This window comes from Rosettibacter sp. KY25, assembly GCF_057554405.1.
In genome coordinates, this window is record NZ_BAAJAO010000011.1 from 1 (window position 1) to 57,671 (window position 57,671).

At 31.6% G+C, this 57,671-nt stretch carries 42 protein-coding genes, 1 tRNA gene and 1 pseudogene (1 of these 44 running past the window's edge); 30 read left to right on the plus strand and 14 right to left on the minus strand.

What is annotated here, in order from left to right; all coding sequences use genetic code 11:
* The 17 genes and pseudogenes from AC27L2_RS08180 to AC27L2_RS08260 all read left to right on the plus strand — a co-directional run.
* On the plus strand, window positions 1–526 hold a 526-nt coding region (locus tag AC27L2_RS08180; protein WP_487211264.1), incomplete at its 5' end, for a T9SS type A sorting domain-containing protein.
* A gap of 134 nt (window positions 527–660) precedes the next feature.
* Entirely contained in the window at window positions 661–2,268 is a 1,608-nt protein-coding gene (locus tag AC27L2_RS08185) for a sodium:solute symporter family transporter (protein ID WP_487211265.1), read from the plus strand.
* Between the two features lie 40 nt (window positions 2,269–2,308).
* Window positions 2,309–4,957, plus strand: coding sequence for a T9SS type A sorting domain-containing protein (locus AC27L2_RS08190; protein ID WP_487211266.1), 2,649 nt, complete (start codon window positions 2,309–2,311; stop codon window positions 4,955–4,957).
* A 68-nt stretch (window positions 4,958–5,025) separates the two neighbouring features.
* Complete coding sequence (locus AC27L2_RS08195) at window positions 5,026–7,767, plus strand: TonB-dependent receptor (RefSeq protein ID WP_487211267.1); 2,742 nt, start codon at window positions 5,026–5,028, stop codon at window positions 7,765–7,767.
* A 34-nt stretch (window positions 7,768–7,801) separates the two neighbouring features.
* A complete protein-coding gene (locus tag AC27L2_RS08200) occupies window positions 7,802–10,891 on the plus strand; it encodes a hypothetical protein (RefSeq protein WP_487211268.1) in 3,090 nt (1,029 codons plus the stop codon).
* A 14-nt stretch (window positions 10,892–10,905) separates the two neighbouring features.
* The gene (locus AC27L2_RS08205) at window positions 10,906–11,934 is read left to right on the plus strand and encodes a PorV/PorQ family protein (RefSeq protein WP_487211269.1); all 1,029 of its coding nucleotides are present in this window, start codon (window positions 10,906–10,908) and stop codon (window positions 11,932–11,934) included.
* A 310-nt stretch (window positions 11,935–12,244) separates the two neighbouring features.
* Window positions 12,245–13,213 (plus strand): ROK family protein, encoded by a 969-nt coding sequence (locus AC27L2_RS08210; protein WP_487211271.1) that lies wholly within the window; start codon window positions 12,245–12,247, stop codon window positions 13,211–13,213.
* Window positions 13,210–15,015, plus strand: coding sequence for a glycoside hydrolase family 3 protein (locus tag AC27L2_RS08215; RefSeq protein WP_487211273.1), 1,806 nt, complete (start codon window positions 13,210–13,212; stop codon window positions 15,013–15,015). Before AC27L2_RS08210 ends, AC27L2_RS08215 begins: the two co-directional genes overlap by 4 nt.
* A gap of 20 nt (window positions 15,016–15,035) precedes the next feature.
* Window positions 15,036–17,246, plus strand: a complete 2,211-nt coding sequence (locus AC27L2_RS08220; RefSeq protein ID WP_487211274.1) for a glycoside hydrolase family 3 C-terminal domain-containing protein — start codon at window positions 15,036–15,038, stop codon at window positions 17,244–17,246.
* Window positions 17,247–17,254: 8 nt separating this feature from the next.
* Window positions 17,255–17,992: a carboxylesterase family protein gene (locus AC27L2_RS08225; protein WP_487211276.1), complete on the plus strand. Its 738-nt coding sequence runs from the start codon at window positions 17,255–17,257 to the stop codon at window positions 17,990–17,992.
* A 33-nt stretch (window positions 17,993–18,025) separates the two neighbouring features.
* The gene (locus AC27L2_RS08230; protein WP_487211277.1) at window positions 18,026–19,243 is read left to right on the plus strand and encodes a glycoside hydrolase family 5 protein; all 1,218 of its coding nucleotides are present in this window, start codon (window positions 18,026–18,028) and stop codon (window positions 19,241–19,243) included.
* Between the two features lie 190 nt (window positions 19,244–19,433).
* Window positions 19,434–21,440: pseudogene (locus tag AC27L2_RS08235) on the plus strand (glycoside hydrolase family 3 C-terminal domain-containing protein); the annotation flags it as partial.
* Between the two features lie 96 nt (window positions 21,441–21,536).
* On the plus strand, window positions 21,537–21,797 hold the full coding sequence (locus tag AC27L2_RS08240) for a fibronectin type III-like domain-contianing protein (RefSeq protein WP_487211351.1): 261 nt from the start codon (window positions 21,537–21,539) through the stop codon (window positions 21,795–21,797).
* 235 nt (window positions 21,798–22,032) lie between these two features.
* Window positions 22,033–23,067 carry a glycoside hydrolase family 5 protein gene (locus AC27L2_RS08245; protein WP_487211279.1) on the plus strand — a complete coding sequence of 345 codons (1,035 nt, stop codon included), beginning with the start codon at window positions 22,033–22,035 and terminating at the stop codon, window positions 23,065–23,067.
* A 908-nt stretch (window positions 23,068–23,975) separates the two neighbouring features.
* Complete coding sequence (locus tag AC27L2_RS08250) at window positions 23,976–26,921, plus strand: T9SS type A sorting domain-containing protein (RefSeq protein WP_487211281.1); 2,946 nt, start codon at window positions 23,976–23,978, stop codon at window positions 26,919–26,921.
* A 210-nt stretch (window positions 26,922–27,131) separates the two neighbouring features.
* Window positions 27,132–28,196: an AmmeMemoRadiSam system protein B gene (amrB, locus tag AC27L2_RS08255; RefSeq protein WP_487211283.1), complete on the plus strand. Its 1,065-nt coding sequence runs from the start codon at window positions 27,132–27,134 to the stop codon at window positions 28,194–28,196.
* Between the two features lie 13 nt (window positions 28,197–28,209).
* Complete coding sequence (locus AC27L2_RS08260) at window positions 28,210–28,842, plus strand: class I SAM-dependent methyltransferase (protein WP_487211284.1); 633 nt, start codon at window positions 28,210–28,212, stop codon at window positions 28,840–28,842.
* 216 nt (window positions 28,843–29,058) lie between these two features.
* Here the strand turns inward: AC27L2_RS08260 and AC27L2_RS08265 are convergent, their stop codons facing one another.
* On the minus strand, window positions 29,059–30,318 hold the full coding sequence (locus AC27L2_RS08265; RefSeq protein ID WP_487211285.1) for a coiled-coil domain-containing protein: 1,260 nt from the start codon (window positions 30,316–30,318) through the stop codon (window positions 29,059–29,061).
* Window positions 30,319–30,322: 4 nt separating this feature from the next.
* Window positions 30,323–30,772 (minus strand): hypothetical protein, encoded by a 450-nt coding sequence (locus AC27L2_RS08270; RefSeq protein ID WP_487211286.1) that lies wholly within the window; start codon window positions 30,770–30,772, stop codon window positions 30,323–30,325.
* Window positions 30,773–30,915: 143 nt separating this feature from the next.
* On the opposite strand from AC27L2_RS08270, the gene AC27L2_RS08275 reads away from it, so the two are divergent.
* Entirely contained in the window at window positions 30,916–31,566 is a 651-nt protein-coding gene (locus AC27L2_RS08275; RefSeq protein ID WP_487211352.1) for a cation efflux transmembrane domain-containing protein, read from the plus strand.
* Window positions 31,567–31,572: 6 nt separating this feature from the next.
* Here AC27L2_RS08275 and AC27L2_RS08280 read toward each other — a convergent pair whose 3' ends face one another.
* The gene (locus tag AC27L2_RS08280) at window positions 31,573–32,280 is read right to left on the minus strand and encodes a hypothetical protein (protein WP_487211288.1); all 708 of its coding nucleotides are present in this window, start codon (window positions 32,278–32,280) and stop codon (window positions 31,573–31,575) included.
* 165 nt (window positions 32,281–32,445) lie between these two features.
* Between AC27L2_RS08280 and AC27L2_RS08285 the strand changes: the two genes are divergently transcribed.
* The 3 genes from AC27L2_RS08285 to AC27L2_RS08295 are packed head-to-tail and all read left to right on the plus strand — an operon-like array spanning window position 32,446 to window position 35,534.
* Window positions 32,446–32,967 (plus strand): hypothetical protein, encoded by a 522-nt coding sequence (locus AC27L2_RS08285; RefSeq protein ID WP_487211290.1) that lies wholly within the window; start codon window positions 32,446–32,448, stop codon window positions 32,965–32,967.
* A 21-nt stretch (window positions 32,968–32,988) separates the two neighbouring features.
* Complete coding sequence (locus AC27L2_RS08290) at window positions 32,989–35,172, plus strand: TonB-dependent receptor (RefSeq protein ID WP_487211291.1); 2,184 nt, start codon at window positions 32,989–32,991, stop codon at window positions 35,170–35,172.
* A 23-nt stretch (window positions 35,173–35,195) separates the two neighbouring features.
* Window positions 35,196–35,534 (plus strand): PAS domain-containing protein, encoded by a 339-nt coding sequence (locus AC27L2_RS08295; protein WP_487211292.1) that lies wholly within the window; start codon window positions 35,196–35,198, stop codon window positions 35,532–35,534.
* 6 nt (window positions 35,535–35,540) lie between these two features.
* Here the strand turns inward: AC27L2_RS08295 and AC27L2_RS08300 are convergent.
* Window positions 35,541–35,612, minus strand: a tRNA-Arg gene (locus AC27L2_RS08300).
* Between the two features lie 169 nt (window positions 35,613–35,781).
* On the opposite strand from AC27L2_RS08300, the gene AC27L2_RS08305 reads away from it, so the two are divergent.
* The 3 genes from AC27L2_RS08305 (at window position 35,782) to AC27L2_RS08315 (ending at window position 37,818) form a co-directional block, all read left to right on the plus strand.
* Window positions 35,782–36,300, plus strand: a complete 519-nt coding sequence (locus tag AC27L2_RS08305) for a hypothetical protein (RefSeq protein WP_487211294.1) — start codon at window positions 35,782–35,784, stop codon at window positions 36,298–36,300.
* A 110-nt stretch (window positions 36,301–36,410) separates the two neighbouring features.
* The gene (locus AC27L2_RS08310; protein ID WP_487211295.1) at window positions 36,411–36,704 is read left to right on the plus strand and encodes a hypothetical protein; all 294 of its coding nucleotides are present in this window, start codon (window positions 36,411–36,413) and stop codon (window positions 36,702–36,704) included.
* A gap of 67 nt (window positions 36,705–36,771) precedes the next feature.
* Window positions 36,772–37,818 carry an LA_2272 family surface repeat-containing protein gene (locus AC27L2_RS08315; protein WP_487211296.1) on the plus strand — a complete coding sequence of 349 codons (1,047 nt, stop codon included), beginning with the start codon at window positions 36,772–36,774 and terminating at the stop codon, window positions 37,816–37,818.
* A 216-nt stretch (window positions 37,819–38,034) separates the two neighbouring features.
* Here the strand turns inward: AC27L2_RS08315 and AC27L2_RS08320 are convergent, their stop codons facing one another.
* The 6 genes from AC27L2_RS08320 to AC27L2_RS08345 are packed head-to-tail and all read right to left on the minus strand — an operon-like array spanning window position 38,035 to window position 42,742.
* Window positions 38,035–38,457 carry a DUF5362 domain-containing protein gene (locus AC27L2_RS08320; RefSeq protein WP_487211297.1) on the minus strand — a complete coding sequence of 141 codons (423 nt, stop codon included), beginning with the start codon at window positions 38,455–38,457 and terminating at the stop codon, window positions 38,035–38,037.
* Window positions 38,458–38,476: 19 nt separating this feature from the next.
* On the minus strand, window positions 38,477–39,103 hold the full coding sequence (gene can, locus AC27L2_RS08325) for a carbonate dehydratase (RefSeq protein WP_487211298.1): 627 nt from the start codon (window positions 39,101–39,103) through the stop codon (window positions 38,477–38,479).
* 46 nt (window positions 39,104–39,149) lie between these two features.
* Window positions 39,150–39,968 (minus strand): AmmeMemoRadiSam system protein B, encoded by an 819-nt coding sequence (gene amrB, locus AC27L2_RS08330; RefSeq protein WP_487211299.1) that lies wholly within the window; start codon window positions 39,966–39,968, stop codon window positions 39,150–39,152.
* On the minus strand, window positions 39,965–40,528 hold the full coding sequence (amrA, locus tag AC27L2_RS08335) for an AmmeMemoRadiSam system protein A (protein WP_487211300.1): 564 nt from the start codon (window positions 40,526–40,528) through the stop codon (window positions 39,965–39,967). Before amrA ends, amrB (AC27L2_RS08330) begins: the two co-directional genes overlap by 4 nt.
* A gap of 5 nt (window positions 40,529–40,533) precedes the next feature.
* Window positions 40,534–41,349 carry a DUF4905 domain-containing protein gene (locus AC27L2_RS08340; protein ID WP_487211301.1) on the minus strand — a complete coding sequence of 272 codons (816 nt, stop codon included), beginning with the start codon at window positions 41,347–41,349 and terminating at the stop codon, window positions 40,534–40,536.
* A 19-nt stretch (window positions 41,350–41,368) separates the two neighbouring features.
* On the minus strand, window positions 41,369–42,742 hold the full coding sequence (locus tag AC27L2_RS08345; RefSeq protein WP_487211302.1) for a tryptophanase: 1,374 nt from the start codon (window positions 42,740–42,742) through the stop codon (window positions 41,369–41,371).
* Between the two features lie 244 nt (window positions 42,743–42,986).
* On the opposite strand from AC27L2_RS08345, the gene AC27L2_RS08350 reads away from it, so the two are divergent.
* The 4 genes from AC27L2_RS08350 to AC27L2_RS08365 are packed head-to-tail and all read left to right on the plus strand — an operon-like array spanning window position 42,987 to window position 47,134.
* Window positions 42,987–45,329: a TonB-dependent receptor gene (locus tag AC27L2_RS08350; RefSeq protein WP_487211303.1), complete on the plus strand. Its 2,343-nt coding sequence runs from the start codon at window positions 42,987–42,989 to the stop codon at window positions 45,327–45,329.
* Between the two features lie 12 nt (window positions 45,330–45,341).
* Window positions 45,342–46,229, plus strand: coding sequence for a DUF4249 family protein (locus AC27L2_RS08355; protein WP_487211304.1), 888 nt, complete (start codon window positions 45,342–45,344; stop codon window positions 46,227–46,229).
* A gap of 36 nt (window positions 46,230–46,265) precedes the next feature.
* Entirely contained in the window at window positions 46,266–46,592 is a 327-nt protein-coding gene (locus tag AC27L2_RS08360; RefSeq protein ID WP_487211305.1) for a DMT family transporter, read from the plus strand.
* Between the two features lie 8 nt (window positions 46,593–46,600).
* The gene (locus AC27L2_RS08365) at window positions 46,601–47,134 is read left to right on the plus strand and encodes an RNA methyltransferase (protein ID WP_487211306.1); all 534 of its coding nucleotides are present in this window, start codon (window positions 46,601–46,603) and stop codon (window positions 47,132–47,134) included.
* Here AC27L2_RS08365 and AC27L2_RS08370 read toward each other — a convergent pair.
* From AC27L2_RS08370 to secA, 4 genes are read right to left on the minus strand one after another with little or no spacing between them, the layout of a single operon-like run.
* Window positions 47,131–47,793: an AlbA family DNA-binding domain-containing protein gene (locus AC27L2_RS08370; RefSeq protein WP_487211308.1), complete on the minus strand. Its 663-nt coding sequence runs from the start codon at window positions 47,791–47,793 to the stop codon at window positions 47,131–47,133. The two genes, AC27L2_RS08365 and AC27L2_RS08370, sit on opposite strands and share 4 nt — an antisense overlap.
* Before the next feature lie 16 nt (window positions 47,794–47,809).
* Window positions 47,810–50,071 carry a tetratricopeptide repeat protein gene (locus AC27L2_RS08375; protein ID WP_487211309.1) on the minus strand — a complete coding sequence of 754 codons (2,262 nt, stop codon included), beginning with the start codon at window positions 50,069–50,071 and terminating at the stop codon, window positions 47,810–47,812.
* Window positions 50,068–50,406: a P-II family nitrogen regulator gene (locus AC27L2_RS08380; RefSeq protein ID WP_487211310.1), complete on the minus strand. Its 339-nt coding sequence runs from the start codon at window positions 50,404–50,406 to the stop codon at window positions 50,068–50,070. The genes AC27L2_RS08375 and AC27L2_RS08380 overlap by 4 nt, the downstream gene beginning before the upstream one ends.
* An 8-nt stretch (window positions 50,407–50,414) precedes the next feature.
* A complete protein-coding gene (gene secA, locus AC27L2_RS08385) occupies window positions 50,415–53,471 on the minus strand; it encodes a preprotein translocase subunit SecA (RefSeq protein ID WP_487211311.1) in 3,057 nt (1,018 codons plus the stop codon).
* Between the two features lie 201 nt (window positions 53,472–53,672).
* On the opposite strand from secA, the gene AC27L2_RS08390 reads away from it, so the two are divergent.
* Together AC27L2_RS08390 and AC27L2_RS08395 are read left to right on the plus strand one after the other, a co-directional pair.
* Window positions 53,673–56,453 carry a [protein-PII] uridylyltransferase family protein gene (locus AC27L2_RS08390; protein WP_487211313.1) on the plus strand — a complete coding sequence of 927 codons (2,781 nt, stop codon included), beginning with the start codon at window positions 53,673–53,675 and terminating at the stop codon, window positions 56,451–56,453.
* On the plus strand, window positions 56,437–57,671 hold the 5' portion of the coding sequence (locus AC27L2_RS08395; protein WP_487211314.1) for a protein O-mannosyl-transferase family. The gene runs 661 nt beyond the window's last position; 1,235 of the gene's 1,896 nt are visible here — the first part of the coding sequence; its start codon is at window positions 56,437–56,439; its stop codon lies off the right edge, out of view. The genes AC27L2_RS08390 and AC27L2_RS08395 overlap by 17 nt, the downstream gene beginning before the upstream one ends.

The following is a 57,671-nucleotide window of genomic DNA, read 5'->3' on the forward strand; positions in this document are numbered from 1 at the left end:
TTTATATGATTCCACAATGAATGTAAGCATTGTTGGCAATTTTGATGTCATTTCAAGAACAAATGATTTTATATTTTCAAGTGATGGATATTGGTATGAATATTTTACAGGAGACAGCATTAAAATTGAAAATGGGAAAATTAAATTGGAGCTTGAACCTGGAGAATTTAAAATCTTTACATCAAAAAAAATCCCAACTCCTAAAAATGGTTTAGAGTTAATCACATCTGTTGAATCAAATTCAGTGAATAATTCAAAAGATTATATAATCTTTCAGAATTATCCCAATCCATTTAATTCTTCTACATGGCTAAAGTGGTACAATCCTCAAACCCAGAGAGTAACAATAAAACTTTATGATGCACTTGGTCAAGTAATTGATGTTTTATTTGATGAAATACAAAATTCAGGAGAACATCAATTATTATTAAATCCACTCAAATATAACCTTTCTTCTGGAGTTTACTTTGTTCAATATTCTTTTAATAACTATAAAACTATCAGCAAAATAGTATATCTTAAATAACATTTCTGGTTATTAAAATAATAACCAGAACTTATCATAAAAATAATCGAGCCAAAAGTATTTTTTCGAAAATCCTTTGAAAAGATGCAGATTTGCAATCTTTTGTGTGGTATTGTTTTTGAAAAAATACTTGTATGGAAAACTCGATAAGTTTATTTGATAGTATCATAATTTTTATTTATCTGATTACGGTGCTCGGAATTGGTTTGAAAGCTCGTAATCAGGATAAAAATTCTTCAGAATATTTTCTTGCAAATAGAAATCTTGGCTGGATAGCTGTAGGTATATCCATATTTGCTGCAAATATATCGAGCGAGCATTTTATTGGATTGGCTGGTTCTGGAGCTACACGTGGTCTTGCAGTTGGACAATTTGAATTGATTGCAATTTTTTTGCTGGTTCTTCTCGGATGGATTATTTCTCCTATCTATAAAAATCTTGGAATTTTTACTACACCAGAATTTCTTGAAAAAAGATTTGACAGTGAAAGCAGAAAATTTTTTTCGGGCATTTCTATTTTAACATATATTATAACTAAAATTCTTGTTACACTTTTTGCCGGAGGAATTCTTTTCAATCGCATTTTAGGATGGAGTATTTTTTCGTCGGCATCTGCAATAGTTTTAATTACTGGGATTTATACACTTGTCGGTGGTTTCTCTGCTGTTGTCAGAACTCAAGTATTTCAGGGAATTTTCTTTTTTGTTTCTGCATTTGTATTTACAATATTTGGATTGAATGAAGCTGGTGGTGTTAACGGTTTAATCCAAAAACTTCCAGCAGAATATTTCCAAATGTTCAAGCCAATCAACGATCCAGAGTTTCCATGGACAGGAATAATTTTTGGAGCTCCTATAATTGCTTTCTGGTATTGGTGTGCAGATAATTATATTGTTCAGAGAATTATTGCAGCAAAAAGTATTGAAGATGCTCGCAGCGGAACATTGCTGGCAGCTTTCTTAAAAATTTTCCCAATCTTCATTTTAGTTCTTCCAGGTTTGATTTCTGCTGCTCTCTATCCAGGAATTGATGGCGACGAAGCTTATCCAGTTTTACTTTCAAGCAACATTATTCCATCAGGCATAAGAGGATTTATAATTGCTGGATTTTTAGGTGCAATGATGTCTTCTCTTTCATCTTCATTCAATACAATTTCTGAATTGTATACAATAGATTTTTACAAACCCTCACATCCTGATGCTTCCGAAAGAACTTTGGTGCTTGTTGGAAGAATGACTACAATATTCATCGTTGTCTTTGTCTTACTCATAGTTCCATTTGTGAAAGTAATTAACAACCAGATTTATATTTTTCTTCAAAGCACGCAAGCATTTATTAGCGCACCAATTACTGCTGTATTTATAATTGGACTGATATTCAAAAAGATTAATTCAAGAAGTGCTTTCATCAGTTTAATTGTTGGGGAATTTTTTGGTCTTTCCCGTTTTGTGATTGAATTGATGATGAAATCTAATTTGATAACCAATAAAATTTTACTTGCCTATGCAGAAATAAATTATCTCCATTTTGCAATCTTTTTATTTATCCTTACTTCACTTATGCTTTTTGTTTTTAATTACTTATTTCAATCTGAATATGATTTAAGCAAAGCAAAAAATTTTTTCAGTTCAGGAGTTCAGGGCAGCATAATTGATATTCAAATGCAAAATATAAAAATGAACATTCTAATTTCAGGGGTTATACTGATTTTAACAATTAGTTTATGGTATCTGTTAATGTAACAAATATTAAAAACTTCTAAACAAAATAAGGAGTAAGTGTATGAAGAAAATTACGTTATTAATTATTCTGTTTGTATTTGCTGCTCAATTAAATGCACAATGGGTGGTAAATACACTGGATAATACTGTAGCAAACAAGTTCTGGAATTATCCTGAACCGGGCAACTTGCACGGATTAGGAACAGGAACTGGTTATGTTGTTCTAAGTGATGAAACTTCCCAGCAAAAATTTGGTGCTGGTGCACTCAAAGTAGAATGGCATGTTAATTATACAGAATCATGGGGTGGATTTGTTCAGGTAATGCATCTAAATTCAACTGAACCGGGAAACCCTGAGTTTAATCAATATATCGATATGAGTATGGCTACTCATATCAGTATTTGGTATAACAATCTTGTTCCATCATCAAAACCTGGTTCTGTTCACATGAGATTTAAATTGCATGAAGCTGGTGGTGGTGCAAATTATTGGAATAGTCCTGCAGACCATGAAGATTGGTATTTTGAAACTGCTGTTCCTTACGATGCAACTCCAGGATGGAAAGAATTATTAATTCCTCTTGTTGATAATGGTGTTGCAAATCCAGATGACCGTGGTTTTACTTTGCCAGGCTGGAGTGGTGTTGCAAATAATGGAGTTCTTGATTTAGATAAGATTGTTGGTTACAGCATTGAATGTACCACTCCTCTTACTGGTGGTCAATGGGCAGAAGGTGTAATTCTATGGGACCATATTACACTTGTTGGTGCACGTTATACTCCATTATCAACTTTTGACAATACCGCTGCTTTGCAAGGTTATTGGAGCATAGACAAAATGGATTGGGATGGTGCTGCAGCTCCTATAACTAAATTAGAATTATCTGATGAAACTGTTGATAAATTCGAAGGAGCATCGGCTCTTAAAGTACATTACAAAGCAGTTGCTTCTCAAAGCTGGGGTGGGTATGTTAATTTAGAACACATGTTTGACAAGCCAGTTAATCTTGCTGCAAATACTGATTTATATATTGCAATAAAAAATCTAGACCCAAATAAACTAACAGGCAGACTTCAAGTAAGACTTATTCTTTATGATAACAGCGGCAGTACTCGCGAAAGCTGGTTTACATTATTTGACATTAATGTAGATGAAGCATTTGATTGGAAAACAGTAAAAATCCCACTTGTTCAAGCAGATGTAAGTGACTGGTCATTACAAAAAGGTGTATTTAAAAATCCTGATGGCCAAGGTAACGACGACAGAATGTTCAATACAAGTGCTATAAGTGGATTTAAAATTGAATTTTCTATTGATGCAAATGGACCTATTGGAACAGATGTAATTGCTGAAGGAACAATTTTATTTGATTTCTTAATTCCTTCTGGTCATCAAGAAACAGATAAAACTCCTCCTGAAGCTCCACAAGGATTGGCAGTAATTCCAGGTTCTTATACAAACTTAATTACATGGAACGATGTACCTGGAGAAACAAGTGAAAAATATACAATCTATTTCAGCCCAGAACCTATTACAGATTTGAACTCACCCAAAGTAAGTTCTGTAAAAGCTAATATTCCTGAAGGTGTTGGTGTTGTTGAACATGTTTTAAGAGCGCCTCTTAATGACCAGAATGTTTCTTATTACTATGCAATAACATGCACCGACAAAGCAGGAAATACTTCACTCCCAGCAATTACAGATAATCCTGTGACTAATATGGCTAAAGGAGTTCCTGTTGTTGCAATTAAGACAGTCAACTTCCAAGCTGATGGTAATTTGGATGAATGGAATGGCATCGTTCCATTTGAATTAAAACAAGGAACTGCATTTGTTGCTCCAAATACTTTTATTGATAATGATAATGACCTTTCTGTAAAATCCTGGATTGCAATTGATCAACAATATCTCTATGTAGCATTTGATGTTACTGATGATATTGTTAATCCTACTTCTCGACCTGAATCTTATCTCAATGACGCTCCAGATTTATTTATTGGTATGTACAATATGACAGGATTAAAACATACAGCATATCAAAGGGGTGATGCACCGGATTATCATATTAGATTCCATAAGAATCATATCAGAATTGAAGGTGGTGGAAGTGATACTGATTCACTTGTTGTTCCAGGTTCAAATTATTACTGGCAGGAAAAATTCCCAACAGGTTACATTGTAGAAGCAAGAATTCCTTTGAATGACTTAATGAACAAACGCGCTAATCCTGATGCAAAGAAAGATAAAATATATGTAAAGGAAGGATACCGAATTCCAATTGACTTCTCAATCAATGATAATGATGCTACAGGAAACAGAGAAGGAATCTTATGCTATTCACCTGATAATCAAGACCAATCCTGGTCAGATGTTTCAAGATGGACTTATACTTTTATTGGAGATAAGATGAGTCCAATTACGGATGTAGAAAATAATTCTCTTCCACTTACATATTCACTATCACAAAATTATCCAAATCCATTTAATCCAACTACTCAAATTCAGTATTCAATTGAAAAAGCTGGAAATGTTGTTTTAAGAGTATATGATTTACTTGGTCGTCAAGTTGCAGAACTTGTCAATAACTTCCAGCAGCCAGGAATTTACAATGTAACTTTTGATGCTTCCAGACTTTCTACAGGAGTTTATTTCTATAAACTTGAAAGCGGCTCATTTGTTGATATTAAGAAAATGATTCTCATTAAATAATATTTCTAATTGAGCGCAGCTGAAATATGCTGCGCTCGTTTATTATAAAAAATTTTGAGGATTAGACTATGTGTAAGATTAAATCAATGATAAGAAATAAAATGATAATACTTAATTCATTTAGTAAACCGTACAGCTTATCTGTGCTAAAATTTATATTAATAGCTTTCTTTTTAGCTTCTAATATTTTACTTGCCGGTACTACAGGTAAATTAGCAGGCAAAATTATAGATGCCGATACCAAAGAACCTTTGATGGGTGCCAATGTAATTTTGAACGGAACTAATTTTGGGGCTGCTGCAGATATGGATGGTTATTACTATATCAATAATATTCCACCTGGCACCTATACTGTTACTGTAAGTATGGTCGGATATAATAAAGTCACAATTGAAAAAGTTGTTATAAAAATAGATTTAACTACACGCCTTGATGTTCAATTAACTTCAACTGCTGTAAGTGTTGGTGAAGTTGTAATTACTGCTACTCAACCATTGATTATCAAGGACTTAACAGCATCTTCTGCTATTGTTTCTTCTGATGATATTAAACTTATGCCAGTAGAAAATATTCATCAAATAATTAATCTTCAGGCTGGTGTTATTGATGGACATTTTAGAGGTGGAAGAAGAGGCGAAGTTGCTTATCTGGTTGATGGCATTTCTGTTACAGATGCTTACAATGGGGGTCTTGGTATTCAAGTGGAGAATAATGCAATTCGACAAATGGAAGTAATCAGCGGAACTTTTAATGCTGAATATGGACAGGCAATGAGTGGTATAGTGAACATTGTAACAAAAGATGGTGGCCAAAAATTTGAAGGAAATGTTTCTGCTTACATGGGAAGTTATTTAACAAATCATAAAGATATTTTCTATAATTTGAACAAAATCAATCCTAAAGGACCAAGAGATGTTCAATTTAGTTTGAGCGGTCCAACAAAAATTTTAAATAATCTTACTTTCTTTATTTCTGGAAGATATTTTGGCGATGAAGGCTATATCTACGGCAAAAAAGTTTATAATGTAACTGATAATCGCCCAATCTTTCCAGACCCAATGGATAATACAATTTGGATTGACCAGCATACTGGTGATGGTTCTTATGTTCCAATGAATCCAACTCAAAGAAAATCTTTCAATGGTAAGCTTACATATTCAACTCAACATTTTAAGTTCAGTTACAATTTTGCATGGGAATATAACTGGAATAAATATTACAATCATTATTACAGATGGACCCCTGATGCAATTAAAAATCATTATAGAGTTAATACCACAAATAATTTTCAAATAAATTATTTCCCAAATCAAAGCACTTATTCATCATTAAAATTATCTTCGAGTCTTTTTAAATATTGGGGACATTTATACGCAGATGAATATGACCCTCGTTATGTAGAACCAAATCAGGGAAGTCCATATTCAGGTTATACATTCAGTCAAGGTGGAAATGAAACTGATAGGTATAATCGTTATACATTAACATACATTGCTCAATGGACTTTAGAATCACAAATAACAAAAGAGCATAAAGTAAAATTAGGTGTAGAAGGAAGACTTCATACACTCTACGACCATTGGAAAACAATCAGGAATTTGACAGAAGGTCAACTTGATTCACTTGGCAATCCAATTTTTACTCTTGGTTACAGCGACCCTGGTACAAAGTATAATCAATCTTACAAAAGAAATCCTTATGAAATTTCAGCTTTCATTCAGGATAAAATGGAATATGACATAATGATAATAAATGCTGGTGTACGATTCGATTATTTTAATTCTAATGCTGAGCTTCCTGTTGATTTAAGAAATCCTTTGAACAATCCAAATTTTCCCGGAGCTAATCAAAAAAGAAAAGCTGAAGCTGAATATCAAATTAGTCCACGTCTTGGTGTGTCTTTCCCAATTTCTGACAAAGGAGCAATTCATTTTTCGTATGGACACTTTTTCCAGATTCCAACTTTTTCTAATCTATACACAAATCCAAATTATATTATTGACCAGACTACTTCTCTTTCCTCATATATTGGAAATCCAGAATTAAAAGCACAAAAAACAGTTAAATATGAACTTGGTTTGCAGCAAGTAATTTTCCCGAATGTTTCAATTGATTTATCTGTTTACTACAGCGATATCAGAAATCTGCTCGGCATGCAAATAATGGAAACTTATGAAGGATTTTTATTTGGAAGATATATTAATAGAGATTATGGAAATGTTAAAGGTGTAATTCTATCTCTCGATAAAAGATTTGCTGATTTCTTCAGTGCAAGAATTGATTATACATATCAAATTGCTGCAGGAAATGCATCAGACCCAATGGCAGAGTTTAACAATAATCAATCTGACCCGCCAGTTGAGTCAAATAAAAAAGTAGTTCCATTAAACTGGGACCAAACTCACACTTTAAATGTAGTTCTAAATGTTGGCGACCCAAATGATTGGGTTGCAGGAATAATTTTTAATTATGGTTCTGGTATGCCTTACACAGAAGAACCGCGCTATACACGTGGTCTTCGATTCGAAAATAATGGCAGACGTCCTTCTTATCTTAATGTAGATTTAAAAGCAAACAAACACTTTAGAATTTTTGGTTATGATTTCAATTTCTTCCTTCTTGTTTATAATCTATTTGATATTAAAAATGAAGTTGGAGTTTATGCAAGCACAGGAAGAGCTGATAAAGATTTAAATGTGAAATTTGCCGGTCCAATTATAGGATTGAATACAATTGATGAATATCTTAAAAACCCCGGCAACTTTTCTGCTCCACGCAGAATTAGTTTAGGGGTGAATGTAAATTTTTAGAATGAAAATTTAAGTATAGAAAATGGAGTTAAGAATGAAGAGAAATATTTTGATTATAATTTTCTTTCTGATTAATGCGGGAATTATTTTACCGCAAATTGATCCCCAGATTCAAAAATACAGGAATGAACCTTATGGGGATAAAACATACAGAAAGAAAGGAATAATGGATGGAAATTTAATTAGAACAATATTCAGGAATGATGGGCAGGTTGGCTCCTGGCCCGATAGACCATCTGGTGAATGGCCTAAAGGAACAGGTCATAATTATATTGATGGTGTTACTCCTTTAATTAGTTCTGCTGTTATTGCTCCTGGTAATGGACAATTAATTCATCCATGTCAAACTTCATATAGAGAAGAAGTTGATTTTGACCCTGTGACAAATGAATTGTGGGTAATGGAACCAGTGCCTGGTTACGCTGCCCCTGGTTCAGAAGAACCAGCAATAAGCACAAAACCAAAAACGTGGCCCGACAAATGGCCCCGTGCTCTTCCCAATATTGATGCAAATTGGGATGGTTACTGGTATGGCTATTTTGGCAGAGGTGTTCAAAATGCAGATTTCGAAACTTTCTACGTAATGGATGATTCAAAAGATAAAGAATTTACTCGCCTCCCTTATAACTATTTCCCAATTGCTGCAGACCATAACCGCGGTGGATTGGGATTAAGAGTTGAAGTTCGCGGTTTCCAATGGTCTCATGTTCTTGCTGAAGATATTATTTTCTGGCATTTCGATATAGTTAATTTATCCGACTTCAATTACGATACAACATACTTTGGTTTCTACTGTGATACTGGAGTTGGCGGTGTAGATGATAACGGCGATGACTGTGCTTCTTATGATACTAAACTTGATATTGCTTATGGATTTGATAACGACGGCAAAGCACCGCCAGACAACTGGAAAGTTGGCTATGTTGGCTATGCTTATCTTGAAAGTCCTGGTAATCCATGGAATAATTTTGATGACGATGAAGATGGAATGATTGACGAAAGAAGAGATGATGGAATTGACAATGATGGCGACTGGGTTCCGTATTCAGACCTTAATGGAAATGGAGTTTGGGATGTTGGTGAACCTTTGAACGATGATGTTGGTCAGGATGGTGTTGGTCCTTGGGACCCACAATACAAAGGACCAGACATTGGCGAAGCAGATGGCTTGCCTACAGATGGTGAACCAAACTTTGATAAAACAGATAAAGATGAATCAGACCAAATTGGATTGACAAGTTTATCAATCTATAGACTTGCCGGCAAAGGACCAACTGACGGGTGGCCCAAAAATGATGAAGTAATGTGGCGTAAAATGAATTACGCAAATTTTGATACATTACTTCAAAATTCTAACATAAGTATGGTCTTTGGTTCAGGCCCATTCCCGCTTAAATTGAATAGACGCGAAAGATTCTCAATGGCTTTGGTTTTTGGAAGTGATAAAGAAGATATGATTTTTAATAAAGAAACTGTTCAACAAATTTATAATGCAAATTATAATTTCTCTAAGCCGCCTTATAAACCAACTCTTACTGCTGTTGCTGGTGATAAAAAAGTATTTCTTTACTGGGATAGAAAAGCAGAAGAATCTCGTGACCCATTCCTTGGTTATCAGGATGGCGACCCAAGAAAAGGTTACAAAAAAGATTTTGAAGGTTACTTGATTTATAGAAGTCAAGAACCAGAATTTAATGACATAAAAGTTATTACAGATTCAAAAGGAGAACCAAAATACTGGAAACCTATTGCTCAATTTGACTTGAAAGATGGAATTAAAGGTCCAGATCCAATCGGAATCAACGGTGCACATTTCTGGAGAGGTGATGATACCGGCTTACAACATTCATATGTTGATACAAATGTTGTAAATGGACAAAAATATTATTATGCAGTTGTAGCATACGATCAGGGTGACCCAAACTTTGGTACTAAAGGATTAATTCCTTCTGAAACAACAAAAATTATTACAGAAAATTTAGTAGGTCAGTTACAATTTGTTGATATCAATTGTGCAGTAGTTGTTCCTAATGCGCCTGCAGCTGGGTATGTTCCTCCTCAAATCGTTGGCGATTTGAATAAAGTATCATCAGGAGTTGGAACAGGAAAAGTTGCAGTCGAAATTCTTAATCCGAACATAATTGAAGAAGGGAAAGAATATAAAATTGTGTTCAATTCATCTGGACCTGAATATGATTACAAAACAATTTCTTATTCTGTTCTGAGAGTTTCTGGTAATAAAGTTGATACATTAATAGCATCAGTTGATTCATCAAATATTGGAACTGGTAAATTTAGCCCTCCTTTTGATGGTCTTTCAGTTTCTGTTATTAATGATAATGCAGTTCAATATCGACCTGAGAGCTCAGGCTGGCTAGTTGGAAAAAGTAATGTGGTTATGATTGTTACTCCAGATAAAAGCTCACCTGCAAGAAATATTGCATGGCCCTCTGACTATATGATTGAATGGTTAAGTGCACCAACTGAAATTACTCCATTTACAAAAATAAGTGTTCCATTCAAAGTTCATAACTTAACAAGAGGTGATGTGGTTAAAGCAGAAGTATTCGATAACAACAGTAACAAAAAATTTGACCTTGGTGATGATATTGTAATTATTGAATATGTTGGAACTGCATATAAACTTACATGGAGAATAAGTTACAATGCACCTGCTGGAGTTAATGTTATCGAACCAAGCGCTGGAGATAAATTTGTCTTATCGACAACAAAACCATTTAGAACAGGAGATTACTTTACATTTAAGACCAAAGCTTCTTCTGTAGATAAAGAACTTGCAAATTCTCAATTAAGTAAAATTCAGGTTGTGCCAAATCCATATATTAGTGCAAATATTTGGGAAAGAAGAAATCTCAATCAAACTGGAAGAGGTGAAAGAAGAATTGATTTCATTCATCTTCCAGCTCAATGCACAATTAGAATTTACACTGTAAATGGTGCTTTAGTAAAAACATTGCATAAAGATTCTGGTCCAGAAGATGGTTCATTATCATGGAATTTAATTTCCGAAGATGGAATGGAGATAGCTTATGGTTTGTATATCTTTCATGTTGATGCACCCGGAGTTGGTGAGTACATTGGTAAATTTGCTGTAATTAAATAGGATGGAGAAAAGATATGAAAAGATTAACATTAATTTCATTAATAATTTATTTTGTGAGTTACACGATTTATGCACAGAGCTTTGTTTCAAATGTATCCAAGAGAGGAACAAGCGCTGCACCATTTCTTTCAATTAGTCAAGGTGCCCGTGCATCAGCAATGGGAAGTGCATTTGTAGCAATCTCAGACGACCAGAGTGCAATTTACTGGAACCCCGCTGGTCTGGCAAAATTATCCGGTGTTGGAATTCTTTTCGAACATACAAAATGGATTGCAGATATAGATTACAATTTCTTTGCAGCTACTTATAACATAGGAGATATGGGTACTGTGGGATTTAGTTTCCTTACTTCTAACATTGGAGAAATGAATGTAACAACAATTGAAGAACCTGAAGGAACGGGAGAAACATTTAGTGTTTCTGATGCAATGTTCAGTTTAGCTTATGCAATTAACCTGACTGATAATTTTGCAATTGGATTCAATCCAAAATTTGTAATGCAAAAAATCTGGAAAATGACCGCAACAGCTTTTGCAGTTGATATGGGTGTACAATATGTAACTCCTTTTGATGGTGCTGTTCTTGCAATGTCAATTTCAAACTTTGGTACGAAAATGAAACTTGATGGAAATACTGCACTTGTTCTGGTTGATTTAGACCCCAACAGTAGTGGAAACAATGGACAGATACCTGCTTACCTTCAAACCGAAGGTTGGGAACTACCTCTAAATTTCAGAGTTGGCATTGCATATCGTCCAATTGATACTCAAATGCATAAGCTGAATTTAGCTATTGATGCAATGCATCCAAGTGATAACTATGAAAGTGTAAATGTTGGAGCAGAGTATATTTTCAATGATATGTTTTCGATTCGTGGTGGATACAAATCTCTTTTCCTTAAAGATTCAGAAGAATCTTTTACTTTTGGATTTGGTGTAAAACAATTACTGCTTGGCAATATTGCAATTAAAGTTGATTATTCTTACGGCAGCTTTGGAAGATTAACAAATGTCCAAAAATTTTCTCTTGGAATTAATTTCTGATATCGTCTTGCTTTTCAAATCTCAAATCTTCAAAAGAGGCAGAAGTTTTTTCTGCCTCTTATTGTTGTTTATAATTATTTTTAGTTAAGAACTTTTTATTTAATTGTGTCAAAATTACACTTTAGCAATCATTATTATTTTAATAACAAACTTTATCAAAATAATAAGACCTCTCCTTTTTGTTCATAATTTGTTTGGGAGGTGCCCTTTTATTTTTTGATTTATAAATACATTTCAACTGTATTTATAATTCTTCAAGGCATAATTTTTGTCATTATATGTTATTTATTTGAAATCAAGGAGGAATTAAATGCCTAAAATTAAAGTTATGATAGGAGTGGATATTGGGGGCACAAATACAAAATTTGGATTTGTTGATAAAAATGGAAAATGCTACTTCGAAAAATCAATTCCCACAAGAGCAGAAGAAAAATCAGAACAATTATTCGAAAGACTTTTTTTAGAAATTAATCGTGCATACAAAAAATTTGAAAACAAACTTGAGCTTGCAGGCATTGGCATTGGAGCTCCAAATGCTAATTATTACAAAGGAACTGTTGAACAACCGCCAAATCTAAATTGGGGTACAGTAAATGTAATTCAAGAAATAAAAAAATATTCTTCACTTCCATCTGCAATTACAAATGATGCCAATGCAGCAGCTATTGGTGAAATGCTTTTTGGAACAGCAAAAGGAATGAAAAATTTTGTCGTGATTACTTTAGGTACAGGTTTGGGCAGTGGAATTGTAGTTGATGGAAAATTAGTTTACGGTGCAGATGGATTCGCTGGAGAATTAGGTCATACAATCGTTGACCCTAATGGAAGACAGTGTGGATGCGGCAGGAAAGGATGCCTTGAAACTTATGCATCTGCTAACGGCATTAAAAGAACTGCATTTGAATTGATGGCATCAACTTCAATCCCAAGTAAATTAAGATCAATTCCATACGAAAAACTTACATCAAAAGATATTTACAATGCAGCTAAGAAAGGCGACAAACTTGCTCTCGAATGTTTTGATGTAACAGCAAGAATTCTTGGATTTAAATTGGCAGATACAGTTGCTCATTTGAGTCCAGAAGCAATTATTCTTTTTGGAGGTTTGGCAGTTGCTGGTGATTTATTGATTAAACCAACAAAAAAATATTTAGAAGAAAATCTCTTAAATATTTTCAAGAATAAAGTGAAAATTTTACAATCAGCATTAATTAAAAAGAACTCGGCTGTTCTTGGAGCAGCAGCATTAATGTGGAACGAATTGGAGAAAAAATTATGAGAAAAAGAATCTTCTTCTTAATTGTAATTCTTTTTGCATTACTTTCATGCAGAAATGGTTCTATTAATTCTTTTAATCAAGATGAATTAGAAGAAATAAATAAAAAAGTTGATGCACTTCTTTCTAAAATGACTCTTGATGAAAAAATTGGTCAAATGATTCAGGTTGATAGAAGTGCTGTTATTAATAATCCTCAGGATATTAAAAATTATTTTATAGGTTCAATTTTAAGCGGAGGTGGTTCGGGTCCTGCAGTTAATACTCCCGAAGCATGGGCAGATATGTATGATATGTTTCAATCTTATGCTCTTCAAACAAGATTAAAAATTCCAATCATTTATGGAATCGATGCAGTTCATGGTCACAATAATGTTTATGGGGCTGTTATTTTTCCTCATAACATTGGACTTGGATGCACAAGAAATCCAGAACTTGTGGAACAGGTAGCAAGAGCTACTGCAGTCGAGGTTGCAGCTACAGGCATTGATTGGACTTTTGCACCATGTATTGCTGTTCCACAAGATGAAAGATGGGGCAGAACTTATGAAGGATTTGGTGAAACTCCAGAATTGGCTGAAATGATGGCTGCTCCTACTGTTCGTGGATTCCAGACTGAAATTCTTGGAAGCAATAATACTTCAATTCTTGCATGTGCAAAACATTTTCTTGGCGACGGCGGAACTAAAGAGGGCAAAGACCAGGGAGATACTCAAGTTGATGAATCAGTAATTAGAAGAATTCATCTGCCGGGTTATATTTCTGCTATTAATGCCGGTGTTGGAAGTATCATGGTTTCATACAGCAGTATCAATGGTCTAAAAATGCATGGAAGTAAATATTGGGTTACTGAAGTGTTAAAAGGAGAATTGAAATTTCAGGGATTCGTAGTAAGTGATTGGGGAGGAGTAGACCAATTGCCGGGTGATTATAAAACAAAACTTGAAACAGCAATTAATGCTGGTATCGATATGATCATGCTTCCTTATGATTACAAAAACTTTTTTGTATCAATGAAACAGCTTGTAAATGAAAATAGAATTTCTGTAAACAGAATTGATGATGCGGTAAGAAGAATTTTGAGAATTAAATTTCTTCTTGGATTGTTTGAAAAACCATTTGCAGACCGTTCATTATTATCAAAGGTTGGAAGTCAAGAACACAGAGCAATTGCAAGAGAAGCAGTAAGACAATCATTAGTGTTATTAAAAAACAACAAAATATTGCCTTTGTCTAAAAGCAATAAGAAAATTCTTGTTGCCGGCAAAGCTGCAAATGATATTGGAATTCAATGCGGAGGATGGACAATTGCATGGCAAGGAGCAGAAGGCAATATAACCAAGGGAACTACAATTCTTGAAGCAATAAAAAAAGCTGTTTCACAAAACAGCACTGTGACTTATTCAATCGATGGTAATAATTTGCCTGATGCTGATGTTGCAATTGCAGTAATTGGAGAAAAACCTTATGCAGAAGGACAAGGCGATAGAACTGACCTGAATTTATCTCAAGAAGATTTAGAACTAATATCAAAAATTAAAGCTAAAGGAATTCCGCTTGTTGTTATTTTAATTTCTGGCAGACCAATGATTATCACAAATATTTTAGAAGATTGTGATGCATTTATTGCTGCATGGCTGCCAGGAACCGAAGGCGATGGAATTGCTGATGTGATTTTCGGCGATTATAAACCTACAGGAAAATTATCTCATTCATGGCCCAAAAGCATGTCTCAAATTCCAATTAATGTTGGTGATAATAATTATAATCCACTCTTTCCATATGGCTATGGTTTAACTTATTGATTAAATTCTTTGAGGAGATAATGAAAAAAATTCTTTTCTTATTATTAATTGCATTTACAATGAAAGCTCAAGTAAAATCATTTGAACAAAAAGTTGATTCAATTTTATCATTAATGACTATTGATGAAAAAGTTGGTCAGCTTGTTCAATTTACAGGCGGGACGGATACCGGAACTAAAACACCAAAACCAAAAGAAGGTCATGAAGATTTAATTCGAAAGGGAAGAATTGGTTCATTGCTTAATATTTTTGGTGCCGAAGAAACTAAAAGACTTCAAAAAATTGCTGTTGAAGAATCTCGATTAAAAATACCATTAATTTTTGGACTTGATGTAATTCATGGATTTAAAACTACTTTTCCTGTTCCAATTGCAGAAGCAAGTTCATGGAACCCAGAATTAGTAGAATTTTCTGCAAGAATGCAAGCTATTGAGGCATCTTCTGCAGGAGTTCACTGGACTTTCAACCCAATGGTTGATATTGCCAGAGATCCACGCTGGGGCAGAATTGTTGAAGGAAGCGGCGAAGATCCATATCTTGGTTCAATTATGGCTGCAGCAAGAGTTAGAGGTTATCAAGGAAATGATTTATCATCAGAAAATACAATATTAGCTTGTGCAAAACATTTTGCTGCTTATGGTGCTGCTGAAGGCGGAAGAGATTACAACACAGTTGATGTATCTGAAAGAACATTAAGAGAAATTTATTTGCGTCCATTCAAAGCTGCAGTTGATGCAGGTGCTGGTTCATTAATGGCTTCTTTTAACGAAATTGGAGGCATTACATCATCAGCAAATAAATTTTTATTGACAAAAATTTTGCGCGAAGAATGGAAAACAGATGCATTTGTTGTAAGTGATTGGAATTCTATCGGAGAATTAGTTGTGCATGGCTTGGCAGAAGATTTAAAAAAAGCTGCTCAACTTGCAATTAATGCAACTGTAGATATGGACATGGAAGGAAATGCTTACTTTAATCACCTTGCTGAACTTGTAAATGAAGGAAAAGTTGATGTTAAATTAGTTGATAATGCTGTAAAAAGAGTTTTGCTTGCTAAATTCAAATTGGGTTTGTTTGATAATCCTTATAAATATTGTGATGAAAACCGTGAAAGAAAAACTGTCTTAAGCAAAGAAATGATAGATGCTGCAAAAAAAGTAGCATTAGAATCTATTGTATTGCTGAAAAATCAAAATCATCTTCTTCCATTAAAGAAAAATATAAAATCTATTGCGGTTATTGGTCCACTTGCTAATTCTAAAGATGACCCATTAGGACCTTGGGCACAAGAAGGAAAACCAGAAAATGTTGTTACTGTTCTTGAAGGAATAAAAAATAAATTAGGTAATAATGTAAAAATTAATTTTGCCGAAGGCTGCTCGGTAAAAGGAACTGACAAAAGCGGATTTAAAAAAGCAATTCAAGCTGTTCGAAAGTCTGAAGTTGCAATTGTTGTTGTTGGCGAATCAAGAGATATGAGCGGCGAAGCTCAATCACGTGCTACACTTGATTTACCAGGTGTTCAAGAAGATTTAATTAAAGAACTATATAAAACTAATAAGCCAATTGTTGTTGTTTTAATGAACGGAAGACCATTAACAATAAATTGGATTAATGAGAACATTCCTGCCATTCTTGAAACATGGTATCTTGGAATTCAATGCGGCAATGCAATTGCTGATGTTTTGTTTGGAGATTATAACCCAAGTGGTAAACTTCCAGTTACTTTTCCAAAATATGTTGGTCAAATTCCAATTTATTATAATCATAAAAATACAGGCAGACCATATAATCACGAGCAACCTCAGTATACTTCTTTTTATAATGATTTCTCACTTGAACCCCTTTATCCATTTGGTTATGGTTTGAGTTACACAACGTTCGAATATTCTAATCTTACACTCGACAAAAAATTGATTAAAAAAGATGAATCATTAAAAGTAAGCATTGATGTTAAAAACACAGGCAAATACGAAGGAGCAGAAATTGTTCAGCTTTATATTAGAGATTTAGTTGGAAGTGTTACAAGACCAGTAAAAGAACTAAAGGATTTTGTAAAAATTAATCTCAAACCCGGTGAAACAAAAAAAGTTGAATTCACAATTACACCAGAAAAATTAAAGTTCTATGACATTAATATGAATTACGTAATTGAACCAGGTGATTTCAAAGTCTTTGTAGGAAAAAATTCTGTTGATGTTCTTGAAGATTCTTTTAAAGTAATTGAATAGAGGGAAAAATGAAAAAAACAATTTTATTGTTCTTCATTTTATTATTTTCAATTGGATGTTCATCAAATATGATTGTAAAAGAAAAAATGGGAAAGCAGTCAGAACAAAATTTAAAAACAGAAATTCGGAAAACAGTTAACATTAATTATCTGCTCTATCTTCCAAAGGATTATGATTTGAAAGAAAAATTTCCATTGCTGCTCTTTCTTCATGGTGCAGGTGAAAGAGGAAATGATTTACAACTTGTTAAAAAACATGGTCCACCAAAATTAATTGAAGAAGGAAAAGAATTTCCTTTTATAGTTGTAAGTCCACAATGCCCATTAAATAAAAGGTGGGACCCAGATGAATTAACAGCATTGCTCGATTATTTAATTGAGAACTATAAAGTAGATAAAGATAAAATTTATGTCACAGGTTTAAGTATGGGCGGCAATGGAACATGGAGATTGGCTGCTAAAATTCCTGATAGACTTGCAGCAGTAATTCCAATTTGCGGCTGGGGTGATTTGTTTGAGGTTTGCATGATGGGAAAACTTCCTGTATGGGCTTTTCATGGTGCTAAAGACCCAGTTGTTCCTCTTAAAGCTTCTGAAGATTTAGTTCAAAGATTAAATAGCTGCGGCGGTAATGCTAAACTTACTGTTTATCCCGATGCAGAACATGATTCATGGACAGAAACTTACAATAATCCAGAAATCTATGAATGGCTGTTGAGTAAATCATTAAGTGATAGAAACAAGTGATTTTAATCTTTAAAAAATATTATCCGTAATTCGATGAAGTTTATAAAAACTATTTCTCTAATTTTATTAATTGTTGTAATCTCTAAAGCTCAGCCAAATAATTTTGTTAAGGTTGAAGGAAAACATTTTGTTGATTCTGATGGCAATATAATTTTGCTTAAAGGAATTAATCTTGGCAACTGGCTTAATCCGGAAGGATATATGTTTCATTTTAAAAATGTGAACTCATACAGACTCATTGATAATGTTATAAAAGAATTAGTTGGACCAGAAGAAGCAAAAAAATTTTGGAAGAACTTTCGAGATAACTATATAACTCGAGATGATATTGAATTTATTAAAAAATCAGGCTTTAATCACATAAGAGTTCCATTTAATTTCAAACTCTTTCTGATTGAAGATGAGCCGGAAATTCAACTCGATGAAGGTTTCAAAAGATTGGATGATGTTGTTTCATGGTGCAAAGAATTTAATTTGTATATTGTTCTTGATATGCATGCAGCACCAGGTGGACAAACAGGTGATAATATCGACGACAGCTGGGGTTATCCATTTTTGTTTGAAAGCAAAGCTGCACAGGAAACTACAATTAAATTGTGGAAAAAAATTGCAGAACGATATAAAGATGAAACAATTATTCTCGGTTATGATTTATTGAATGAACCTATTCCACATCACTTAAATAACAAAGAAGAACTAAATAAATTGTTGGAACCTCTCTACAAAAAAATTTCAGAAGCAATTCGTTCAGTTGATAAAAATCATATTATCTTTTTAGGCGGTTCACAATGGAATACAAATTTTAAAATATTTGGTCCTCCTTTTGATTCTAATCTTGCTTATACTTTTCATAAGTACTGGATGCCGACAGAACAAAAAGAAATTCAAGAATACATTGATTTCAGAGATAAATATAATGTACCGATATGGCTTGGTGAATCAGGTGAAAATGATAATGATTGGATAAAATCATTTAGAGAACTTCTTGAAAAAAATGAAATTGGCTGGTGCTTTTGGACTTACAAGAAAATGGAATCTACAAGAGGTGTTGTTTCATTTCCTAAAACCAAAGAATGGGATGAAATAATTAAATATGCTGAGGGTTCAAGAAAGAATTTTGAAGAAATCAGAAAAAATAAACCTTCAAGAGAAATTGTTATAAAAGCATTGAACGATTTAATTGAAAACATAAAATTCAAGAATTGCGTAATTAATCATGACTATTTAAAGGCTCTTGGATTAGGTAATTAAAAATTTATTATAATATTAACAACGATTATTCCTCTGATATTTTATAAGATTCTTAAACATCTTAGGAGGAAATATGAAGAATGTATTAATTTTATTTTTGATTGCATCAACAATTTTAGCTCAAGCGAAATTTCCATATCAAGATTCTAAACTGCCAATTGAAAGAAGAGTAGAAGATTTGCTTTCACGAATGAGCCTTGAAGAAAAGATTGATTTATTAGGCGGAACAGGATTTGCAACAAAACCAATACCTCGATTAGGTATTCCAGAACTTCGAATGACAGATGGACCAGTTGGAGTAAGATGGAATCCATCAACTGCATTTCCTGCATCAATTGCAATGGCTGCAACTTGGGAACCAAATTTAATCAACAAGATTGGAAGTGCAATTGCAAGAGAAGTTAAAGGTAAAGGACGCCATGTTATTCTTGGTCCTTGTGTGAACATTGTTCGACTACCAACATGGGGAAGAAATTTTGAAACTTTTGGTGAAGACCCGTTTCTTGCATCTCGAATGACGGTAGAATACATCAAAGGTGTTCAAAAAGAAGGAGTTGCTGCAACAGTAAAACATTTTGCAGCTAACAATCAAGAACACGAAAGAATGTTCGTTGATGTTATGATAAGTGAACGCGCTTTGAATGAAATTTATTTCCCTGCATTTTAATCTGCTGTTATAGAAGCCGATGTTCTTTGTGTAATGTGTGCTTACAATAAAGTTAATCAACATTTTGCAAGCGAGAACAATTATTTGCTTATTGAAAAACTTAAAAAAGAATGGGGCTTTAAAGGTTTAGTGATGAGTGATTGGGGTGCAGTTCATTCTTCTATTCCAACTGCAAATGGCGGGCTAGACCTTGAAATGCCTTATGGAACTTTTTTGAATAAAGAAAATCTTTTGCCTGCAATTGAAAATGGTGAATTATCAATTGAAAAAATTGATGATAAAGTAAGAAGAATTCTAACTGTAATATTTAAACTCGGTTTGTTCGATACACCTGAGTGGAAAGAAAATTCATCTTTAATTAATAGTCCAGAAAATCGTAAAGCAGCCTATGAAACTTCACTTGCATCAATTGTTTTACTAAAGAACGAAAAAAATATTTTGCCTTTGAATAAGGATAAAATCAAATCAATTGCTGTTATTGGTCCTTCTGCTAAAATTGCAAGAACTGGAGGCGGTGGCAGTGCTTATGTTATACCGATTAATCCTGTATCTCCTCTTGATGCTTTGAGAAATAAATTACCAAAGAATATAAAAATTAATTTTGAACCCGGAGTTTTACTCGAAGGCGATACACAAGGAATTCCATCTGAATTTTTATTTACAGATGAAAGTCAAAAAACAAATGGATTGAATGCAGAATATTTTGATAATGTTAATCTCTCAGGCGAACCCAAAGTAAGAAGAATTGATAAAAATATTTCTTTCAACTGGGCAGACGGCAAACCAGCGAATGAATTAGATATTAATAATTTTTCAGTTAGATGGACAGGTTATTTGAAAGCTCCTCAAAGCGGTGAGTTTATTATTAACACTGCAACAGATGATGGTGTTCGTCTCTGGTTTGATGATAATCTTATAATCAATGATTGGACAGACCACGGCGTAATGACAATCTCTCGAAAAATTAATTTAGAAAAAGGAAAATTGTACAAGATTAAAATGGAATATTATGAAAAAAGCGGCGAAGCTGTTGCAATCCTCGGCTGGCAAACACCAGCAGATAATTTGTTGAATAAAGCAATTGAATTGGCTAAACAATCTGATGTTGCTTTGTTATTTGTTGGAACTTCAGATAGAATTGAATCTGAGGGAATGGATAGAGCAGATTTAATTTTGCCAAGCGAACAGGATGAATTAATTCGGAAAGTCGCTGAGGTTAATAAAAATACTGTAGTTGTTTTAACAACAGGGGCACCAGTTTTAGTTGATAATTGGATTGACAAAGTAAATGCTGTTCTTGAAATGTGGTTTGGTGGAAGCGAAGGAGGAAATGCCATCGTTGATGTATTGTTTGGTAATTACAATCCAAGTGGAAAATTACCAGTTACTTTTCCAAAAAGATGGGAAGATTGCTCAGCTTATGAAACTTATAGAAAATATCCAGCACGCACTTATTATGCAGATGATATTTATGTTGGCTATCGCCATTTTGATAAATATAATATTGATCCTGCTTTCCCATTCGGATATGGATTATCATATACAACTTTCGAATATTCAAACATCAATGTTGCTGATAAAGGAGATAAATACGAAGTAAGTATCGATTTGAAAAATACAGGTAATATGAAAGGAGCAGAAGTTGTTCAGCTTTATGTAAGTCAAAAAAATCCTAAAGTTGATAGACCGGTTAGAGAATTAAAAGCATTTAAGAAAGTTTATTTAAATCCTGGCGAAACTCAAAAAGTGATACTGGATTTCGATAAAAATTCTCTGTCGTATTATGATGAATCATCTCGTTCATGGAAACTTGATAAAGATGATTATGAAATATTAATTGGAAGTTCTTCACGTGATATTAAATTAAAGAGTATAATTTCTTTATAATGTTGATATAAAGAAAAAAATGTAGAACAGACTTTAGTCTGTTGTTATTATATCTGTTATATTGAAGATGTAGAAAATGTAGAACAGACTTTAGTCTGTTATTACCAGAAAATGCAAGTATGTAGAACAGACTTTAGTCTGTTATTACCAAGCTAAAGTTCAGAGCATTTTATTTAGTTGCATCTACTTTAGTTCGGGATAATCAATTAAAAAGAGATTAATATTAAGTGTGCTTATGAAATCTAAAACAATTACTTTGATTTTAATTATAACAATGTTTTTTTCATTCTCTTGTAAGAAAGAAGGGAACACAATTACTGACCCGCCAGCTATTAATTCTCCCAAAAGTGTTGTTGAATTATACGGCAGATTACAAGTGAAAGGAAATAAAATTTTTGGCAAAGATGACAGTGTTGTAGTTTTGAGAGGAATGAGTTTGTTCTGGAGTCAATGGGGCGGACATTTTTATAACGAGAATGTAATTAAATGGTTAAGAGATGACTGGAAATGCACAATTGTTCGAGCAGCAATTGGAGTTGAAAGTGGAGGTTATTTAACTAATCCACAAGCAGAAATGCAAAAAGCAGAGATCGTAATTAATGCAGCAATTAAATACGGCATTTATGTTATTGTCGATTGGCACGACCATAATGCACAGAATCATTTGGAACAATCAAAAGAATTTTTTAAAACTATTGCACAAAAATATGGTGATAAACCAAACATTATTTATGAAATATTTAATGAACCTCTTCAAGTATCGTGGACAAATGTTATAAAACCTTATGCTGAAGAAGTGATTAAAACAATTCGTCAATATGACCCGGACAATTTAATTGTTGTTGGAACTCCAACATGGTCGCAGGATGTAGATGTTGCTGCAAACTCTCCAATTCAAGATAATAATATTGCATACGCTCTGCATTTTTATTCAAGCACTCATAGACAATTTTTAAGAAACAAAGCAACAACTGCATTGAATAAAGGAATCCCGCTTTTTGTAACAGAGTATGGAATAAGTGAAGCAAGTGGAAATGGAAATATTGATTTGAATGAAGCAAATATCTGGATGAATTTTATGGAAAGTAATAAGCTGAGTAATTGTAATTGGTCAATAATGGATAAAGCAGAAAGCTCGGCTGCATTAAAACCTGGTGCAAATACATCTGGAGGATGGACAGAAAATGATTTAACACTTTCTGGTAAAACAATCAGGAATTATATATTTTCAAAAAATGCAGCCATATTTGAATTGCTGAATAATAAATAAATTATTTTGAAGCAAATAATCTATTTGATAAGCTGAATTAATTTTAGATTCTTCATCGTCCGCCTTTGCGGACTCCTCAGAATGACTAAAGAAAAATGTAAATTAATTCTAAACAACGAAAGTAAACATAAAGTCATTCTGAGCAAAGCGAAGAATCTATAACTTATTTAAATTCTTTGGTCACTTCGTTCCCTCAGAATGACATGTTCGTTATGATCATTTTGAAGGCAGTGAAGAATTTTTAATTTTTTGATTACCATGTTTCACAAGGTGACAAGAGTGAATAAAAAAGTCATTCTGATTCCGCCAGAGGCGGACGAAGAATCTAAATTTAATTAAACATTATTATGTCAGAAAAAAATAATATCGTTAATATTCTTATAACAGGTAAACCTGCTCGATGTAGACAAGCTAAACAAAGTGGAGAATCTTTAACTTATTTGGATTCTTTGGTCACTGCGTTCTCTCAGAATGACATATTAATATCTGTCATTTCTGATTTTAGCAAGCGAGCTGTGTGAAGCGAAGTATCTAAATTTATAACTTGTCATTATAGGCAATAAAAAATGAGATTCTTCGTCGTCCGCCTAAGGCGGACTCCTCAGAATGACTAAAAAAATATAAATGAATTCAAAACAACGAAAGTAAACATAAAGTCATTCTGAGTGAAGCGAAGAATCTTTTAGGAATGCAGATTGGTTTTTTAGATTCTTCGATCACCTAGCATAAGGCAGCTCCTTAAGAATGATATAATCCTTTACAGTCATTCTGAGCGAAGCGAAGAATCTCTTTGAAAAATATTTTACTAATTGATTTTTCTTACTTCAAAAAAATTGACATTATGAATTCTTCTGTTTAATTCTATGAAATTATTTTTGAAAAATTTTATCATTAATCCCGGAAATACTATGTATAAAAAAGAAATTTTAATAATACTCTTCTTGTTTTCATTTAACCTGTATGCTCAAAATTTTTCCGGTGGATTTAATTTTTATCTGCCATCTAATGATACAAGTTCTCAAAAATTTTTACCGAACTTTCCAATTGATAAAATTGAAGATGATGAATTTGTATCGATTGATTCTGAAGGAAAATTTAGTGTGAAAGGAAAAAGGATTCGTTTCTGGGGAACCAACTTTGGAGCTGATAATGCATTCCCGCCAAAGGATAAAGCAGGATTACTTGCAGGCAGACTTAGAAAATTTGGCTTTAATCTTGTTAGAATGCATCATCTCGATAATCCATGGTCGAAAAGAAGTCTTGTCGGGAAAAGTGATACTCGTTTGATTATTCCTGCTTATCTTGATACTCTCGAATTTATAATTGCAAAACTCAAAGAAAATGGAATTTATGTGAATATGAATCTTCATGTCTCAAGAACATTTCGAATTTTTGATGGAGTAGTTGATTATGATTCGCTTCCAGAATTTGGGAAAGGTGTAAATTTCTTTGACCCTTATATAAAAAGTCTTCACAAAGAATATGCACGACAACTGCTTACTCATGTAAATCCATATACTGGAAAAGCATTGGTTAATGACCCGGTTATGGCAATGATCGAAATTACAAATGAAAATTCATTATATCGATTTTGGAGAGATAATCAATTAAAACCAATCTCATCCGGCGGTGTTCTTCCATATTATTATTCAAAAATGCTTGATAGTCTTTGGAATGATTTTTTACTTAATAAATATCGAACAACACAAAATCTTCAAGCCGCATGGAATAAAGGGACGGTAGCTTTTGGTCAGAATGAACAGGTAAAAAATGGCGGATTCGAAAATCCCAATCCAAGAAATTACTGGGCACTGGAAGAACATAATGGTGCTGATGCAGATACCTCGCGGGATAATTCTGCAGCTTATAAAGGAAATTCCAGCTTTAAAGTTGTTGTAAAAAAAGCAACTGGCACAGATTGGCATATTCAATTTAAAATGCCCACTGCAACAATTATTAAAGATTCATCATATACATTTTCTTTTGCTGCACGTTCAGATTCTCCAAAAGAAATTAGTGTCAGTGTTATGAACGATAATTCACCTTGGAATTCTTACGGTTGGTATTCAATTAAATTAACAACAAGCTGGCAAACATTTTCTTTCAGCATAAAAGCACCCGAAAATAATATTGGACATACAAGATTATCTTTTAGTCTTGGAAAAGAAATAGGAACTTACTGGTTTGATGAAATTAGTTTTACAAAAGCTGGTGTTGCAGGATTAGAACAAAATGAATCTCTCGAATTAAGAAATGTTGCAAGAATCGATTATGCAAAATGTGTTCAGTATACGAATCAACGTGTTAAAGATATGTCTGAATTTTATATCAATCTTGAGAGAAATTATTTTAAAGAGATGATTAAATTTTTGAAGGACACATTAGGAGTAAAAGTACCAATAGTTGGAACAAATTGGAATGTAGGTCCAGCAGATTTAGCAGCAATGTCAGATGCAGATTATGTTGATAATCATGCGTATTGGGACCATCCACAATTTCCTGCTGAACCATGGTCTTCAACAAACTGGTTGATTAATAATACTCCGATGGTTAAAGATAATAATGGTGGAACAATTCCAGGTTTATTTGCTGGTGTTCCAATTGTTGGAAAACCATTTACAGTAAGTGAATACAATCATCCATTTCCTAATCGATATCAGGTTGAATCAATTTTATTTAGTTCAGGTTATGCTTCGTTTAATGATGCAGATGCATTTATGTTTTTTGATTACAGCGAAGCATTTGAATGGGAAAAAGATTTTATTGCAGGTTACTTTGGAATAAACCGCAATTCTGTTTTAATGTCTTTCTTCCCATCAATAGCTTATGCTTTTAGAAATGAATTAATAAAACCATCTGCAAACCCAATTTATGTTAGTTACACTGCAGATACATTATATTCACTTCCAAAAAATGATGCATCTGGATGGAGTGGTCCTTCTTTTTACGACAGAAAAATTTCTTTAATTCATGCTGTTAAAACAGAAAATTATTTCGGAACAACCACAACTAATTTTAATCAGCTGCCTCCAGTTTCTGGAAATTCATTTACAACAGATACAGAAGAAATAACATGGAATACAAATGATGGAACATTAATTATATCTTCACAAAAATTTATTGGTGCAACAGGATATCTTTCCAAATTGAAAGGGAAAAAAGTTGGAAGTATGATGATTGCTGACATTTTAACTTCAGATGATTTTGGAACAATTACATGGTTATCGCTTGATGACAACATTATTTCTTCTTCAAAAAAATCATTGCTTACAATTGGAACAAAAATTCAAAATACTGGAATGATATGGAATGGAAACACAACAATAAACAATAACTGGGGAAAAGCACCAACTCAAATCTATCCATTGAAAATAAAAATGACTTTGATGATTTATGCCGATTCAATTCGAGTTTATCCGCTCGATAATAAGGGAAAAGAAATTTTATCACAATCATTCATTGTAAAACCATTTCAATCAAATCAATATTTAATTGATGTTGACCAATCAGTTTTCAAATCACTCTGGTTTGGAATTGAATGTTATGGCGAAGGAATAAAGTCAGACATTAATGATTATGGTTCTTTACCGACAGAATATAAATTGGAACAAAACTATCCCAATCCATTTAATGGAACTACAATTATAAAATATCAAGTTCCTGAAAACACAATTGTTAAAATAAAACTTTATGATATTTTAGGAAGGGAAATTAAAACACTCGTTGACGAATATAAAACTTCAGGCTATTATCAGATTGAAATGAATTCAGATAATATTTCAAGTGGTGTATATTTCTGTACTTTTCAATCAAATAATTTTGTAGATGTAAAGAAAATTGTTCTTATAAAATAATTATAATGTTGTTTGTAATGTTTGATTAATAGTTTATTTCAGATTATCTAATTTAAAATGTCATGCTGAACGAAGTGAAGCATCTTAAAAATAAACGAAGTGGATCATCTTAAAAATTATTTTATGGAAAGATGTTTTGAAAATGTTTTTAGTATTTTTAATCACCTTTTGATATAGATTAAAATGTACATAAGAAAGTAGTTAATAAATATGAAAAACAAAATTTATCTTTTATTTATTATAACTTTTTTTGTTCTTTTAGAATCATTTTACTCTCAGAATATTCGCCCAATTCGAGATGATGTTGGATTCTGCTGGAATTCTGAAGAAATGAAAAATTTTATTGAATATCTTGATAGCATTTACAATGGAGAAGAACCAGATAAAGAAAATTTAATTGCTGCAATTTCTGTTCATGATGATTATTTGTATGCAGGAAAAGTTTATTATCCACTCTTTAAGCTAATCAATGCAAAAGAAGTTATAATTTTTGGTGTAACACATGGAACAGTAAGAAAAGAAGTAAATCCACCAACAGAAGTTTTGATTCTTGATAATTTTGATTCATGGAAAGGAATTTATAATGATGTAAAAATTTCTCCATTGAGAGAAATAATTAAATCGAAACTCAATAAAAAATATTTTGTGGTTAATAACAAAGCTCACGAAGTTGAACATTCAATTGAGGCATTAATCCCATTTCTTCAATTTTATAATCCAGATGTTAAGATTACTCCAATTATGGTTACTCAGATGTCGATTGAGAAAATGGAAGAAATTTCTCTTCAGCTTTCAAAAATTATTACTGATTACATCAAAACAAATAAATTGAAACTTGGTAAGGACATATTTATACTTATTTCCAATGATGCAAATCATTATGGAGAAGATTTCAACAACACACCTTATGGTTTGGACTTGAACGCACATCAAAAGGGAATTGAAAATGACCAGCGGATTATAAATGAATATTTAATTGGAATTGTTGAACCTGAGAGAATAAAAAATCTTGCAAAAGAAATTTTGCCTGATGAAACTAATCTGAAAATTATTCCTCTTTGGTGCGGAAGATATCCAATTATTTTTGGACTTTTTACATTAAATAAAATTGCAAATAATCTTGGAATTAAAAATATTGAAGGAAAGTTGATAAAATATTCGGATACATTTACAGAAAAAGTTTTGCCGTTTAGAAAATCATCTATGGGATTAACAGCGCCGTTTTCACTCAAACATTGGGTTGGATTTTTCACACTTGGATTTTATATAAAATAATTTTGGATAAAAAATGAATTTGAATCCTTGGCTTGAAATTCCTGCATCTGATTATGAAAATCACATGTCTGCTCCAAATGTTGGACAGCTTCAGATGCTTAATAAAATTTTTAAAGATGTTTTAGATGAATTCAATCCAAAATCAATTTGTATATTAGGTTGCACTACAGGCAATGGCTTTGAACATTTAATTAATCGTAACATAAATGAAATTATCGGAATCGATGTTAATAAAAATTATTTGGAAGAATGTTACAATCGTTTTCATAATTCACTGCCGCAGCTTAAATTAATTTGTGCCGATTTAAATGAGATTGATTTGCATAGCAATAAATTTGATTTAATTCACGCCGCATTAATTTTTGAATATGTTGATGTTAAAAAAGTTCTAAACAAAATAAAAAAGTGGCTGAAGCATCAAAGTATTTTATGCGCAGTTTTTCAACTTCCGAGTGAAAATGCCACCCCAGTTTCAGAGACACCTTATGTTTCATTAAAATCATTAAGTTCAATTATGACACTTTTTGATAAAGCTGAAATAGAAAAAATGATTAAAGAAAAATTTTTATTAATCAATTCTTACAATGTCAACCTTCCTCAAAATAAAAAATTCTTTGTTGTATACTGCAGAAAGAAAAATGAATGAGTGGATGAAATTGATTAAAAATTTCTATGTACTATTTCTAAGTTTTGCATTTCTTATTTAATGAATAAATAGAACACAGGTAATCGCACAAGAGCATATTTGCACAGAAATGAAAATCTTCGTAAAGCTGACCTTTAAAAATTCTGATAAACTTGCTCTCTTACAGCAAATCTTTGAAATTAGGATTCTATTTATAATGACCTTTGATTTATAAGGTCATTGCTGTTCGTCTAATTTCTTTTCTTCTATTACAATTTTCTTTTTGTTTTTGCTGTTTATAATAAGCGTTACAATTAGAGCAATGATTATTAATCCACCGACAACATAAACCCAGTTAAATTTAGAGGGAGGAGAAATTTTTTCTTTCCATAAAGCTATATGAGCTTCGATTGAGTCTTTATCTGCTTCTGTCATCATATTGTTTTCAATTAAAATTGGTATCCATACAGGCTGAACAGACTTGAAATAAACACTATCAGTAAAAGTATAATATGTGTTTAGTGATTCGTCTTTACTTTTTACACCAAGATTTTTGATTTCATCATCAATGAAAGAATAAACACTGTTTACAAATTGTTCTCCGCTTCTGAATGGCAAAACAGCCAAATTTTTTTCTCTAAACAATTGATTAACCTGTGTCCATATTTCATCATTTAATCTGGAATTCCACTCGAAAAACAATCCATCAATGTTTGCAATTTCTGCTGCTTTATCCTGTTTTGTTAAATATACATCGCTGAGTTTTGGACCAATCTGTTTCCACAATTTATTAAAGTCCTGATATTGCTTTTTCATTTCACTTAAGTCTTTAGGTGTAAGTTGAGTTACTTTCATGTATTGGATATTATCTGCAATAGTTCTTTCAATGTTATAAAATAAATTACGGCTGTCAACTCTTGTAATGATTGCTTGTTTTTCTGCTTCGTTTAATGTTGCTGGAGTTTTCAGAAATTCTGTTAATAAACTATCAATAATGTCTCTTACAAGCATATCTCTTTGCTGAATATTAGCTTTTAACTGAGCAATCAATCTTTGAAGCGAAGCAATTGTAGCTGCATCTTTTTTAACCTGAAGATTAAGTGCTTTTATCTGTGCAATTAAATCCTGATTCTTTTCACTTAATTCTGTAACTTGAGATTTTAATGTTCCGACCTCAGTTTTTAGTTCTGTTATTTGAGTGAAATCACCTTTACGGATTTCAAGTGCTCGCTCAAGTTTTGCAAATGCCGATTCAAAATTTTCTGGATAAAGAACTTTATCGAGCAATTCTTTATCCTGAAGATATTCATTTTTGAATTTAGTAATATTTTCAGCAATCAAATTACATTCTTCCAGACTCGAAGCATCCTTGATTGCTTCTTCATAAATTTTATATTGCTTTTTGAATGTTTGAGTTTTTTCATAATCTGATTGTGCAAATGCAATCGAACATACTGTAAAAAATAAAATTGAATAGAGTAAATATTTTTTATTCATAATCTTACCTCACAATACCTTTTTGATTCAAAAGATATTTTTTTGAGCCATCAATTAATTCAATATTTGGTGCTTTCTGATTAAAAGCAGGCTGTATGAGCTCTTCACTTTCTGATATTTTAATTTTATTGACTAATTTCATTCCGCCTTCAACTGGAATTAATACATAAACATTTTTGAATTTAGATGCGGTTATAAAATAATATCCAGCTTGATTACGTATGATTCTAATTTCTTTTCCAAGAGCAAGATTTGAATCCTTAAATTCTTCATAAAATATTGGTTTAACATTTACCGAAAACGTATAACGGTCTTCTTTTATAAAACCTTTTTCATCTACTTTGATTGCATTTTCAATGGGCCAGGAAAAATCTGCGGGCTTTAATATAACTACTGCACATCCTGAAATAAAAATTAGTATTAAGATTACCATACAATACTTTAACTCTCTCATTTTTACCTCCGCAAAAAATTTGCAAGTGAAACTTAATGATTTGGCAAATTATTTAGAAGAAAATTATTTGTGTAACATTCAAATTAATGAACTTTGTTTTGCATAATTTTGTATTGTAAGAAAAATTATTGCTAAAATTAATCATGGAAGAAGCTATCTCTATCAAATACAGGCAGAACTTATATAAATATGCTTTTATTCTTGCATATATTACTATAGGTTATAACATACTTGAAGGATTGATTTCGATTTTTTTCGGTTTAGAAGATGAAACCTTATCTCTCTTTGGCTTTGGAGTAGATTCTTTTGTGGAAGTGATTTCTGGTGTTGGAATACTTCATATGCTTATTAGAATTAAAAACAACAACAGCGAAACAAGAGATGCATTCGAAAATACTGCACTTAAGATTACAGGAACTTCATTTTATTTGCTTACAATTGGCTTAGTAGTTTCAGCAGTTTATAATCTGTTTACTGGACACAAACCCGATACAACATTCTGGGGAATTGTTATTTCTTTAATATCTATTGTTGCAATGTCGTTTTTAATTTTTTATAAAATGAAAATAGGAAAGCTGCTTCAATCGGATGCAATTATTGCTGATGCAAATTGCACAAAAACATGTTTGTACTTATCGATTGTTTTGCTTATTTCAAGTGCAGGATATGAAATCACAAATATTGGCGGTCTGGATTCAATAGGAGCTTTAGCCATAGCCTGGTTTTCCTATAAAGAAGGAAAAGAAGCATTTGAAAAAGTTAAAACAGGAAAAAACTGCAGCTGCGAACATTAATTCCTCTCAATCAAAAATCTTTTCAAGATTTTGATATTTTGTATGAACTTCTTCAACTGCATCAATGATGTTTTTCTTGACATTTCCTTTCTTTACAACTGTATATAATTTTTCGATAGAATTATTTAATTCGTTTCTGTACTTGTTGAATTCTTCTTTTTTGTTTTCAAGTCGTGCAGGCAATTTTGCTTTCATTAAGTCTTTCATTTTTGTTTTTAAAATTTCTACAGACTTTTTGATTTTATCGTAATCATAATTCGGAATGTAATGATGATAAAGCATATATAATTCTTGATGAAAAGAATCTAATTCTTTAATTGCCGGCTTAATTAACCTAACGAGATATTCATATTGAGAATGAAGCTGCTCGACAGCTTTAAGAACTGCTGCAGTATCATTTTTGACAAGTGCAGCTCTATATCTTTCGATAATAGCATCAAGCTTTCTTACACCTTCATCCCATTTTTCTTTTTTATCTCTTAAAATTCCCGGCAATTCTGCATATCTTATTTTTTCAAAACCTTCATCAATCGGGCGCATTAATGATTTCATCATTTTAACATCTTTTTGAGGCCATGCTGTATGCCACAGTTGATAAATTACATCATGGAATTCAGTTAATTCTTTTACCTCTGCCTTTGTCTCATCATTTATATTTTCCTGTGCGAGTAATGAAAGAGTTGAAAATATTAATAAAACGAGAACTTTTTTCATATATCTGCCTCATTATTTTTTGCAAAATTAAGATTTATTAAAATGAAAAAGAAAGTTTTATGTTCACTTATTCACAAAATTTATACTTACTAAAGTGAGATTAATATAGTTATTGTTGATTATCTAATATTATTCTATTTTAATATAAAAAATTACTAAGGGCTAATGATGATTAAAAAGTTTTTATTGTTTTTGTTTGCAGCATCTTCACTTTTATTTTATAGTTGTGACAAGGGAATTGAACCCGAACCAGAAAAACCTTCAGGTCCATCAGGATTTTCCGGCAAAATTACTTTTATCGGTAAATGGCCTGAAGGTGTAAAAAGAACTCATCTTGTTGTATTTAAGAATCCAATTACAAAAAGTGAAGATTTTTTCCCGCCAAATCTTTCTTTTGTTTCTGATTCAATACCATACAATTCAAGTGAAGTTTATTATAATTCAATCGAGAATAATTTTTTGCCAATACTTCAGCTTGGCGAAGGAGAATATTCTTATGTTGTAGTTGCTCAATCTAAAACTCCCGAAATTTCACTTGATAGAAAAGACTGGTATGTAGTTGGAGTTTACTGCATCAATGGAGACCAAACAAAGCCTGCAAAGTTAATTATTCAAGCAGGTAAAATTACAACAAATGTTAACATTGTTGTTGATTTTAATAATCCACCACCTCAGCCGCCAATGTAATAATTGATGAGGAGAAATGATATGAAAAAGTTATTAGTGATTTTTATTATTCTATTATCAAATATTTATGCGCAAAGCGGATCAATAAGAGGAAGAGTAATAAATGAAACTGCTCAACCTGTAATTGGTGCAAATGTTGTTGTTGAAGGAACATTCTATGGTGATGCTGCTGATGAAAATGGATTCTTTGAAATAAAAAATATTCCTTATGGAAATTATGTCTTAGTTGTTTCAGCCATTGGTTATGAAAGAAGAAATATAAAAATAAATTTTAATCAAAATTTTAAACCAATCACTATTATATTAAAAACTTCCGTAATTGAAACTCAGCAGGTTATAGTAACTGCAGGAAAATATGAACAGAAAAAAGAAGACCTAACTGTGAGCACAACTGTGATTCAGCCAGAAATAATTAATAGAAAAAATTATAAAACATTCGATGAGTTGTTAAGAGATATTCCCGGTATTCAGATGAATCTTGAACAGGTAAGCATCCGCGGTTCAAGCGGTTATAGTAAAGGTGTTGGAGCGAGAGTTTTAGCAGCAATTAACGGCATACCATTTTATTCAGGGGATAATGGTGATGTTGTGTGGGAAATGATTCCAATGTCTGATATCGAAAGAGTTGAAATAATAAAAGGTCCAGCAAGTTCTTTGTACGGAACATCAGCTATTGGAGGAGTAATAAATATAATTACAAAACCAGCAGTAAAATCTCCCATTACAAATATAAATTCATACTATGGATTATACGATAAACCTGTTTATGAAACATGGAGATGGAATAAAAATTACAGAAGTTTTTATGGGTTGGAAATCACACATTCGAATTCATATAATAATTTGGGTTACACAATTTCACTGAAAAAATTTGATGACCTCAGTTACAAGCGAGATAACTTCAGCAAAAAATATTTTGGATATCTTAAAGTAAATTATAAAAACTCAGAAAATAGTGATGTAACTTTTTTTGCAGATTATTTGAATATGAACCGCGGTAATTTTTTATACTGGAAAGATTCACGTCATGCTCTTGTGCCTAAAGATGAAGATACGAATAAAACTGTAAAATCAAACAGAATTTTTACAGGATTAATTTATCACAACAAGTTCAATGAAAATCTTACTGGTGATTTTAAGTTGAGCTACTATCATACAAGATTTGATGGTTATGGGATTGAAGTTACAACATCTGATGCAAATTTATTCCGCAGCGAAGCTTTGATTAATTACAATCTTTCCAAACAATTTTTGATTACAACAGGTTTAGAAGCTTCGGGTTCTAATGTTAAATCAAATATTTTTTCTAATACTAAATTTCTGGGATTCGCTTCTTACTTTCAAACGGAATTCAGAGGAATAAAAAATTTAATTGCTACTCTGGGAATTCGTTATGATTATATAAAACTATTTCCTTCCAGCGGCAAAGATACAATTGGCGGAAAAAATGCAATAACTCCACGTGCAGGATTGAATTATAAACTAAATTCCAATTTAATATTAAGAGCTTCTATTGGAACAGGTTTCAGAGCACCAACTCCTGCAGAAGTATTTACAACTGCTGGTGTTGGTGGTGGAATTGATGTCAAAGAAAATCCAAACTTAAAATCAGAAACAAGTTTTTCACTTGAAACCGGTGCAATTTATCAATACAACAATAATCTAAATTTTGATATTGCATTTTACAGAACAGACTATAACAATTTTATTGAACCCAATTTGACTAAAGAGGGAAAAATTCAATTTATAAATTTGAGTAAAGCAAGAATTTTAGGATTGGAAATTATTGGCGACTGGAATGTTGTTCCATCATTATTAAAATTAATGATTGGTTATAATTATATGTGGGCAAGAGATATTCAAAAAAATAAAGCAATGAAATACCGTCCAAGAAATACATTTAATGCTCAATTAAATTTTAGTCCAATGCCTTTTGAATTTGGGGTCGATTTCAGATATGCAAGCAAAGTAGAAGAAATAGATTATGAAATAACACAACCGCCCTTAGCACTTGTGATTGATGGTGATAAAAGAGTTCCAGTATATGTTACAGATGTTACAGTTGGATATAATTTTTTCATTATGAATAAGCCATCAAAAATTTATTTGAACGCAAAAAATATTTTTAATTATTATTATGTTGAATTTATTGGAAATCTTGCACCATTAAGAAATATTTCTGTTAATTTGCAAATGTATCTGTAGATTTATTTTTCAGAGGTTGAACCATGAATTTTGAATTAGGGAACTCTATTCCAGCAGCAATAACAATTTGTAATACTGAAGGCATAATTATTTATATGAATGACAGAGCTGCAAAGATGTTTCAGGATAAAGGAGGTTATGATTTAGTAGGAAAAAATTTATATGACTGCCACAATGAAAAATCAAAAATCATTATTAAAGAATTAATTGAAAAGAAAAAAGAAAATATTTATTCGATTGAAAAAGAAGGAAAAAAGAAAATTATTTATCAATCTCCATGGTATGAAAATGATGAAATGAAAGGATTAATTGAATTAGTAATTGAATTGCCAAATAATATGCCGCATTATGTGAGAAAATGAATTTAGTACCCCCGGCGGGAGTCGAACCCACATTACAAGCTCCGGAGGCTTGTGTTCTATCCATTGAACTACGGGGGCTTAATTATAAATACATATAAAATTATATTCACAATAAAAATAAAAAATATTTTGGTATAAATTTTTTAGCAGTATTTGTAAAAAATAAAAGATAAAATTAATTGGTATATTGACTTTTAGAAGATTTTACTAATTTATCAGTGAGAATATTTAGATAAGGAGAAAAAAAGTGTCTTACAAAATGAAAAAAGCTGTTGATGAAATTATAACATCATTAAAAAAACTGCCCGAACCGGGAAAGAAGACTGGTTCTTTTTGGAATTTTATGAAAAGCCAATTGTACGAAGAAACTCAATGGGACCCCGAGCATATTAAAATAATTGAAGGAGAAATTGATAATTATTTAAGTAAGCTCGATAAAAAATCGCTTACAGAAATGTGGAAAGAAACACCCACCGGCAGTGAAAAATTTGACATAATTGATAAACCTGATATCAAAGAAATGAAAGCCGATATTACTGATGATTTAATTGGCAGGGTAATGGATAGAATGGATGAAAAATATTCATCACGAGATTCATTTTTCATGGAACAGGAAGAACCTGCTTATTCAAATAAAAAAAATAAAAGCGAAGATGATGATGTTGATGAGGATATAGAAGAACCGGAAGATTTCACAGAAGAAGATTTTGGATTTGATGATGATATGTTTAATGAAAATAGCGAAGATGATGACTACGATTATTAAAAAATCTTATCTTTTAGTTTTGGTTTTATCACTATCATCATATTCACAAGAAAAAATAATTTTATACATCAAAAAATTCTTTTTTTCATTACGAGAAAAATGAATTTAACTTGAATGATGTTTTTTTATTTCAGCGTATAGACAGAATAAAATCAAATGAATTCTTTTTATTTGATTCATCAACTGTCTGGCTGCAAACAAAATATTTAATCGACAACTTTAATGAGGGCAACACTAATTTCGAAAATTATTCTGAAATGATAGCTTCTCCATTGCTTGCAAAATATTATAAGTCACAAAATTATAGCCACCTTAAGATATTTCTTCAATCAGTGCAAATTGGGGCAGTTGGTTATCTTGCATATCTTCACTTAAAGAAATATGGTTTCTTGAAAAAGAAGTAATATTTTCATGTAACTCTCTGAGGGTTAGACAAGTCTAAATCGTTGCAAATAAATTGGAGAAGTAAAAATGAAAAGAATGTTAATTCTCTTATTAATTCTGTTTTTCTATTCGATTAATTATTCACAGGATTTTTCTTTTGATGAAGACACAACAGATTTTGTATGCTCGCATTCAAGTCTTGATATTGGAATTAACTCAACAGGAATTAGTTTTGGAAATTCAGAATGCTGGAACGGAATAAGAATTAATACTTCAGATTGTGAAGTAAAAAATGTAAATGGAATTAATATTACTTTGTGGAAACCTGAAGAAAATCCAGCATCAACTATTAATGGAATTGCATTAGGAATTGCACCTGCAGCAAAAAATATTAATGGTTTATCATTTGGACTCGCAGCATTATTAGGGAAGAAAAATTTAAGAGGAATTAATATTGGAACAATTGCAACTGTGGGTGGAAATATTCAAGGATTAAATTTTGGCGGACTTGCTCTTGTATCAAGGGATAATATTGCAGGAATTAATTTTGGCGGTTTTGCATCTGTTGCTAAAGGTAACATTTCCGGAATTAACTTTGGTGGTTTTGCTCTTGTAAGCAATAAAAATATTAGTGGAGTAAATATTGGCGGACTTGCTCTGGTTTCGAAAGGTAATATTAATGGAATTAATTTTGGCGGACTTGCACTCGTATCGAATGGTAATGTTAGCGGGATAAATATTGGTGGTCTTGCTATAGTTTCAAAAGAAGGAATTAAAGGAATTAATGTTGGAGGTTTAGCTTTAGTAAGCAAAGGTGATATTTTTGGATTGAACCAATCAATTATTGCAACATTTTCTAAAGGAACAATTAAGGGAATTAATTTTTCTGGCTACAAAATGGAAGCAGATGAATTTTACGGATTAAATGTTACACCAGGCTGGGTAGAAGTTGGTAACCTTTATGGAATATCAATAGCATCTTTTCATAAAATTGAAGGAACTCAAAAAGGATTAGTAATTGGGATTTTGAATATTGCAGAAGAATTGAAAGGCGTTCAGCTTGGATTAATTAATATTGCAAGAAATAACAGTGGGATATCAAAAGTACTTCCTTTAATTAATTTTCATTTTTAATAAAAACTTGGACGGAACACGGATATCAATCAATTGATATTTTTATTCTTGTTTATATGATTTATCCGTGTTCCCTAAAATTTTATTTTCTCGCATAAACAGCATCAAAGATTTTCGAATCTTAGTTATCAATAGTTGAATTCATTTTGTTTGTAAATTTGTTGTTATCAACAATCCTAATGCATAATTCAATTAATTAGCAAAAACAAATGAAAATTATATTGTATTGTATTCAAATTCTCTCATCTGCATCAATGTGCTTAATCCGGAAGCAAAAAATATAATAATTAGAGCTATCCAGATTAAGGTTAAAATTATGCCGATGATTATTAAGATTTTTGTTATTCGAAAAAATTTCCCCTGCAGTTCGAATCCCATTTTAAGAGCGGCAGCTTCGTTTGTTGCTTTAAAGATTGCAAATTGGTCTGCTGCTTCTCGTATTCTCAGTCCAATGATTATAATTGGAACACCAATTAAAGCACCAATAATTGATAAGCATGTAATGGCTCCATAAATAATTGTAAACATTCCAACAAAGCGCATATCTCTTATCATCCTATCAAAAATCAATTGGAATGGTGTAAGTGGTTTAACTTCTCCTGATTGAGATTCAAGATTAATTCCTTCAAATTGTTCCATTAGATTTTCCCCTTGATTGTCAAATTTTATATAGTGGATTTAATTGGTCGATGTTAGAAATGCTTACATTCAAATCTTTCAATAATCCATTTTCAATGCTGTAAATCCAGCCATGAACTGTAAGTTCCTTTTTTGCCTTCCATGCATTTTGAACTATTGTAGTGTTGCATACATTTGCTACCTGCTCAATTACATTTAATTCACATAGTAAATTTAGTTTATTATTTTCATCAACTATGTTGCTGAATTTATCTTGATGAAATCGATATACATCTTTAATGTGTCTCAGCCAGTTATCAATTAATCCGTGCTCTTTATTTTCGAGTGCAGCTTTAACTCCGCCGCAGCCGTAATGTCCACAAACAATAATATGTTTTACTTCAAGAACTTCAACTGCATATTGAATTACTGAGAGACAATTTAAGTCTGTGTGTACTACTACATTTGCAATATTGCGGTGAACAAAAATTTCTCCTGGTAATAAATCCACAATTTGATTTGCAGGGACTCTACTATCTGAACATCCAATCCATAAATATTCTGGTTTTTGTTGTTTTGAAAGCTTGTTGAAAAAATCCGGGTCTGATTTTTTAATGTTTTCAGACCAAGTGCGGTTTCTTACAAATAAATGTTCAAGTTTAGTCATAAACCTCCTTTATTCTGTGAAAATAAGTAGAGTATAAATATAATTTTTAATTATAAATTGCAGCAGATAAATAACCTACAACTTCAGAATTATCACCTGATACATCACCGGAATCAGAACGATGAAGAACTTTTGATTTTCTTTTTTGAATTAAATCTGCTGTTCTCATTAGAGCAACAATTGCACCTCCGCCGCAAGCTTCGCATCTGTTATTTTCAAGGTCTCTTTGTAATCCCTCGTAATCAAAATTTTGTATGTGTTTTTCAACTATTGAATCTAATTCGTCAGCTGTTCTTTTTGAATAGTAATGAGATAAATCTGAACTTGCCACAATTAATGTTTGGTCATCTACAACTTTAGAAAGTTTTTCTGCAAGTTCATAGACAAAAATGCGGTTTTGATCGCCCATAACAATTGGGACAATTTTAAAATCATCAAGCACCATTTGAAGAAATGGAATTTGAACTTCAACAGCATGTTCAGAGCGGTGTCCCTGAATTCCTTCAAAAATTATTTTACTGCTGCTTATTAATTCAGAAGAAACTGTTTTATCAATTTCAACTTCTCCAAGTGGTGTTTTGTAAGCATCTCCGTTATAAATTGAAATTCCTGCAAAGTATTCTCTATGACTTGGAGAAATTATTATTACAGTTTTATAATTTTTATTCTTAACAGCATTGTATGCATAGGCTGCAGTTTTTCCTGAATAAATATATCCAGCATGAGGTGAAATTATTCCTGTAATATTTTCTATATTTTCTGATGGCTTTGATGTCTCGAGAAGAATTTGAATCTCTTCTTTTAATTTAGAAGGAGATGAAGGATAAAACATACCAGCAACAGATGGTTCTCGTACTTGTTTCATTTTTCCTCCAATTCTTTCTCGTTGAATACAAGAGCAGTAAAGCCGCTTAATTTTAATTGTTTTGTTCTCCAGTATCCAGCAGGAAATCCTGTTTTTTGACAGATAGCATCGAGAAATTGTTCTTTGTTCATATTGTGTTCAACCGGAACCTGAGGCAAAAGTAAACCGCGCCTTCCTTTTTCTTCGAGTATTAAACCATGTTTACCAACAATAATTTCATCATAACTGTTCAATTGAAATGGTTCTGATAATACAGATATTTCAATTTCAATGTCATCAAGTTCAGATTGCCGCACGGGTGGAAATCTTGGGTCGTTTAATGCAGCACTTACTGCAGCATCACAAACAGTTTCATAAAGCGGTTTATCGGAAATGATATAACCAATACAACCACGCAACCTTCCAAATTCTGTTAATGTAACAAAAGCACCTGAGTGCGATTTTAACGAAGGATATTTTTCATAATCGGGTTTTGGAATTTCTTCGCCTGTAAAAATTGAATTAATTGCCATGCGAGCCGCTTTAAGAAGAATTTTCTTTTCTTCTAATGATAATTCCATTTTTGTTATTCCAGTTTATAAATAATCAACCCATTTTTTTCTTTTAATAAAATTAAAAAATTTTTATACATAAAAAATGAATCGGTCATAAACGATTTTGTATTTTCACTCAGAACAACAGAAATTTTTATTGAATTATCTTGCATATCAATTGCAGCAAAGTTGTTCCTCAGATTTCCCGCTTGATTTTGTGTATGATAACTCAGTAAAAGCAGATTGTTGTAAATTCCGTATTCAATTTCTCCAATTAGAATTATTTTAGAAAAATAATCATTAATAAACTTTGCAATAAATTGGTCTTCGCTTAAATAAACTTGAGGGAAAATATATTGACTATAATCTTTCAGATTTTCTGATTCTCTTCTAAGTGAGTTTATTTTCAAATAATCAGTTCCCAAATCTTCAACAATAATTCCATCAAGATAACTTAGTGCAGAGAAATATCGTTCTTCAAATCCCTGTTTGTATGCAAATATTTTATCGTCATAAGCAAAGAGGAAACTAAGCTCACTGTTTGTCCACAAAATTTTTTGTGAGTTAATATCAAAAGCAATTATTTCTTTGTGGTTCGGCAAATCAGGTTTTGGAAATTTATGGAAGTAGATAATTTCTTTATAAATAGTTTCTATCCCCACATAAAATTTTTCATCAAGCTGAAAATCAGAAAATAAGAATTTCTTTTTATTTATATCAAAGCAATCGAAGAAAGCTTCTTTTGTTTGTGGATTGCGGGTTTCTATTACTAATTTATTTTCATCAGAAATTAATAGTCTCCAAATTTGATTTTTAAAATCCTGCGAAAAATATTTTTTTATTTTCATTTTAATTCCTTCGAATTAATTACAATGGTTGAAATCTTGCAGTAAAATGCCTGAGCATTGGTGCTTCATAAACAATTTTATAACCTTTTAATTCATTTCTTTTCTTAAATACTTCAGTTACTACTTCTGCCACATAATCGATATGACTTTGAGTATAAACTCTTCTTGGAATTGCAAGACGAACAAGTTCCATCATGGCTGGGATTAATTTACCTGTTTGTTTATCATATTTGCCAAACATAACAGAACCAATTTCAGTTGTTCTTAAACCTCCTTCGATATAAAGTTCACATACGATTGATTGTCCTGGATATTGTTCCGGTGGAATATGAGGAATAAATCTTTTGGCATCAAGATAGATTGCATGACCACCGGTAGGTTCAATTATCGGGATTCCTTCATTCAATAATTTTTCTCCAAGGTATTCAATGCTTCTAATTCTATATTGAAGATAATGTTCATCTACGACTTCTTCCAAACCTTGAGCAATTGCTTCTAAGTCTCTGCCTGCTAATCCTCCGTATGTTGGAAAACCTTCGGTTACAATGAGAAGATTGCGGCATTTCATTGCTAAGTCTTCATCATTAAGAGAAAGCCAACCGCCAATATTTACAAGTGCATCTTTTTTTGCACTCATAGTAGAACCATCAACATACGAAAACATTTCTTGAACAATTTCAATAATCGATTTTTCTTTATAACCCTCTTCTCTTAATTTTATGAAGTAGGCATTTTCAGCAAAGCGGCAAGCATCGAAGAAAAACGGGATGTTGTATTTATTGCATATACTTCTTACTGCTTTGATGTTATGCATCGAAACTGGTTGACCACCGCCTGAATTATTTGTGATAGTTAACATGACAAGTGGAATATTTTCTTTTCCAACTTTGTTAATAAATTTTTCGAGTGCATTAACATCGATGTTTCCTTTGAATGGAGCCCGTATTTCTGGATGTTTTCCTTCTTCGCACAACAAATCAATAGCTTCTGCGCCTGTAAATTCAATATTAGCTCTTGTTGTGTCGAAGAAAGTATTGCTGAGAAAATATTTTCCTTTACCGCCAAGAATAGAAAATAAAATTTTTTCTGCTGCTCTTCCTTGATGAGTAGGAATAATAAATTTGTGATTTGTAATTTTTTTAACTGCAGCTTCGAATCGGAAAAAACTTTTTGCACCTGCATATGATTCATCGCCTTTCATTATTCCGCTCCATTGCTCTGAACTCATTGCTGATGTACCGCTGTCTGTAAGCAAATCTATTATAACATCGTCTGAATGAATTAAAAAAGGATTATATCCTGCATCCTGCAAAATTTTTATTCTTTCTTCTCTTGTGGTAAATCTAATTGGTTCAACAGATTTGATTTTGAAAGGCTCAATTATGGTTTTCATATTTCACCTGATAAATAATTAAAAAAGAACTGTAATAACATTATGTGATTAATCAACCAACATAAATTACAAATATTTTTTTCACAAAAAGAGATTTATCTTATAATTTTTTTAGCTCATTCAGTTCTATCACTTTTTCAATGTATGTATTAACCTTTGAAATTAATTTATTATTTTATCAATCGTTCAAAAATTGATTTTGTCTGAACTATAATTATAGGAATCTAAAATTGTCTTTCGAGTTATGAAAAAAATCTTCTTTGTTTTTGTATTTATCAGTTTAATTGCTGATGATATAATTTCACAAAGTGGTTATGCCTCTTTAAGCGGATTTGTTTATGATTCTTCTACTGGCGAAGCTTTAATAGGTGCTAATGTATATCTCAAAGGAGTAAATTTAGGAACGAGCACAAATTTGAGCGGCTACTATGTCATCCCTCGCATTACGCCCGGCAATTATGAATTGATAGTAAGTTATGTGGGTTATAAAACTCATAATCAAAAAATAATATTCAATGCCAATGAATCAAGAAGACTGGATATAAAATTAATTCCAACAGCAATCTTAAGCGAAGAAGTTATTGTATCTGCAGATTCAATGAATATTGTTGATAAATTATATAATAAACCTGTTTCAAAAATTGAAATTACACCTGTTCAAATAAGTAAAGTGCCGCAGGTAGTAGAAGCAGATTTACTAAGAACACTTCAAAGTCTGCCAGGTATTGTGCCGGTATCAGATTTTTCATCAGCAATTTATGTAAGAGGAGGAACACCCGACCAAAATCTTTTTCTTTTGGATGGAACCGATGTTTATAATCCTGAGCATGCTTTTGGATTGTTTTCTACTTTTAACACAGATGCAATTAAAAAAGTGGAAGTTTACAAAGGCGGATTTGGAGCAGAATATGGTGGCAGATTGTCATCTGTTATTAACATAACAAATAACGATGGCAACAGAAATAATTTTGAAGGTAAAGCTTCTTTGAGTTTATTGACATTAAACACAACTTTGCAAACACCCCTTGGAAAATTTGGTTCGCTTTCTGGTTCTTTAAGACGAACTTACCTTGACCAAACAGTAGCAAAAATTTTTGATGATATTCCTGATTACTATTTTTTAGATGGCAACCTGAAAGCATTTTTTGATATTGACAAATCGAACAAATTAAGCATAAGTTTTTATGGAGGCGTTGATAATCTCAACTTTGTTTTTGATAAAAATCGTTCTGAATCTTTTGGATTTAATTACAAATGGGGGAACAGAACAAGCAGCATTAATTGGAGAACAATAATTACACCAAAACTTTTTGGAAATTTCTGGTTAACATACAGTCAGTTCTTTTCTAATTTTGATTTTAATGAAGCCGAACTCAATGAAAAAAATCATATTGATGATTTTACACTGAAAGGGGCACTTGAGTATTTTCATAATGATAAACTTAATTTCAAATTTGGTTTTGAATTAAAAAATGCTTCTGGATTTTTTAAAGAAGCTATATTCCGGAATAAAATTGATGTATCAAGACATCCCAAACTATACTCATTTTATGTGACCAACAGCTGGAGTCCAACCCCGCTTTTAAATCTTGAAACTGGATTGAGGTATGACCATTATATTTCAACAAAAAATTATGAAAGCTTTGACCCAAGATTTTCTATTAAATATCGAATTGACACAAAAAGCAATGTTAAATTCTCAACCGGTTTGTATCATCAATATGCACACAGAATCCCAAGAGTTTTTATGACAAGTATCTGGACAAGTGCAGATGAATTTATTAAAGGGTCTAATGCTTTACATTACATTATCAGTTATCAGAGAGAAATTTTCGGAAAAGCAGAATTAGAAATAGAAGCTTACTATAAAACATATCATAATATCTATTCACTCAATCCCAATTTAAATGCTGATATTGAACCAATTGGTTATACACAGGATAATTATCCAATCTATGGTTCACAAAAAAATATATTTTTTAGAGGTGATGGAAATTCATATGGGATTGAATTTCTGATTAGGAAAGATGTTGGAGCTTTAACAGGATGGTTGGCTTATTCTTTTTCTAAAACAAAATATAAAGTTGATAATACGAATAAAGGTAATCCATTTCCTCCAAGACATGACAGAACTCATGCTATAAATTTTGTTGCAAATGTTAATGTTAATGATTTGTTAAATGAAATTAATGGAACATCGGATAATTCAAATAAAAAATGGCTGATTGGATTTAACTTCACATATTTTTCAGGACAGCCAATCACTCTTCCGTCATCAATTTACATTGCCAATCCTGTGCCTGATTGGAATATAAATTTATACAGTATTGCTATTTATCCTTCTTCAATTAATAAATATCGATTGCCGTATTATGCAAGATTGGATTTAAGTGTTAATTATGAAATTCAATACAAGGGATGGTCGCTTACACCATATCTGCAAATATTTAATTTGCTGAACAGAAAAAATGTCTGGTTCATTTATTATGATGAAAAAATTAAAGATGATGGTGCAATTCAATTAGAAGCAAAGAATGTTAACATGCTTCCAATAATTCCAAGCATTGGAATAAATGCAAAATTCTAAATTATGATAACAATGAAAAAAATATTTTTGATATTATTAACATTGTTTCTTCTTTCATGCGGAGAGGGAACAGTAGAAATTGGTGAAAACACTTATCAGCCAAAGATAGTTGTTGAAGGTTATCTTGTTCCCGGCAAATATGTAGAAGGTATCAGGATTACAAAAAACTTTCCAATAAATTCAAAACCAAATCCGATGTCAATCTTAATTACAGATGCATTGGTAAAAATTATCGACCTTCAAACCAATAGAGAATATAATTTGAAATATAATCCTCAAAAATTTTCTTATGAAAGTAATGAGTTGATGATAGATTATGATAAATCATACAAGTTAATTGTTGAAGCTAATTTTGATGGAGAAAAATTAAAAACCACTGGAATCACACATACTCCAAAGTATGGATTTAAAATCATCAGAGAAGAATCAATTCTTGATTCGCTGAGATACAGAGAGATGGATGATAATAGTAACTTGAAGAAATTTAAAATTGCTTTTAAGCCTTCTGAAGGAACAGGCTTTTATATTTTTTCTTTAGCTGCTCAAAATGCTTCTGAAAACACATTTATTTTTGATAATCCTTATTTCGATATAAAAATTGAAGACCTGAAAAAAAATTTCGATTATTACCGCTATCGAGCATTATGGATTGAAAATATTAATTCCTCTGTTGATAAAATTAATTATGAAATCGAATGGTTTAATATCTGGTTCTATGGTAATTATCGTTTGATTGTTTATGCGGGTGATGAAAATTTTAGATTGTTTACTCTTACATATCGAAATATTCAAGAACAGGACGGCAATTTTCATGAACCAAGATTAAATCTTACAGATGATGGAATTGGAATTTTTGGTTCATATATAGCAGATACAGTTTATATCAAAGTTCTTAAATAAAATGTTTTTAATTTTGCATAAACAAAAAGAGAAGTTATGGGTTGGCTTTATATTTTAATTGCTTCAATATTTGAGATAAGCTGGGCTGTTGGATTGAAATACAGTCAGGGTTTAACTCAATTGAAAGAAAGTATTTTTACTATCATCACTATGCTGCTTAGTTTTTATTTTTTATCACTTGGTGTAAAATATATTCCAATAGGAACTGCCTATGCTGTGTGGACAGGAATTGGAACAGCAGGTACAGCACTTTATGGCATTTTGTTTTTTAATGAACCAAAAGAATTAATTCGTATTGCATTTATCTTTATTATAATAATTGGTATTGTTGGGTTAAGACTTACATATAAAACCAATCTTTAATTTAAAACATGAAAAAACTTACTCACGAAGAGATTTCTAAAAACAGAAGTACACTTGAGACACTTCATACAGTAAAAAGATTGCCGGTTTATGTTATTCTTAACAGCATTAGAAGCAGTTACAATGTTGGTTCGATATTCAGAACTTCTGATGGGGCAATGATTGAGAAACTTTATCTATGCGGATATACACCTCATCCGCCAAAAAAAGAAGTTTTAAAAACTGCGCTTGGCTCTCAGGACAGTGTTTCTTGGGAATATGTAAAAGACCCTAAAGAAGTAATTTTGAAATTAAAATCTCAGGGTATTAAAATTTGTGCTTTAGAATTAACAGATGAAAGTTTTCCTTATTACAAAGTAAGTAAAAGCGACTTTCCACTTTGTTTATTAATTGGCAATGAAATTTCCGGGGTATCTCAGGATTTACTTGATTTATGTGATTTTTCAATTGAAATTCCTCAATACGGAATTAAGCAATCATTGAATGTTGCAGTAGCCTACGGTATTGCAATTTTTGATTTAAGAAGAATTTATGATAATTAATGATTTCCTCTGTATGTAAAATAACTCTCACCGTTATCTTTAACATGAATAAAAAGAATATTAGCTCTTACAAGTTTAATTAATGTTCTTGATGCTCTTCTTTCTGATATATTAGCAATGCGGCTTAATTCTTTTACTGTAATTCTTTCGTGTTTGTCAAGATAATCAAAAACAATTTTTTCGTTTGTTCCAATAGCATAATTTATTAGTGACTTTTCACTACTTTGTGTTTGCAGTATCTTTATCATTTCTTTGCTTGCAAGTACGCTTTTATCATTTACTCTCAAATAAACTTGTGCAGTGTTGATATCAAGATGCTTTTTATAATCCTGAATGCGGTGAGGTTTTCTTTTCGATTCTTCAATTTGAACAACCATTATTTCTTTGTTCTCTATTTCAAAAAGGTAAGTTTTGAATTCGATTGGAGGCTCGCAATATTTTTCTGCAGTTTCTTTAATTAATTCATAATCAGATTTTTCGCTTTCAATGCCATAGATAGATTTATTGTCGTCTATGCCAAGAAGTAAATAACCGCCGTCTGTATTTGCAAACGCAATTAATTCTTTTGCAATTTTTTCGTAAGTAGAAAATCGTTGCTTGAACTCTACATGAACACTTTCACCTTCTTCTATAAGTTCAAGAACTTTTTTGCGATTCATGGTTTTTAGAACAAAATTATTCTAATCGAACTTTTTGTTTCTTTGATGAATCAGATTTTAAAGTGTCTGTTTTTTCAGAATTCCTCTTGAGTTCTTCAAGAGTTTTTTGAGTGGTTGAATCTAATTTAGTTTTTTGAATTGAAGCAGTGCTGTCTTTCTTTACAGTTAAAGGTTTCTCTTCCTTTGCATTATTTATCTCAGCTTGCTTTAATTTTTCTTCCTCAGCCTTTTTCTTCTCGGCTTCTTCTTTTTCTTTTGCTTCTTTTTCTATGCGTTCTTTTTCGTTTTTGTATTCTGTGTATTTAGCAAGTACAGCTTTACCATAAGGTGTTGATGCATATTCTTTTGACGAAAGTATTCCATAAAAAAATGCAGCCGAGTCATTTTTGTTTTGTTCTTCGTAAATCATTCCAATATAAAGAATTGATTTAGGTGCAAATGTCGAACGAGGATATTGAAGATAAATGTTTCTGAATTCGTCAATTGCCTCTTTATATTTTTTATTGTAGTACTTTTCTTCGGCTTCAATATAAAGTTTTTCTGCTGGGTCAGAGGCTGTTAGTTTTTTATCTTCAGATTTAATCAATCCTAATTTTTTACCTGCTTCGATGTAGAGCTTATGATTTGGATAATTATCATAAATAATTTTAAATAAACTGTCTGCAGTTTCTTTTTGATTGTTAGTTTCATAGTAAGTTCCTAATGCAAAAAGAGCATCAACTTTGTAAGGTTTATCGGAATATTTATTTATAACTTCATTAAAATAAAACTGCGCAGAATCCGGAACTTCCAGTTCGGTAAGAAAAAGATTTCCAATATTGTAAAGATTTTGTGAAATCAATGTGCTTATTGAATCGGCTGAAATTTTTGGTTTAACTGGTTTTTTTACTTTTCCAAGTGCAATCAATTCAATAAGTGATAATTTTTTGTTCGATAATTTTGATGAATCTGCAGATTGCTTTTGTGTTTTTTGTTGAGGAGTTTCGGCATCTCGTTGAAATGGTCTTTGAGATGCTGGAAAGTTTCCAAACTGTGCAGCTTGTTCCTGCTTTTTCTTTGTTTCTTCAAGATACTGATTATAGGCAATTTCATAATCAACTGAATCACGAATAAATTTATTGTTGTCAGTTAAATAAGTTAATTGAAGATTAAGGTCAGCAAGATTTTTCTTATAAGAAAAAAGTTTGTCAAAAATTCTATTGCGCGAAGCTGCCTGACTTTTTATATCTCTATCAAAAATTGTTGATGCTGCTTTATTGTAATATTTATATGAACTGTCATAATCTCGTTTTTTATGTTCATAAATTTTTGCAAGAAATAAATCAGAAAAGCCGGCTGTAGGTTTTTGTTTATAAGTAGAATCTATTTGCATGAAAATGCTAATAGCTTTATCGAGTTCATTTTTTTCATCATAGATTTGTCCAAGCTCAAGTAAAATTCTGTCTTCTTGATTTTTAAATTTCCCCTGATATAACAATTCATTCAATGCAGCTTCACTTTCATCAACCTTGCCAGTTTCTCCTAATAATTTTGCATATTCAAGACGACTTTCAAATTCAATTTCAAAAGTTGGTGAATGTTTAAGAACTGATGCAAATGCATTTAGAGCATTTTCAGTATTGTTAAGAAGATTATAAATTTTTCCCATTTGATAAAGAACAAGTGCAGCAGTTTCATCATTCTTAAGATTGCTTAAAAAATTATTGCATTCATCCACTGCAGTTTTATAATCCTGTCTGAAAAGATAAAATGCAATTTTAAATATTGAAGCATCGGTGAAGATTTCTTCTTCATCTTTTTGCAATGCTTCGGCTTGAACTTCATTTAAGAGTTTAATTCCCTCATCAAAATTTCGAAGTTGAAGATGTGTTTTTGCAAGCCAGAATTTATTTTCGAGTGCAAATTTTGAATTAGGAAGATTTGCAAGTTCTATAAATTTTCTTTGAGCTCTTGCATATTCCTGTTGATAATAAAAAGCTTTTCCAGTTAAAAAAATTGCATCATCAAAAAATGAAGATTCTCTATCAAACTGAAGAATTTTAGAACACTTCTCAATAACTTTTGTGAGGTCATTCATTTGCTGAGATGTTAATGGGTCAAGTCGAAATGCAAATAAATCTGTTCTTTTCTTTAATATTTCTTCTTCAGTTCTATCAAAGATTGTTTTTGCATTATAATAAGTATTGAAGTAAGTAGTAAAATCTCGCCACAAGCTGCAACCCGAAAGGGAAATAATGATAGCTATTAGCAAGAAGGATGAAAAAATTGATTTTTTCATAGTGCTTCTGGTCCTGATTCATCAGTTCTAATTCTAATTGCATCAGAAATATCGGAGATAAATATTTTACCGTCGCCAACCTGGCCGGTTTTAGCAGTATTCAAAATTGCATCAACAACTTTTTCGAGCAGAGAATCATCAACAACAATTTCTATTTTTAATTTAGGAACGAATTCAATCTGATATTCACTTCCACGGTAAGTTTCTTTATGACCTTTTTGTCTGCCATAACCGCGCACTTCTGTAATTGTCATTCCATGCACACCAATTTCGAGCAATGCTTCTTTGACTTCGTCGAGTTTGAAAGGACGGATAATTGCTTCAATTTTTTTCATAAAGTCCTCTAAATGTTTTTCCCGTGACAATTTTTATATTTTTTTCCACTGCCGCAAGGACATGGGTCGTTTCTTCCTACTTTTTCTTCTACACGAATTGGTTTTTGTTTTACTTGTGCAACTTTTTCCTGCGGCTGAGCTCTAAGTCCAAGATTATCTGCACTATCTTTTATTGTGTGTAATCTTTGTTGAGGAGTTGGTCTTCTTCCTTGAACTTCAACTGGTGCTTGAGGCCAGAATTTGAATGCAAATGAAATAACATCATTTCTTATGTGTTCAAGTAATTGAACAAATAAATTATAAGCCTCGGCTTTGTATTCCAGCAGCGGGTCCTTTTGACCATAAGCACGCAATCCAATTCCTTCTTTCAAATCGTCCATTTCACGGAGATGCTCTTTCCATTTTTCATCAATTACACTCAAGACTGCATATCTTTCGAGTCTTGCCATTAAATCTGAACCAAGCATTTCTTCTTTTCGATTATAGAAATCTTTTGCGGCTTCAAGAATTTTATCTCTAAATCCGTCCTTTCCAATTTTTTCAATTTCGTCTGGTTCAATTTTTATATCGACAAGTGTATGCTGGAAAATTTCTTCTTTAATTTTTTCGAAATTGCCATCGTCGTAATATTTATCTATAACATCTTGAACAAATTCATCGAGATATTCAAAAATTTCTCCTTTAAGTCTTTCACCTTCGAGTGCTTGTCGTCTTCTTGAATAAATTACTTCTCTTTGTTGGTTCATTACATTATCAAATTCAAGCAGACGCTTACGAATTGCAAAATTATTTTCTTCAACTTTCTTTTGTGCTCTTTCAACAGAACGGCTTATTAGAGGATGTTGGATAGCTTCGCCATCTTGCATACCAAGTCGACTCATGATTGATGTTATTCTATCTCCTCCAAATAAACGCATTAAGTCATCTTCAAGTGAAATGAAAAATTTTGATGTTCCGGGGTCTCCTTGTCGTCCAGCTCTTCCTCTTAATTGTCTATCTATTCTTCTTGATTCATGTCTTTCAGTTCCAAGAATATATAAGCCGCCAAGTTCTTTTACACCAGCACCTAATTTTATATCAGTTCCTCTTCCTGCCATGTTCGTTGCAATTGTGACTGCACCTGGTTGACCTGCATGTGCAACAATTTCAGCTTCTCGTTGATGCTGCTTTGCATTCAATACATTGTGAGGAATGCCTTGACGTTTTAACATTCTGCTTAGAGTTTCCGAAACTTCTACACTCGTTGTACCAACAAGAACTGGTCTTCGTTGTTCTCTTAATTCTTTTATCTTTTCAATAATTGCATTATACTTTTCGCGCTTTGTTCTGTAGATTGCATCATCTTCATCAACTCTTATAACAGGTTTGTTTGTAGGAATAACAACAACTTCTAATTTGTAGATTTCATAAAATTCTGCTTCTTCTGTTTCGGCAGTACCTGTCATACCAGCAAGTTTTTTGTAAAGACGGAAATAATTTTGAAGTGTAATTGTAGCAAGTGTCTGTGTATCTCTTTCGACTTTAACATTTTCTTTAGCTTCTATTGCTTGATGCAAACCATCTGAATATCTTCTTCCTGGTAAAATTCTTCCAGTAAATTCATCAACAATTGCAATTTTGCCGTCCTCAGTAACAACATATTCAACATCTTTTTCGAATAGTGTGTAAGCTTTCAGCAGCTGATTGATAGTATGAATTCTATCTGACCGTTCTGCATATAAATGATAAAGTTCATCTTTCTTACGAAGTTTTTCTTCAGGAGTTAAATTAGGGTCATTTTCAAGTTTGCTGATTTCAGTTCCTAAATCCGGTATAACAAAAAATTCTTTTCCTTCACCTGAACCCTGAGCAAGTTCTTCTCTTCCTTTTTCTGTTAAATCTATTTGATTGAGTTTTTCGTCAATTGCGAAGTAAAGTTCTTCATCAATCTCAGGCATTCTTTTGGCATTTTCTCTTAAGAATTCAAGTTCAGTTTGTTGAAGCAGCTTTTTATTTTCAGGTTCAGAAAGCAATTTCATTAATTGTTTATTTTTGGGAAATCCTCTGTGTGCACGAAGTAATAAAATGCCGGCTTTTTCTCTATCCTTTGGGTCATTTGATTGCAAAAGCTGTTCAGCTTCTTTAACAATTGATGCAACAAGATTAGCCTGTTTTCTAAAGAGTCTTTCAACTTTTGGTTTCATTTCATCGAACTTGTGCTCGGTCTTTTCAACTGGTCCAGAAATTATAAGCGGTGTTCTTGCTTCGTCAATTAAAACCGAGTCAACTTCATCTACAATTGCATAATTGTGACCTCGCTGAACACACTGGTCTTTGGATACAGCCATATTATCACGGAGATAATCAAAACCAAATTCATTATTTGTTCCGTAAGTGATGTCACATTGATATTGTTTTATTCTTTCTTCTGTATCCATTGTGTTAAGAATGCAGCCAACAGTTAAACCATGGAATTTGAAAATTTCTCCCATCCATTCACTATCACGTTTGGCAAGATAATCATTAACAGTTACGAGATGAACGCCTCTTCCAGTTAAAGCATTAAGATACAAAGGAAGTGTTGCTACAAGAGTTTTACCTTCGCCAGTTGCCATTTCTGCAATTTTTCCTTGATGAAGTACAATTCCTCCAAGAAGTTGCACATCATAAGGAACCATATCCCAGGTAATTTTATTTCCTGCAACTTCCCATGATTTACCAACAAGTCGTCTGCATGTTTCTTTTACTACAGCAAAAGCTTGAGGCAAAAGTTCATTTAAAATTTCTTCATACTTTTCGTCAAGCTCTTTTTCAAGTTCTTCAATCTCGTCATAAATTTTATGTTTTTCTTCTGCAGATTGAATTTGAGTTAACTGATTTTTTAATTCTTCAATTCTATTTCTTAAATCTGCTGTTTCGTTTTGAATATATTCTTTGAACTGTGTTGTTTTTGCTTTCAGTTCTTCGTCTGTAAGATCTTTTAGCTTTTCAAATTCTTCATTGATTTGATGAACGATGGGCCAGAGTTCTTTCAATGCATGTGTATTCTTATCACCAAATATTTTTTTAAGCAAGGTATTAATCATTTATCACTCCAGTTTTTCGGTTTTGAAAGTTAAATAATGAGGTTCTGAAATTCAATGAACATCATAAATTGCAATGGTTTATAAAATTCTGATTTATTATAGTTTCAACAATAATTTACAGTGCAAATATACCAATAATAAAATTATGCTATTTATTATTAGTTAATTTATTTTTGTCATTAAAACAAATAAAAAGATAGAGTGCAAAAATCACATTTTTCTTTTTCAGAAAATTTTGTTTCGAAGCTGATTGAGTTTACTGAAGGATTAATTTCTTCTGAAATTTTTGATAATGCTCTTCGATTAATGGAGCTCGAAGCCAGTAAGTATTATTTTTCTCCATCTTCCGAAGCAAATCTGCTTAGAATATTTAATGCACTTTATGATAAACACACTTTCTTTCATGAGCTTGTAAAGTATCCTCATCATGCAGAGATTTTAATTGCGATTGCAGCAAGCAGTAATTATTTAACAGACATAGTTGTTAGAAATCCTGAATATCTTTATCAAGTATTTGATCAAGATTATTTATCTCAAAATATTTCTTCTGATGCTTTAACAAAAGAACTTCAAAATGGAATTAATAGATATTCTACTTTCAATGCAAAATTAAATTTTATACGACAGTTCAAAAAAAGATACATCTTAAAAATTGGCATAAATGATGTTCTGCACCTTATTGATCTCAAAACTATAACAGAACAATTAAGCATTGTTGCAAAATCAATTCTTTCAGTTTTGTTTGAATTATGTTATCGGGAAATTTTATTGAAATATAATTTAATTACTAATCGAGTATACTGCTTATGTTCATTAGGTAAATTAGGCGGTAACGAGTTAAACTATAGTTCTGATGTTGATTTACTTTTATTCTATGATGAAAATGAATATATAGAAGAAATTAAAAAAGAATATCACGAGATACTTTCTGAAGCAACTTTGTTATTTATAAAATCTTCTACAGAAATTTCAGACAGAGGCTACATTTACAGAATTGATTTTCGATTAAGACCTGACGGTAAGTATTCTCCTTTATGCAAAGCTTACAGTGATTATACAAAATATTATGAAACAAGAGGTGAAGATTGGGAACGACAGATGTTGATAAAACTTGATTATGTATGCGGCAGTTATAGTTTGTATCAAAAATTTTATCAATTTCTTCAGCCGTATATTTTCCCAGTATCTTTCTCAACTTCTCTTACAGAACAAATAAAAAAAATGAAACATAACATTGAACTTCATAATAAAGAAAAAGAAAATGTTAAACTTTTCAAGGGAGGAATTAGAGATATTGAATTTACTGTTCAGGCATTGCAGTTATTAAATGGAGGAAGATATAAAGAACTTCGAACAGGCAATACATTAAAGGCTATTGAATTGCTTTATGAAAAAAATCTTTTAAAGCAGGATGAAAAAGATTTATTATCTAAAGCATATATTTTTTATAGACAAATTGAGCATTTCCTTCAATTAATGAATGATACTCAAACTCATCTTATTCCTTCAGAAGGTGAGCTGCTTTATAAGTTGTGCAGTTATTTTCAATATGATGATGAAAAAAAATTCCAAAAAGAATTAAATGAAATAAGAAAGCAGGTAAGAAATATTTACAATAATATATTAGGAAGTGATGAGAAAAATGAAACGGTTGATTTGAGCAAAATTCATTTTAAAGATTTTAATCGTGCAGAAAAAAATCTAAAGTATTTAAGAAGCGGCTTGGGTTATTTTGACCAAAAAGAATTCGATTCCAAAACAATTGAGCTGTTTAATTACATTGAACCATTTCTAATAAAATATTTAGAAAAATGTTCATCACCTGATATTACTCTGGATAATTTTGTTAAGATTATAAGAGCTTCAAAGTTTCCTTCAATCTGGTATTCTCAGTTTTTGAACGAGAATTACTTCAAAAGCTTTTTGAAAATATGTGAGTTTTGTTCAAAAGCTGTGAATATTATGATACATGATAAGTCAACCGAAGAAATGTTTTTATCACAGGAAATATTTATTAAAAATATTGAAGACTATCTTTCAAATTATAAAACTAATCAACTGATATTTTTGCTTTCAGTTCAATTTGCACTTGGTTTAATTTCAACTGAAAAAGTATCCAGTTTAATTTGCAAATATGTTGATTTAAAAATCAATGTGTTATCATCACAATTCAATAAAAAGTATAATTATTTTATTGGAGGCTTGGGAAGTTATGGTTCATTTATGTTGAATTTTTCTTCTGATATTGATTTAATCATTATAACTGACGATGTGAATAAATATTCAGAAATACAGGATGATTTTCAAAAACTTCTTCAAGTGTTGAAAAATGAATTGAAGCCTTTTGATATAGACTTCAGGTTGAGACCCGAAGGGAAAAACTCACCGCTTGTTTGGGGTATTGTAAGCTATAAAAATTATATTGAAACAAGAGCAAGAATATGGGAATTCCAATCGCTTTCAAAGCTTAGATTTATTTGCGGCAATGGAAATCTTTTTAAGAAATTTAAATTGATTCTGATTAATCATATTAAAACGCTAGATAGAAATTATGTTGTAAGAGAAATGATTCAAATGTATCGAGCAATAATGAAAGAAAATTTATTGCGTTACGATTCTTCTTTTAATATTAAAAAGCAAAACGGGGGATTGATAACAATCGATTTTTTAATTCAATTGCAATTTTTTAATAATCCAAAACTGCAGGGAAGGAAAACGATTAATGTCATCAGAAATCTTAAAAAATTTTTCCCATCAGAAGATTATGAATTAATTCTCAATAATTATTTGTTTTTGAGAAAAACTGAATTTGCAATTCAATGTATATTTGACACAACAAATGTGATTTTTCCTGCAACAGAAGAAAAAAAATTTGTGATTGCATCATTTTTCAAAACAAGCGTGGAAGAACTGCAGAAACAACTCTCATCAGTAATTAAATCGAATATATCACTTTTTGAAAAGTATGTGGGTAAAATTTGAATTAATAAAAAAATATTATGCAGAAATTACAGGTTTAATTGTTTTCATAATTTATTTAACCACAATTGCGCCTGCAGTAATTCAAATTGATTCAGGAGAATTAGCTGCGGTTCAATCAACATTAGGAATTGCTCATCCAACAGGTTATCCACTTTTTACTTTGATTGGATTTTTATTTTTGAAGATCCCATTAACATTTACAAAAATATTTCAAGCTAATTTATTGGCATCTATTTGGTGTGCTGCTGGAATTATATTTTTTGTTAAATCTGTTAATCTGCTTTTAAGTAACATAAAAATTAATTTTAACTCTCGTTTGAAAGAGAAAGACAAGAGAAAATCCCACAATAAAAATTATGCATTTGAACAACAAAATATTTTGGTATCAACATTTGGCGGATTATTTCTTGCATTCAGCAAAACTTATTGGTTTCAATCAACATCTGTAGAAGTTTATTCGCTACAGATTTTTTTGTTTAATCTGATAATTTATTTGTCTTTAAAAACATTTTATGACAACAAAAATGATTTATATGAATGGACAAAAGTTGGGGCTGCTTTAGCACTGGGATTTAGTAATCATATGACTACACTTCTTGTTCTTCCTTTTATTGCAATATTATTTTTTATGAAAGAAAAATTAAATCTAACTGCTGTCAAAATAATAATAATTACATTTTTGGTTTCGGCTTGCATAATTGTGTTATTTTATCTTTACTTACCTTTGCGGGCATCTTCTAATCCAGAATTAAATTGGGGAAATCCGATAAACTTTGAAAACTTCTGGCATCACTTTACAGGGAAACAATATCAGGTATGGCTCTTCTCCTCGTTTAATTCGGCAGAAAAACAATTTAATTACTATGTAAAAAATTTACCCGATGAATTTACTTATGCTTACTTTATTTTTGTTCTTGCTGGAATATTTTACAGTTTAAAAGTTTCAAAAAGATTTTTTTATTTGTTTTTAGTTACATTTTTATTTTCTGTTTTATATGTAATTAATTATGATATTGTAGATATTGATTCATATTTTCTTCTTTCATTTATCATGCTTTCGTTCTTTGGAGTTTTTGGAATTAAATTCATCTTCGAAAAGTTTACAGAGATTTATTATTCATTATCGATTACATTAATAGTTTTAATATTTGTTTTTGCATCAAATTTCTCTCAAGTAAATCAATCAGATGTTTACACATTCGAGGACTATACAAAATC

Bases quoted from the DNA above. Each gene is read 5' to 3' on its own strand.
- AC27L2_RS08185 (WP_487211265.1), top strand. From the start codon at position 661: ATGGAAAACTCGATAAGTTTATTTGATAGTATCATAATTTTTATTTAT.
- AC27L2_RS08190 (WP_487211266.1), top strand. From the start codon at position 2,309: ATGAAGAAAATTACGTTATTAATTATTCTGTTTGTATTTGCTGCTCAA.
- AC27L2_RS08195 (WP_487211267.1), top strand. From the start codon at position 5,026: ATGTGTAAGATTAAATCAATGATAAGAAATAAAATGATAATACTTAAT.
- AC27L2_RS08200 (WP_487211268.1), top strand. From the start codon at position 7,802: ATGAAGAGAAATATTTTGATTATAATTTTCTTTCTGATTAATGCGGGA.
- AC27L2_RS08205 (WP_487211269.1), top strand. From the start codon at position 10,906: ATGAAAAGATTAACATTAATTTCATTAATAATTTATTTTGTGAGTTAC.
- AC27L2_RS08210 (WP_487211271.1), top strand. From the start codon at position 12,245: ATGCCTAAAATTAAAGTTATGATAGGAGTGGATATTGGGGGCACAAAT.
- AC27L2_RS08215 (WP_487211273.1), top strand. From the start codon at position 13,210: ATGAGAAAAAGAATCTTCTTCTTAATTGTAATTCTTTTTGCATTACTT.
- AC27L2_RS08220 (WP_487211274.1), top strand. From the start codon at position 15,036: ATGAAAAAAATTCTTTTCTTATTATTAATTGCATTTACAATGAAAGCT.
- AC27L2_RS08225 (WP_487211276.1), top strand. From the start codon at position 17,255: ATGAAAAAAACAATTTTATTGTTCTTCATTTTATTATTTTCAATTGGA.
- AC27L2_RS08230 (WP_487211277.1), top strand. From the start codon at position 18,026: ATGAAGTTTATAAAAACTATTTCTCTAATTTTATTAATTGTTGTAATC.
- AC27L2_RS08240 (WP_487211351.1), top strand. From the start codon at position 21,537: ATGAAAGGAGCAGAAGTTGTTCAGCTTTATGTAAGTCAAAAAAATCCT.
- AC27L2_RS08245 (WP_487211279.1), top strand. From the start codon at position 22,033: ATGAAATCTAAAACAATTACTTTGATTTTAATTATAACAATGTTTTTT.
- AC27L2_RS08250 (WP_487211281.1), top strand. From the start codon at position 23,976: ATGTATAAAAAAGAAATTTTAATAATACTCTTCTTGTTTTCATTTAAC.
- amrB (WP_487211283.1), top strand. From the start codon at position 27,132: ATGAAAAACAAAATTTATCTTTTATTTATTATAACTTTTTTTGTTCTT.
- AC27L2_RS08260 (WP_487211284.1), top strand. From the start codon at position 28,210: ATGAATTTGAATCCTTGGCTTGAAATTCCTGCATCTGATTATGAAAAT.
- AC27L2_RS08265 (WP_487211285.1), bottom strand. From the start codon at position 30,318: ATGAATAAAAAATATTTACTCTATTCAATTTTATTTTTTACAGTATGT.
- AC27L2_RS08270 (WP_487211286.1), bottom strand. From the start codon at position 30,772: ATGAGAGAGTTAAAGTATTGTATGGTAATCTTAATACTAATTTTTATT.
- AC27L2_RS08275 (WP_487211352.1), top strand. From the start codon at position 30,916: ATGGAAGAAGCTATCTCTATCAAATACAGGCAGAACTTATATAAATAT.
- AC27L2_RS08280 (WP_487211288.1), bottom strand. From the start codon at position 32,280: ATGAAAAAAGTTCTCGTTTTATTAATATTTTCAACTCTTTCATTACTC.
- AC27L2_RS08285 (WP_487211290.1), top strand. From the start codon at position 32,446: ATGATGATTAAAAAGTTTTTATTGTTTTTGTTTGCAGCATCTTCACTT.
- AC27L2_RS08290 (WP_487211291.1), top strand. From the start codon at position 32,989: ATGAAAAAGTTATTAGTGATTTTTATTATTCTATTATCAAATATTTAT.
- AC27L2_RS08295 (WP_487211292.1), top strand. From the start codon at position 35,196: ATGAATTTTGAATTAGGGAACTCTATTCCAGCAGCAATAACAATTTGT.
- AC27L2_RS08315 (WP_487211296.1), top strand. From the start codon at position 36,772: ATGAAAAGAATGTTAATTCTCTTATTAATTCTGTTTTTCTATTCGATT.
- AC27L2_RS08320 (WP_487211297.1), bottom strand. From the start codon at position 38,457: ATGGAACAATTTGAAGGAATTAATCTTGAATCTCAATCAGGAGAAGTT.
- can (WP_487211298.1), bottom strand. From the start codon at position 39,103: ATGACTAAACTTGAACATTTATTTGTAAGAAACCGCACTTGGTCTGAA.
- amrB (WP_487211299.1), bottom strand. From the start codon at position 39,968: ATGAAACAAGTACGAGAACCATCTGTTGCTGGTATGTTTTATCCTTCA.
- amrA (WP_487211300.1), bottom strand. From the start codon at position 40,528: ATGGAATTATCATTAGAAGAAAAGAAAATTCTTCTTAAAGCGGCTCGC.
- AC27L2_RS08340 (WP_487211301.1), bottom strand. From the start codon at position 41,349: ATGAAAATAAAAAAATATTTTTCGCAGGATTTTAAAAATCAAATTTGG.
- AC27L2_RS08345 (WP_487211302.1), bottom strand. From the start codon at position 42,742: ATGAAAACCATAATTGAGCCTTTCAAAATCAAATCTGTTGAACCAATT.
- AC27L2_RS08350 (WP_487211303.1), top strand. From the start codon at position 42,987: ATGAAAAAAATCTTCTTTGTTTTTGTATTTATCAGTTTAATTGCTGAT.
- AC27L2_RS08355 (WP_487211304.1), top strand. From the start codon at position 45,342: ATGAAAAAAATATTTTTGATATTATTAACATTGTTTCTTCTTTCATGC.
- AC27L2_RS08360 (WP_487211305.1), top strand. From the start codon at position 46,266: ATGGGTTGGCTTTATATTTTAATTGCTTCAATATTTGAGATAAGCTGG.
- AC27L2_RS08365 (WP_487211306.1), top strand. From the start codon at position 46,601: ATGAAAAAACTTACTCACGAAGAGATTTCTAAAAACAGAAGTACACTT.
- AC27L2_RS08370 (WP_487211308.1), bottom strand. From the start codon at position 47,793: ATGAATCGCAAAAAAGTTCTTGAACTTATAGAAGAAGGTGAAAGTGTT.
- AC27L2_RS08375 (WP_487211309.1), bottom strand. From the start codon at position 50,071: ATGAAAAAATCAATTTTTTCATCCTTCTTGCTAATAGCTATCATTATT.
- AC27L2_RS08380 (WP_487211310.1), bottom strand. From the start codon at position 50,406: ATGAAAAAAATTGAAGCAATTATCCGTCCTTTCAAACTCGACGAAGTC.
- secA (WP_487211311.1), bottom strand. From the start codon at position 53,471: ATGATTAATACCTTGCTTAAAAAAATATTTGGTGATAAGAATACACAT.